The organism is Amycolatopsis sp. cmx-8-4, assembly GCF_046548675.1.
Lineage (GTDB): Bacteria > Actinomycetota > Actinomycetes > Mycobacteriales > Pseudonocardiaceae > Amycolatopsis.
In genome coordinates this window covers 1-55610 of the sequence record NZ_JAEBDZ010000034.1, presented here as the reverse complement: position 1 = coordinate 55610, position 55610 = coordinate 1, and the positions used below count along the sequence as shown (strand labels likewise).

Sequence of the window (55610 nt, the reverse complement as noted above, 5' to 3'; positions counted from 1 at the left end):
TTTCCTCCGGCAGCACCGGCGCCGACGACCTCCCGTTCTTCGTGTACCTGCTGGCCTTCATCGTGCTGCCGGCCGGGTCACTGCTGTTCGTGATGCTGCAGGGGCGCACGGCGTTCCGCCGCGGTCCGAAGTGGCCGTCCCGGTTCTTCTGGATCCCGTTCGTCGCGATGGCCTTGTTCAGTGTCGGTATGGAAGCGAACACCGCGCTGCACTTCTGGCTCGGGTTCCTGCCGTTCAGCGTGCTGGGCCTGATCCCGGTCGCGATGGTCGGCCCGCCGCCGTGGTCGGTGATCAACCGGCCGGACGTGCCGCCGCGCCGCGAGCAGGAGCCCTACCGGCCGCCGCAGCAGCCGCCGTCGCAGGTCCAGCCGCGGCCCACCCCGCCGCCTCCGCCGCCCCCGATCAACAAGCCGTACCCGAAGACGGCGCTGGCGTCCGCGCCCGAGCCGCCCCCGATGGCGGGCGCGCTGGCCGCGGCGCCGGGCCCGATCCCGGCGCCGCCCGGCTCGCGCAACGCCGGCGGCAGCCGCTACCGGCGCATCAAGCAGCTCGGCGCCGGCGGTTTCGGCACGGTCTGGCAGGCCGTCGACACCCAGCTCAACCGCACGGTCGCGCTGAAGATCGCGCACGCGCCGGACCGCGACACCGCCGAGCGCATGCAGCGCGAGGCCCGCGCGCTGGCCGTCGTCAGCCACCCGAACTGCGTCAAGGTGTACGACCTGGCCGAGGAACCGGACGGCCTCGCGCTGGTCATGGAGTACCTCGAGGGCCGGCCGCTGGCCGAGCTGGTCGACGGGCAGGGCCCGCTCGACGACATCGCCGCGGGCCGGCTGTGGGCGACGATGGCGGGCGCGCTCGCGGCCGCCCACGAGAAGGGCGTCCTGCACCGCGACATCAAGCCGTCGAACGTCGTGCTCGACCCCAGCGGCCTGGCCCACCTGATCGACTTCGGCATCGCCCGCAGCCAGGGCGACTCCAAGATGACGGCGACCGGCATGATGATCGGCACGCCGGACTTCGTCGCCCCGGAGCAGGCGATGGGCGCGACGGCCTCACCGGCGTCCGACGCCTGGCAGCTGGCGGCGACGATCAGCTACGCACTGACGGGCCAGCCCCCACGCGGCACCCGCGAGACGCCGATGGCCGCGCTGATGGCGGCGGCGCGTGCGGAACCGGTGTCCCGGCTGCCGCAGCGCAGCGCCCACGCGCGGCTCCTGGCGGCGTCTTTGGACCCGGAACCACGTCGCCGTCCGACGCTCAACTCGGTGCGGCGGGAGGTCGAGGGCTGGCTGTCGAGGGCGGGCAAGTCCCTGGACGGCCCGGTGACCCGGGTGGTCCCGCGCCAGCCGCACCGCTAAGCCGGCTTCGACGCGGAGAAGATCACCAGCTCCTTCGGCCGGACCTCGACGTTGACCTGCTCGAAGCCCGCCTTCTCGAGGCGGCCGGAGAACATCGACGCGTCGATGACGTTCATCGTGTCGCCGATGTGCAGCAGGCGGAACCTGAGGTTGAGCTGGCCGTCGCTGCCGCAGTACGTGCCGCCCGGGCGCAGGACCCGCGCGGCCTCGGCGAAGATCGCGTCCTGCAGCTGCCTCGTCGGCACGTGGTGCAGCATCGTGAAGCAGACGACCGCGGAGAACCGGCCGGACTCGAACGGCATCTCCGCGCCGCTGCCCTCGACGACGTCCGCGCGGGCGCCGTACTTCGCGCGCAGCAGCTGGGTCGACGCGGGGTCTATCTCCAGGACCGTCAGCTTCGGCACGACGCGCAGCAGCACCTTCGTCGTGGCGCCGAAGCCGGGGCCGATCTCGAGGACGTCGTCACCCAGTTCCCGCTCCGCGAGCCACGGCGTGAGGCGCTCCTCGACCGTGTTCGCCCACTTCTCCGAGCTGCAGATCTTGCGGTGGATCAGGTTCATCGGCATGCCGTCGACGTTAGGGAGCCGCCGCGGTGACCGGTAGCCGATAGACTGACAACCGATGTCGCGAACCGGCCAACCCCACGCGATGTTGCTCGGCGAGGTCGACCTGCCGGCCGGCACCTGGTTCCCGTGGCACGAACACCCCGTCCACCAGCTCGTCTGGGCGGCCAGCGGGGTCATCGCGGTCAAGGCGGGCGACGCCGGCTGGGTCCTGCCGCCGACACGCGCGCTGTGGATGCCCGCCGGCGTCCAGCATCGGACCGGCGCGCTCGGCAAGGCCGCGCTGCGCGGCATCTACGCGCACCCGGACCGCAGCCCGGTGTCGTGGCCGGAGCCGCGGCTGGTCGCCGTCCGGCCGCTGCTGCACGAGCTGCTGGAGTACCTGACCGGCGACGGCGTCGCCCCGGAGGCGCGGCTGCGGGCCGAAGCCGTCGCGTTCGACCTGCTGGAACCGCTCGACGTCGTGCCGATCGTGGTGCCGTCGCCCACCGACCCGCGGGCCCGGGACGTCGAGGCGGCGGTGCTGGCCAACCCAGCCGATCCGCGCGGCCTCGCCGAGTTCGGCCGGGACGTCGGCGCGGCCGAGCGCACGCTGGCGCGGATCTTCGTCCGCGAATGCCGGATGCCGTTCGGGACGTGGCGCACCCAGGTGCGCCTTCGTGCGGCGCTGCCGTTGCTGGCGCAGGGAATCCCGCTGACGACGGTCGCGCACCGCGTCGGCTACAGCTCGGCGAGCGCGTTCGTCGCCGCGTTCCGGCGCGCGGTCGGCGTCACGCCGAGGGCGTACTTCGCGGGCTGAGCTACCGCCAGGACGGCAGCCAGCGTTCGGCCTCCCACTGGCCGGTCGTGATCGCGATGCCGTTGAGGATCGGCCACAGCCAGGCGAAGTTCGCCACGACCAGCCCGACGTACAGGCTGACGACGAGCAGACCGGTCCCGCGTCTTTCGAACCCGCGTTTCGCGCTGCCCAGGATCTGGCCCAGGCACAACGTCAGCCCCAGCACGAGGAACGCGGCCAGCGGCGTCGCGTAGAAGAAGTACATCTGCCGGTCGATGTTGGTGTACCAGAAGACGTACCCGCCGAGGTAGCCGACCAGGACGGCGGCGTAGCGCCAGTCCGCGCGGAAGATCGAGCGCCAGGCCGACCAGGCGAGCATCGGGATGGCCAGCCACCACATGGCCGGCGTGCCGATCAGCATCGTCGCGCTGACGCAGCGGGACTCGCCGCAGCCGGTGACTTCGCCGTCGTAGCTGTAGAGCATCGGGCGCAGCCCCATCGGCCACGTCCAGGGCTTCGACTCCCACGGGTGCGGGTTGTCCTTGGGCGTGACCAGGGTTTCGTGGAAGTGCAGGACGTTCGCCGAGTAGTCGCCGAGCGAGCGCAGCGACGCCGGGATCCAGCCCCAGACGCCCGGCGCGATGTCCTTGATCTCGGTGTAGTGCCGGTCGGTCGCCGTCTCGCTGGCGAACCAGGCCCAGTACGCGCCGAGGTACATCACGAGCGGGATGAGCAGGATCGCCCACAGCGCGGGCGCGACGTCCCGGCGGATCGTGCCCAGCCAGGGCCGTTCGACGCCGGCCGCGCGCCGCGCCGCGACGTCGAACCCGACGCACAGCAGCCCGAACGCGACGATGTAGTAGAGCGCCGACCACTTGACGCCGAAGGTCAGGCCGATCATCAGCCCGGTCGCGAACCGCCACCAGCGGAAGCCGAGCTTCGGCCCCCAGACCGTCTCGTTGACCCAGCCCTCGCGGACGGCCGTCGCGAGCCTCGTGCGCACCTGGTCGCGGTCGACGAGCAGGCAGGCGAACGCGGCGAGCACGAACAGCGCGATGAAGATGTCGAGCATGCCCATCCGCGACTGCAGGTGCAGGACGCCGTCGCTGATCACCAGGATGCCGGCGATGGCGCCGAGCAGCGTGGACCGGGTGAGCCGGCGGGCGATGCGGATGGTCAGGAAGATGATGAGCGTGCCGGCCAGCGCGGGCATGATCCGCCAGCCCCAGCCGTTGTAGCCGAACAGCCACTCGCCGACCGCGATCAGCTGCTTGGCCAGTGGCGGGTGGACGACCAGCTCGTAGCCGTAGTTGTCCTCGTAACCGCCGTTGCGCAGCACCTGCCACGCCTGCGGGACGTAGTGCTTCTCGTCGAAGACCGGGCTGCCCTTGTCGGTCGGGCTGCCGAGGTTCTGCAGCCGGACGATGCCGCCGATCACGGTGAGCACGATGGTCACGAGCCAAGCGCGCAGCCGGTCGTCCGGCATGCCGCGGCCGAGCAGGGTCGTCTCGCGGTCGGTCGGCGGCCGGAGCGCCTCGACCGGGCCCGGCCGGACGCTTTCGTCGTCGGGACGGGTCAGCACGGCGGTCACGGGGCGATCCTACGGGCGGGACAGGGCGTACGTCGTCCGGATCCGCCGACCCGCCTAGGCTGGCCGGGTGAGCTCATCGGTGACAACCGGCCGCTTGGTCCTGGCCGCTACCCCACTCGGCGACGTCCGCGACGCTTCGCCCCGCCTGGCGGAAGCGCTGGCCGAAGCCGACGTCGTGGCCGCTGAGGACACCCGCCGCTTCCGGTCGCTGGCCTCGGCCCTGGACATCACCCCACGCGGCCGCGTGGTGAGTTTCTACGAGGACGTCGAGACGGCGCGCCTGCCCAGGTTGCTCGAATCGTTACAGGCGGGCGAGACGGTGGTGCTGGTGACGGACGCCGGTATGCCCAGTGTGTCCGATCCGGGCTTCCGCCTGGTGGCGGCGTGCGTCGAAGCGGACATTCCGGTGACGTGCCTGCCGGGCCCGTCCGCGGTGACGACGGCGCTCGCTTTGTCCGGTTTGCCGTGCGACCGGTTCTGTTTCGAGGGTTTCGCGCCGCGCAAGCCGGGTGAACGGACGAAGTGGCTCACGTCGCTGGTCTCCGAGCCGCGGACGGTGGTGTTCTTCGAGTCCCCGCACCGGCTGGCATCCCTGCTGGCGGACGCGGCGGCGGTGCTGGGCGCGGACCGGCGGGCGGCGGTGTGCCGTGAGCTGACGAAGACGTATGAAGAGGTGAAGCGGGGCTCGTTGGCGTCGCTGGCGGCGTGGGCCGCGGACGGGGTGCGCGGCGAGATCACGGTGGTGCTGTCGGGCGCCGAGCCGCGTTCGGTGTCGGTGGCGGACCTGGTGGCGGAAGTGGCGGACCGGGTGGCTTCGGGCGAGCGGTTGAAGTCCGCGGCGGCGGAGGTCGCGGAGGCGACCGGAGTGTCCAAAAAGGAACTGTACGACGCGGTCCTGGCGGCGCGGAAGTCCTGAGCCGGTGCCCTCGCCCATCTCACCTGAGCTGCGTGCCGCGTTGCGCGCGCTGGGAAAGGCGCGGGACGAGAAGCCTGACGGCGGAGACCTCGCCGCGTGGCGAGAGCGGGTCGCGGAGGCCCTGGAGACGCTGGCACCGTTGCTGATCTTCCCGGCAGACCGGCGCCGGGCGGCCGCGGAGGCGGTCGAAGCCCGCGCCGAGGCGGCACGGATCCGCACGTCGCGGCCGCCCGAATGACGCGCTCCGGGCCGGCGAGGGTCGTGCCGAACCGGCCGTTCACTCCAGGGTTATGTCCTGTATGTGCGACTTGTGGCGTGTGAGATCGAGATTGAGCCGTTCGGTCGCTACCGCCGCAGTCGATCATCGACGATCGTTCCCGGTGGGCGCGGCCAGGACTGTCCAGGTCGCGGAGGAGGGGTTTCCGCGTGTCTTCCGTTGTGCGTTCTTCCCGGTCGAGAGCCGGCCGTGGCGGGCTCTTCCTCGTGCTGGCCGTGGTGTCCGGGATCATCCCCGCCGCGGTCTTCGCGCGTCCGGCTGACGGCGCGACCGTCGCGCAGGCGCCCGGCGCGCCTGCGGTTTCCTCGCAGACGTACCCGGCCGGTACGTTCGGCGGCGGCCCGGGTGTGCCCGGTGACTTCACGTTCACGCCGGCCGGCACCGGGTCCCCGGTCGACCACTACGTCTGGCGACTGGACAACGCGGTCTCGCCGAGCTGCAACGGCGTCGAGGCCGGCACGGTGAAGCCGGCGGTGCCAGGCGGTCCCGCCACCACGACCATCGCACCCGCCGGCTCGGGCCCGCACGTGCTGAGCGCGTGGGCGTGCGACAGCGCGGAGACACCGTCGGCGCGGACCGACTACTCCTTCTCGGTCAAGGACGCCGCGGCGCCGGTGGCGGCGTGGCAGTTCGAGGGCGACACCCGCTCGCAGTTCGCCGGCCTGCGCTACGCGGGTGCCGGTTCGGCCCCCTTCGCGCCGGGCAAGCTCGGTCAGGCGGTGCCTGTGAGCGGCCGGCCCGGCGACTACCTGGCGACGAGCGCGCGGGTCCTGGACCTCGGCAAGTCGTTCTCGGTGTCGGCGTGGGTCGACGCGGCCGACCTGACCAAGCGACGGGTGGTGCTGTCCCAGGACGGCGCCCGGACGAGCGGGTTCGCCCTGCAGTACCTGGAAACCGGCAAGTGGGCGTTCAGCCTGAGCGGCTCGGACGTCGCGAACCCGGTCGTGCGGTCGGCGGTCTCGACGGCGGCTCCGGCGACGGGCGTGTGGACGCACCTCGCCGGCGTCTACAACGCGGCGGCGCACACGGCGACGCTGTACGTCGACGGCCAGGCCCAGCAGACGATCCCGGCCACGGCTTCGGGCGGGGCAGGCCCGCTGGTCCTCGGCGGCGGCCTGGCCGCGGGAGCGCGGGCGGACCTCTTCCACGGGGCGATCGACGAGGTGACGGCCTTCGGACGCGCCCTGTCCGCCGCCGACGTCACCACGCTCTACAACCAGAACGGCGTCCCGACCGGACTATCCGCCACCCGTGAGTACACATTGGACGGTGACACGGCCGACGCCACCGGCGCCGACGGCACGCTGATCGGGGCGAACGTCGCCTACGGTCCGGGCTACTCGGATTCGCCGGGCCGGTCCGCGACCGACGACTCGATCGGCCACGGCCGGGGCCAGGCGCTGGCGGGCACCGGCGCGGCGACGTCGTCCCCGGTGGTGGACACCGCGGGAGGCCTGGCGGTTTCGGCCTGGGTGAAGCTGGACAAGCCCGGCTGCTACACCTTCGCCGCGCAGGGAGGCGCCTCCGGCGACGCGTTCAGCCTCGGTGCCACGTCCGACAGCCTCGAGTTCGGGCTGAGCACCACCGGGGGCCTCTGGCGGTGGGCGAAGACTTCCATCACCCCGCACCTCGGGAAGTGGACCCACCTGACGGGTGTCCACGACGTGCTCGCGGGCAAGGAACGGCTGTACGTCGACGGCACGCTGGCCGCGGAAACGACGATCCCGGCGGGCACCGCGTGGCGGTCGACCGGCCCGTTCCGGATCGGCGCCTTCGCGGGATCGATCGACCAGGTCCAGGTGTGGGACCGCGCGCTGCCGGCCGCCGAGGTGGCCGAGCTCGCCAACACCGCCGTGCTGCGGGCGAACTACCAGCTCGACGGCACCACGACGGACTCCGTCAGCGGTGTCACGGGCACCCCGGGCGGGAGTTTCCAGCTGACGACCGACGACGACGGCGCGGACGTCGGCCGCTTCCCGTTCGACGGGGGCGCTCAGGTCGAAGGGCCGCGCCCGCAGAACTTCCGCAGCGACCGGAGCTTCACGGCCGAAGCCTGGGTCAAGCACACCTGGACCGAGGCGGACGCCGAGCGGGAGAAGCAGCGTGACCCGTCCGACCCCGCGGGCGTGGACAAGGCCGGCCGCACGGCGCTCGGCGCGAACAGCGCGTCCTCCTCGCCGTACCTCCTGGGCTACCGCGGCGCGCAGGACGCGAACGGCACCTGGCGCCCCAGGTGGAACTGGACACTGGGCACGACCCAGGTGACGCCGGACGGGGACGCCGAGTCCGGCGTCTGGACCCACCTCGCCGGGACGTACGACGCCGTGACGCACCAGGCGTGCCTGTACGCGACGACGGACGCGTACGAGTACAGCCCGAAGTGCGTCGGTGACGTCACCGGCTGGAACGGCGCGAGCGATCTCGAGGACCTCTTCCTCGGGCGTGGTCGTGTCAACGGCCAGGACAGCGATCACTGGTACGGCGACCTGCGAGGCATCCGGGTTTACAGCGGCGTGCTCGACCAGCAGCACATCAACGTCGACACCATCCTCGACCACCCCTAGGACGGCGGTGGTGACCGATGCGGGAGACGGGCCGTGGCGCGCGGAGATGGTCGAGCTGGTTCGACGAGGTGACGTCGCGGATGCGACCGACGCCTTGCTCAGCCTCACCTACCACGAGCCGGATCGGAGCTGGCTGCAGAGGTTCCTCCTGGAGTGCCTCGGATCCGGGGTGAACCGGCAGGTCCGGGCGCTCGCGGTCACCTGCGCCGGGCACGTCGCCCGGCTCGATCACGAGATCGGTCCGGCGCTCGTGGCCAGGCTGCGCGAGCTGGAGAAGGATCTTGTTCTCGGTGGGATCGCCGAAGACGCGCTCGCCGATGTCGTCTCCTTCGCAGGTGGCGCTTGACGGGTCAACCGTCCCGGACCACCCCTAGGACAGCAGTGCCGTCACCGCGGCGTGCGCCTTCCCGGCATCGGGCGCGCCTCCGGTGATCACGTCCGTGTAGACGAACGACTCGCCGATCCGCACCAGCAGGTAGGCCAGGTCCGGCACGGGTAACGGGGGTACGAGACGGCCCGCCTTGGCCTCCGTCGACAGCAGGGACTCCAGTTCGGCGATGGTCCGCTGCTGGCAGACGCTTGCCCGGGTCGTCAGCAGGCGCAGGGCCCGCTCCGGCTCCCGGCGCAGGAAGTCCCGGAACGGCGGGGACTCGTTCGCCGATCGGACGAAGCCGCTGACGAAGTCCGCGATACCGGCGGTTCCGCGTCCGACGCACGAGGGCAGCAGGTGGGCAATCGATGCGGACGAAAGGGACCACAGGATCTCGCCCAGCAACCGGTCCCGGGAGCCGATGCGGCGGTGCAGCGTCGCGCGGCTGATCGACAGCGCCGCCGCCAGTTCTCCCATGTCCAGCCGGCGGCCGGACAGGAACCAGGTGCGGGCCAGCTCGAACTCGTGAGACATATGTCAGAATGTCTCACACGACGATCGAGAGGACCAGCAGATGCGCGCAGTTCAGGTGACCGAGTTCGGCGGACCCGAGGTGCTCACGCCCGTCGAACTGCCCGATCCGGTGGCCGGGGCCGGTGAGGTGCTGATCGACGTCGAGCGGATCGGCGTCAACTACGCCGACACGCACCAGGCCGAGAACTCCTACCTCGCCCCGTCGAAGCTGCCGCTCGTGCCCGGTGGCGAGGTCGTCGGGCGGACGCCGGACGGCAAGCGCGTCGTCGCGCTGCTCAACAGCGGTGGCGGGTACGCCGAAAAGGCCGCCGCACCCGAGGTCACCACCTTCCCGGTGCCCGACGGCATCGACGACCTGACCGCGCTGTCCATGCTGGTCCAGGGCGCGACCGCCTGGGTGCTGCTCCGAAAGAACGCGCACCTCGAGAAGGGCGAGTCCGTCGTCGTGCACGCGGCCGCCGGCGGGGTCGGGACGATCGCCGTGCAGCTCGCCAAGGCGTGGGGCGCGGGCCGCGTCATCGCCACCGCGAGCAACGACGAGAAGCGCGCGCTCGCCCTCGAACTCGGCGCCGACGTCGCGGTCGACTCGCGCGCCGAGGACATGACGGCGACGCTGCTCGAGGCCAACGGCGGCCGCCGCGTCGACGTCGTGCTCGACATGGTCGGCGGCAAGACGACCGACCAGAGCATCGCCGCGCTGGCGGCGTTCGGCCGGCTGGCGTTCTACGGCATGGCCGGGCGCGAGTCGCCGAAGCCGGTGGATCTGCGCAACATCCTCGGCCACAGCACGACGATCAGCGGCATGTGGCTGCCGCACGTCTTCCGCCTGCCGGGCAACGTCTTCGGCACGGCGCTGACCGAGCTGTTCGACCTGGTCCTGGCCGGGAAACTCCGCGCGATCCCGGGCGGTGAGTACGCGCTGACGGACGCCCGCGGCGCGCACGAAGCCCTCCGCTCACGCGGCACGGTCGGCAAGCTCCTCCTCGACCCGACGAAGTAAAGCCGTGAAGGCCTCCTTGCCGGCCATAAGAGCCGGTAAGGAGGCCTTCACGGCTTTGAAGCCAGCAGGGCCTCCAGCGGCGCGGCCTTGTGGAGGCACTCCTGCCACTCCGCCTCCGGGTCCGAATCCGCCGTGATGCCGCCGCCGACGCCCAGGGCTATCGAGCCGCCCGCGATCTCGAACGTCCGGATCGCGACGTTCAGCTCCAGGCCCGCCGCCGGCGAAACCAGGCCGATGGCTCCCGTGTAGACGCCGCGGCCGGACGGTTCCAGCTCCGCGATCAGGTCCTGCGCGCGGATCTTCGGCGCGCCCGTCACCGAGCCCGGCGGGAACGTGGCCGCCAGCAGCTCGGCGTCGGACACCGACGGGCCCAGCACGCCCGAGACCGTCGACTCCAGGTGCCACACTCCCGGCGCCGGGCGCACCCGCAGCAGCGACGGCACCGTCACCGAGCCCACTTCGCACACCCGGCCCAGGTCGTTGCGCACCAGGTCCGTGATCATCACGTTCTCCGCGACGTCTTTCGTGGACTGACGCAGCAGCGAAGCATTCCCGGCGTCGAGAGGCCCACGCCGGGGGAGCGTCCCCTTGATCGGCGTCGACAGCACGGAACGCCCGTGGCGCGCCAGGAACAGCTCCGGCGAGAACGACACGACCGAACCCCACGAACCCGACAGGAACGCCGCCCGGCGCGGGTTCAGCCGGGAGACGCCGGTGGCGAACAGCGCGGCCGGCGAGCCCGAGAACGAGCCTGTGAAGCGGGTGCAGATGTTCGCCTGGAACAGCTCCCCGGCCTCGATCGCATGCACGCACGCCTTCACCGCGTCCCGGTGCTCCGAAGGCAGCGGACGTCGTAAGGGACCGGCCGTCCACGAAGGAGCCACCGGCGAAGAGGCCAAGAGGGACTCCATTGTGGACACCGACGGGCCGCCGCCGTCCAGGGATTCCAGGTAGCAGGTGCCCGACGCCGACCACCGCAGCACGTGGTCCGTCCAGCCCCACGCCGTCGCGGGCAGTGCGCCGCTCCGGCCCGACGGGTCCGCCGAGTCGTAGGACAGGTAGCCGAACCAGCCGCCGCCGACCACGCCGTGCGGGGCGTCCACCGGTGCGGGCCAGGAAATCGGGCCCGGGGACACCTGAAGCGACGGCGCGATCACCGCACGTGAGCCGAACCAGTCGCCCGACAGCATCGCGGGCGGCGGCAGGCCGCGAGCCCGGGCGTGCGCGGCCAGGACCAGGAGCGCGCGCGACGGCGTCACGTTCGTCCGGAGTGTCCTGCTCTGCACGCGCATGGCGACATTGTCACCGGTCCTACAGCAAAAGGTCGCCCAATGTGAACGGATACACGACGGCGTTCTGCTCCACCGGCCCGCTGATCCCCGGCACCCCCGGTGCGCACGCGTGCTGGTGGATGCCGAGCCGCGCGTGGAACCAGCCCGCCCGGCCCGGGATGCCGTTGTGCCGGATCAGCCACAGCACGACCTCGGAGTCGGCCCAGCGGTCCGGGTGCAGGCGCTGCTGCCAGCAGTCGTAGTCGGCGTAGATCAGCACCCGCTCGATCCGCGCCGCGTGCCGGACGTGCTTGATCCACAGCTTGATGAACCGGTCGTCGACGCTCGGTGCCGCCACCTCCAGCGCCGGCGCCAGCGACCCGGGCGAGAACGCGCCGAGCTTGCTCGCCGTCCGGACGAAGTGGTCGGCCTGGTCGTGCACCGCGCCGGGCCGCGCGTAGTGGCGGCCGCCGACGTGCAGTCCCGCTTCCTGCGCGCCGGCCAGGTTCCGCTCCGCGGCCGAGCTGCTCCAGTTGACGTTCTCGCTGATCGTCACCGAGACGAACTTGGCCTGCGCGCCGCGGACGGCCTGCCAGTCCGTGACGCGCTCGCGGTGGGACAGCGAGATGCCGAGTTCGGCTTCCGGCTCCGTCACAGTCCGCCCCCGGCGCGTAGATGAGAGCACACCATACGTCGCCGGGAGCGGACCCGCAGTCACACCACACCGGGTTGATCAGGCGTTTTCGGTCAGGCGCTCTCTCGCTGGAACGTCCGCGTGCCCCACCACACCGACAGCACCGCGAGCGCCAGCACGACGACGCTCCCGGTGAAGAGCGCGTCCATCGTGAAGTCGCCGCGGAAGCTGTTGCGCTCGACGTCCACCACGTGCCGGAACGGGTTGATCCGGGAGATCGTGTACAGCCAGCCCGGCGCCGAGCCCGCCGTGATCGGCAGCAGGATCCCCGACAGCAGCAGCACCGGGATGAGCACGGCGTTCAGCAGCGCCGGGAACGTCTCCTCGCTCTTGAGCGTCAACGCCAGCGCGTACGAGCACGACGCAAGCGAGATCGCCAGCAGGAACACGATCACCAGGCTCAGCAGAACGCCGCCGACCGGCGCGTCCAGGTCGAACGCGAGGTAGGCCAGCGCGATGATCAGCAGCGCCTGCACGACCGCCTGCAGCGCGTTGGCCAGCACCTTCCCCATTAGCAGCGCCGCGCGGCTGACCGGCGTCACCCGGAACCGCTCGACCACGCCGGACCGGTAGTCGGCCAGCAGGCCGAACCCGACGAACGAGCTGCCGAACAGCGCCAGCTGCGCGATCAGCGCCGGGGTGAGCAGCATCCAGCCGTCCACTTCGGACAGGCCCTGGGCCTGCACGGCCCGGACCATCAGCGGCCCGAACAGGAAGAGGTACAGCAGCGGCTGCATGATCCCGATCAGCACCCAGGTCGGGTTCCGCAGCGCGGCCAGCATGTCGCGCCGGAAGATCAGCCAGGTGTCACGCAACATCGGCGGTCTCCTTCGCGGTGTGCGTGCCTTGCTCGGCTTCACGCAGTGAACGCCCGGTCAGCGTCAGGAAGACGTCGTCCAGGGTCGGGCGGTGCACCTGCATCGACGTCATCGCGATGCCCCTGCCGTCCAGCGCGCGCAGCAGCTCCGGCAGCGCGACGTCGCCGCGCGGCACCCGGAACCGGAGCACGCCGCCGGTGACCGACAGCTCGTGCGCGCCGGGCAGGCGTCCGGCGGTCTCGGCCGCTTCGGCCACCGATGCCGGGTCGACGCCGACCTCGACGCCGTCACCGGACACCCGCGCCTTCAGCGCGTCCGGGGTGCCCTCCGCGACGATCCGGCCGTCGTCGATCACGATCAGCCGGTCCGACAGCGCGTCGGCCTCGTCGAGGTAGTGGGTGGTGAGGAAGACCGTGACGCCCTGCTCGGCGCGCAGCCGGCGGATGTGTTCCCACAGGTTGGCGCGGCTCTGCGGGTCGAGCCCGGTCGACGGCTCATCGAGGAACACCAGGCCCGGCGAGTGGATCAGCCCCATCGCGATGTCGAGCCGGCGCCGCTGCCCGCCCGACAGCGTCTTCGTGAGCCGCCGGCCGAGGCCGGTGAGGTCGAGCTGTTCGCACAGCTCGGTGCCGCGCGCGATCGCGTCGGCCTTGCTCATCCGGTAGAGCCGGCCCTGCAGTTCCAGCTCGTCGGCGACCTTGCTCTCCGGCGCGCTGCCGCCGCCCTGCGCGACGTACCCGATGTGTTCGCGCACGCCCCGCGGGTCGGCCAGCAGGTCGTGCCCGCCGACGGTCGCGGTGCCCGCCGTCGGCTTCAGCAGTGTGGTCAGCATGCGCAGCGTGGTCGTCTTCCCGGCGCCGTTCGGCCCGAGGAAGCCGACCAGCTCGCCCGCTTCGACGTCGAGGTCGACGCCTTTCACCGCGTGCACTTCGCCCCCGTTGCGGCCCTTGCGGCGGAAGCGCCGCTCGAGACCGCGTGCCCTGATCATGAGATCCCCTCTCGACGATCTAGTCAAATTTGACTAGCGGAAGCCGACACTGTAGTCCCGCGGGTCGGGGGTTGGTCAAACTTGATTACTCGGCCGGATCGGCCGGTGGCTCGCCGAAGGCGCCGCCCTGTTCGTCGGCCATCACGTATTCGCCGGCTTCCAGCCGGGCGATCAGGCCTTGGAGCCAGTCGAAGCTCGCCTCGGAGATCCCGCCCCACAGCCGGTACAGCTCGCCGACGTGCTCGGGCGTGCCCAGCTCCATGCTGGCCTTCAGCTCTTCGATCATCAGCGTGGCCTGTCGCCGCTCGGCTTCCAGGTGCACCAGCCGGTGCCGGAGCAGGTTGACCACCCGGGCGCGGGGCAGGGTGGTCATCAGCGAGATCGCGGCCGACAGGTGCGGGTGGTTCAGCTCCGGGTCGGACAGCGCCTTCGACAGCAGGAGCTGGTACTCCTGCTCGCCGACGTCGGTGAGCCGGTAGGCGACCCGGTCCGGGCCGCCGTCGCCCGGCTCGACGTCGATCTGCTCCAGCAGGTCTTCGGTGGTCATCTTCTTCAGCGCGTGGTAGATCGACCCCGGCTGGACGTTGGCCCACTTGTCCGCCGACCAGCTCAGCAGCTCGCGCCGCACCTGGTAGCCGTGCGCGCGGCCGTACATGCGCACCACCCCGAGCACGAGCAGACGCGTCGCGGACACCCTGGCCTCCTGTACCTGCCGGAATCGCCTTGGACGGCATCCGTAGGCTAATAAGGTATGAGCACCCCAGTGTTGACTGCGGTGGCCTGGCCCTACGCCAACGGCCCCCGCCACATCGGCCACGTGTCCGGATTCGGCGTCCCGTCCGACGTCTTCTCCCGCTACCAGCGAATGGCCGGCAACCGGGTGCTCATGGTGTCCGGCACCGACGAACACGGCACGCCGATCACCGTCCAGGCCGACAAGGAAGGCCTCACCTCCCAGCAGACCGCCGACAAGTACACCCGCCAGATCGGCAACGACCTGCAGGGCCTCGGCCTGTCCTACGACCTGTTCACCCGGACCACCACCGGCAACCACGCCGACGTGACGCAGCAGATCTTCCTGGCGCTGCACCGCAACGGCTACGTCGTGCCGAAGACCACGCGCGGCGCGATCAGCCCGTCCACCGGCCGCACGCTGCCCGACCGCTACGTCGAGGGCACCTGCCCGATCTGCGGGTACGACGGCGCGCGCGGTGACCAGTGCGACAACTGCGGCAACCAGCTCGACGCCGCGGAGCTGATCAACCCGAAGTCGCGGATCAACGGCGAGACGCCCAAGTTCGTCGAGACCGAGCACTACTTCCTCGACCTCCCGGCGTTCACCAAGACCCTCGGCGACTGGCTTTCGACCAAGACCGACTGGCGTCCGAACGTCCTCAACTTCACCAAGAACCTGATCGACGACATGCGGCCCCGGCCGATCACCCGCGACCTCGACTGGGGCGTCAAGATCCCGCTCGACGGCTGGAGCGACCAGCCGATGAAGCGGTTCTACGTCTGGTTCGACGCGGTGATCGGCTACTTCTCGGCCAGCGTCGAGTGGGCGCGGCGCTCCGGGAACCCGGACGCGTGGCAGGAGTGGTGGACCAACCCCGACGCGCGGTCCTACTACTTTATGGGCAAGGACAACATCACCTTCCACGCCCAGATCTGGCCGGCGCTGCTGTTCGGCCACAACGGCGAGGGCGACAGTGTCTTGCCTGGCGCCGGGCCCGGGAAGTACGGCAAGCTGCACCTGCCGGACGAGATCGTCTCCAGCGAGTTCCTCACCATGAGCGGCTCGAAGTTCTCGACCTCGCGCGGGCGCGTCATCTACGTCGAGGACTTCCTGCGCGACTTCGGCCCGGACACGCTGCGGTACTTCATCTCGGTCGCCGGCCCGGAGACCCAGGACACCGACTTCACCTGGGACGAGTTCGTCCGCCGGACCAACTTCGAGCTGGCCAACGAGTGGGGCAACCTGGTCAACCGGTCCATCTCGATGGCGCACAAGAACGTCGGCGCGATCCCGCGCCCGGAGGCGCCGGCCCCGGCCGACGAAGAGCTGAAGGCGTTGTCCCGCAAGGCGTTCGACACCGTCGGGGCGCACCTGGCCCGGTCGCGGTTCAAGCAGGCGGCCGGCGAGGCGATGCGCGTCGTCACGGCGGCGAACAAGTACTTGTCGGACCAGGAGCCGTGGAAGCTCAAGGACGACCCAGCGCGGCGCGACAGCGTGCTGCACACCGCGTTGCAGGTCGTCAGCGACGCCAACACGCTGCTGACGCCGTTCCTGCCGCACTCGGCCCAGAAGATCCACGAGGCCCTCGGCGGCACCGGCGTCTGGGCCGCGCAGCCGGAGCTCAAGGAGGTCGAGGACCTCGACATCGCCGGGCGGATCAACCCGATCCTCACCGGTGACTACGCGGCGGAGCAGGCGAAGTGGGAGTCGAAGCCGATCGAGGTCGGCGTCCCGCTCGCCAAGCCGTCGCCGCTGTTCACGAAGCTCGACCCGGAACTCGGGGAGACCGGCCCCGAGTGGGCCCCGATCACGAAGTAAGAGGTACGCGAGTTGGGTGACGAGAAGCGCGAACTGCCGCCGGTCCCGGACCGGCTCCCGGTGGCGGTGGTGGACGCGCACACCCACCTCGACGCGTGCGGCGCGGTCACCGCGGCCGATGTGACGGCCATGGTCGACCGCGCCGAGCGCGCGGGCGTCGCGCGCGTGGTGACGGTGGCGGACGACCTCGCGTCCGCCCGCTGGGCGGCCGAGGCGGCGACGTGGGACCGCCGGGTGTGGGCCGCGGTCGCGATCCACCCGACGCGGACCAAGGCCTTCGGCGACGCCGAGAAGGCCGAAGTGGAGCGCCTGGCGGGCCAGGACCGCGTGGTCGCCGTCGGCGAGACCGGCCTCGACTACTACTGGGACTACTCGCCCCACGACGCCCAGCAGGAAGCGTTCCGCTGGCACATCGACCTCGCGAAGCGGCTCGGCAAGCCGCTGATGATCCACGACCGCGAGGCCCACGAGGACGTATTGCGCATTCTGGTCGAAGAGGGTGCGCCGAATGCCGTAATCTTCCATTGTTTTTCCGGCGATGCGGAAATCGCGCGTCGCTGCATCGACGCCGGATACGTGCTTTCGTTCGCCGGCACGGTGACGTTCAAGAACGCCAAGGGGCTCCACGAGGCGGCGCGGCTCTGCCCGCCGGACAGTTACCTCGTCGAGACCGACGCACCGTTTCTGACCCCCCACCCCTTCCGTGGGCGGCCGAACGAGCCGTACGGCGCCGCTTACACCGTCCGTCACCTAGCGGCGCTCAGGGGCGAAGCTGTCCACGAGGTCGCCGAAGCGGTCCGGACCACGGCCGAGCGGGTCTACCGACTCCCCAGCGTCACAACGGGTTGAACGCATTGCGACAACCGGGTTCCATGATCGCCCACTCGATGGAGTGACCCAGATCACGACACTCCGGGGGGTGTTTGCGCAACCCGGCGGGACCCGTTACTGTCCCGTGATCGTGCCGGTCGGTACTGCACCATGCAGTTGCCGGCTGTTACGCCCTCAGTCACGTCAGTGCACGTCGGGGAAGCGGAACCGGGTGGTACGACCGGGACCGTGACGATGGCGCCGACTGCGGGCCCAGACGTAAAGATGCCGCCCCGAACGGCGTCTTGGGAAAGGGAACGACCCGGTGACAGGTACCAGACAGGCTGGAGCACGCTCCGCCGCCGTCCTCGACCGCAATTACTTCGAGGACACCGCGTACGGCCAGCTCGACTTTTCTGACGACCCGAACATCACGCAGCAGGACATCCTCGCCGCGCTCGGCCCCGACGCCGACGCGATGATGGCGTCGATCGACGTCGACGTCGACGAGCTGATCCGCCTCATCAACGCCGAGACCACGTACCTCCCGCCGATCGTCATCCCGGATGAGATCGAAGCGGACCGGACCGCGTCCCCGCAGGCCAAGAAGGCCTTGATGGACGAGAGCATCCGGCAGACGTCCAAGGTCTGGAAGCGCCGCTTCCTCAAGGGCGCCGTCCTCGGCGTCATGATCAGCATCGCCGGCGGCGGCGCGGCCGCGCTGGCGATGAACAAGAGCGTCACCGTCGACGTCGACGGCCAGCAGACCACCGTGCACTCGTTCGGCGACACCGTCGGCGAGGTGCTGGAGGACGCGGGCCTGTCCGTCGGCGCGCACGACTCGCTCTCCCCGTCCCCGCAGGCCGAGGTCGGCGACGGCGGCGTCATCAAGCTCGAGCGCGGCCGCCAGCTGAAGCTGGTCGTGGACGGCGCCGAGCGCACCTCCTGGGTCCGCGCGACCCACCTAGGTGACGCCCTGTCCCAGCTCGGCATGGAGCAGGCCGAGCAGTCCGGCACGTGGATGTCGATGCCGAAGGACGGCGAACTGCCGCTCGAGGGCGCGACCGTCCAGATCAAGACCCTCAAGCACATCACGCTCTACGACGGCGCGAACCAGCCGAAGCAGATCACCACGACCGCGGTCACCACGAAGGAGTTCCTGGGCGAGTACAAGCTCACCCTGGGCCCGGAGGACGCGGCCGAGGGCGGCCTGGACGTCAAGCTGACCGACGGTGCCGAGGTCCACATCAGCCGCACCGGCGTCTCGATGGTCAACCAGAAGGAGACCATCGACCCGCCCGAGCAGAAGGTCGACGACCCGGACCTCGACAAGGGCAAGACCCAGGTCGAGGACCCGGGCACGCCCGGCGAGAAGATGGTGACCTACAAGGTCACGCAGAAGAACGGCAAAGAGGTCTCGCGGCAGTCGATGTCGGAGCAGGTGATCACTCCGGCCAAGCCGAAGATCATCCACGTCGGCACCAAGAAGGCCGCGACCCCCGACATCGGCGACGGCTCCGCGTGGGACCGCATCGCGCAGTGCGAGTCGGGCGGCAACTGGGCCATCAACACCGGCAACGGTTATTACGGCGGCCTCCAGTTCGACAAGCAGACCTGGAACGCCTACGGCGGCTCCCAGTACGCGGCGCTCCCGAACCAGGCTTCGCGTGAAGAGCAGATCGCGGTGGCGGAGAAGGTCCGCGCCGGACGCGGCGGCAGCTACAGCGCCTGGCCGGTCTGCGGCAAGAAGGCCTGACCCAGTTCCCGAAACGGCCCCCGCTCCCAGCGGGGGCCGTTTCGCGTCCCGGAACCCGAGTCCCGCCGCCAATCACGTGAGTCCCAGCTCTGATCACGCGAGTGTCGGGTCTGATCACGTCGGTTCCGCCTGCGATCACGTGTGTCGACCGCTCAATCACGCGTGTCGGCCTGCTGATCACGCGAGCCGACCCTCCGATCACGCGAGTCGACCCTCCAGGTACGCGAGCCGACCGTGCGGGTACGCGGGCCGACCCACCGGTGCGGGAACCGACCCGCTGGGTACGTGAGCCGACTGTCTGGGTACGTGAGCCGACTCTCCGGGTACGTGGGCCGGGCCCTCCGGGCGGGCGTGCAGAGGGGGCCGGGTTGTCCTGGGTAGGCTCGTCCGGTGGTTGAACTGTTGGGACCTGCCGAGATCCGCGGGCTGGCGGCCGAGCTGGACGTGCGGCCGACCAAGAAGCTCGGGCAGAACTTCGTGCACGATCCCAACACCGTGCGGCGGATCGTCGACCTCGCGCACCTCGGGCCGGACGACGTCGTCCTCGAGGTCGGGCCCGGGCTCGGGTCCCTGACGCTGGGACTGCTCGCCGCCGGGGCGCGGGTCGTGGCCGTCGAGATCGATCGCAAGCTCGCCGAACGGCTGCCGAAGACCGTCGCCGAACGCGGGCCGGACGTCGCGGACCGGCTGGACGTCCTCGAGGCCGACGCCATGCGCGTCGCGAACGCCGACCTGCCCGCCGCGCCCACCGCGCTCGTGGCCAACCTGCCCTACAACGTCGCCGTGCCGGTCGTGCTGCACCTGCTCGCCGAGGTGCCCTCCCTCAAGTCCGGCCTCGTGATGGTCCAGACCGAGGTCGCCGACCGGATGGCCGCGGGCCCGGGCAGCCGGATCTACGGCGTCCCGAGCGTCAAGCTCGCCTGGTACGGCCCGGCACGCAAGGTCGCCGCCGTGCCACGCTCGGTGTTCTGGCCGGTACCCAACGTCGATTCCGCGCTCGTCGCGTTCGAACGCGGGGACACGCCGGCGTCCGAGGACCGGGACCGGCTGTTCGGTCTCGTGGACGCCGCGTTCTCACAACGCAGGAAGACCCTCCGCGCCGCGCTCGCCGGCTGGGCGGGGTCGGCCGAGCGGGCCGGCGAGCTGCTGGTGGCCGCCGGGATCGACCCGAAGACCCGCGGTGAGCAGCTGGACGTGCACGACTTCGCCCGGCTCGCCGCCGTCAGGTGACGCGTCCTCAGTGGAACTGACGGTGCCCGCCGACGCCGGAGCGTGCGCGTCGCGGCGAAATACGTCTTCCTGAGCGCTGTTCCCGCGATTCGGACACCTCCAGTCGTGTGATCTGGCCCAACAGGCTTGCTTTCGCTCCTCGGGATCGGTTTTACTCAGTACGTCCATCCCGAGCGACTGAGAGACCTGGCTCGCCGAAGTCGCAGCAACCACCCTCCGCAGGGCAGGTGCTACCGCCAGGACCGATGGAGGCCGTACCGATGAAGAGGGTTGCTCGCCCGCTGCTGCTGACCAAACGCCGCGTTGTCGACGAGGGTCGCCGCTCCGTGACCGCATGTCGACGCTCCAACTGAGCTTGCTCGACCCGTCACACCTCTTCTTCATGCACCGTCCATAGAGGACGGACACTCGCTTGCGGCCGGACGCGCATCTCTGCGCGCCCCGTTTTCTGGAGCCTTCGTGATCACCGTCGAAAACCTGTCCAAGTCCTTTGCCCTCAACGGAAATCCGGTCGTCGCACTGCGCGACGTGAGCGTCGACGTCCAGGCCGGCTCGCTGTTCGGCGTGGTCGGCCCGGCCGGCTCCGGCAAGTCCGTCCTCGCCCGGTGCATCGCGCTGCAGGAGCGGCCGGACCGCGGTGTCGTCCGGCTCGACGGCCTCAACACCGGCACCCTCGACGGCCGCCGGCTCCGCGAGATCCGCCGCCAGCTCGGCGTCGTCGGCACCAAGCCGGAGCTGATCGCCGAACGCACCATCGCCGGCAACATCGCGTCGCCGCTGGAGCAGCTGGGCGTCGACGGCCCGCAGCGCCGCAGCAAGGTCGGCTCGCTGCTCGACCTCGTCGGCCTGACCCCGCGCGCCGCGCAGCGTCCCGGCGAGCTCACCGAGGGGCAGCTCCGCCGCGTTGCCGTGGCGAAGGCCCTGGCCGCGGCCCCCGCCGTGCTGCTCGCCGACGACCCGACCGCCGGGATCGACCCGGAGGAGGCCGGCGCGGTGCTCACCGTCCTCGACCGGGCCCGCGCCGAGCTGGGCGTCACCATCGTGATCACGACGCCGGACGCGAGCGTCGTCCGCCGGGTGTGCGACGACGTCGCGGTGCTCGAAGACGGCACGGTCGTCGAGCGTGGCTCCGTGCTCGACCTGATCTCGAACCCGGCCAGCCGCACCGCGCAGGCGCTGCTGCCCGCCATCGAGACCACCCGCTCGCAGTCCTCGCGCTACGACCGCTCGGTCGACGTCGTGCTGGTCGGCTTCGCTTCGGTCGGCGCGCTGCTGCCCGAGGCCGCGGGCCGCTTCGACGTCGAGTTCGCCACCATCGGCGGCGGTCTGACCCGGATCGGCGACACCCCGGTCGGCCGGTTCCGCCTCGGCGTCCGCGGCGAGCGGGCCGACGCCGCGCTGGCGTGGGTCGCCGAGCGCGGCGGCCACGTCACGCACACCGCGCGCGGCCCCCAGGGCGTCGCCGCAGCCTGACCCGAACGTCCGTGAAGGCCTCCTTACCGGCTCTTATGGCCGGGAAGGAGGCCTTCACGGCTTTCAACGGGTGCCGCGCGGGAGCAGCAGGAGCGCGGTGAGGGCGGCCGTGGCGACGAGGCCGGCCGCCCAGGCCGCGGCTGTCGTGTAGCCGTGGACGATCGCCGTCGACGTCGTGAGCCCGGCCGCCGCCGCGGTGGCGATCGTGTTCAGCGTCGCCGTCCTCAGTGACGCGCCGACCTGCTGTGACGTCGTCACGAACGCCGATGCCGCGCCCGCGTCCCGCGCGCCGACGTCGCGGGTCGCGACGTTCAGCACCACCGGCATGCACAGCCCGGCGCCCAGGCCCAGCAGCAGCTCCATCGGCAGGATCACCGCGGCGTACGACGAATCCGGCGTCAACCGGGTGGCCAGCAGCAACCCGCACGCCAGCACGAAGAGCCCGCCGGCGAGCAGCGGACGCGGGCCGAAGCGGGCCGGCAACCGCCCCGACAGCTGCGTCGAGGCGAAGAGGTTCGCGCCCAGCGTCGGCAGGAACGCCAGCGCCGCGGCGAGCGCGCCGTAACCCATCACCACCTGCAGCTGGTACGTCAGGAACAGGAACATCCCGAATGCGCCGAACGCCGCGGTCCCGACGGTCAAGTACGCGACGGCGCGAGCGCGGTCACGCACCACCGCGAGCGGCAGCAGCGGGTGCGGATGGCGGGCCTGCCGGACGACGAACGCGCCGAGCAGCACCGCCGCGAGCGCGAGGAAACCCAGTACCCACAACGAGTTCCAGCCGAGAGTCGCGGCTTCGGACAGCGCGTGCACCAGTACGACGACGCCGCCGCAGCTGAGCAGCGCACTGGTCCAGTCCAGCTTGGTGTCGCGGTGCCCGGCCGTGGCCGGCACGGCGAACCAGGCGCCCAGGCCGGCCACCACGGCGAGCGGTACGTTGATGTAGAGCGACCAGCGCCAGTCGAGGAACTGCGTGAGCGCGCCGCCGAGCGTGAGGCCGAGCGCGGAGCCGGAGATCATGATGGCGCTGAAGATCCCGAACGCCTTCCCGCGCTCGCGCGGGTCGGTGAAGGTGAGTGTCAGCAGGGACATCGTCGACGGCGCGAGCAGCGCGGCGAACACGCCTTGAGCGGCGCGCGCGGCGATCAGCCAGCCGGCGCTCGGGGCCGCGCCGCCTAGCGCGGAGGCGACGGCGAACCCGGCGACGCCGCCGAGCAGCGTCGTGCGGCGGCCGAGCCGGTCGGCCAGCCGGCCGCCGAGCAGCAGCAGGCCGCCGAACGCCAGCGTGTACGCGGAGATCGTCCACTGGCGGCCGGTGTCGGACATGCCGAGCGCGCGCTGCGCCGAGGGCAGCGCGATGTTCACGACGGTCGTGTCGAGCACGACCATGAGCTGGGCCAGACCCAGCGCGGCGAGCGCGAGCCAGCGGCTCACGGCGCGCGGTGGCGCGAGTGCGGTCATGGTGGACCCCCGAGGTAGGCTGTGGATGCATTGCTTGACGGCCGACTAGCAATGCCGAAAGCAGGTTATTGCTAGTCGGCCGTCAAGTAAGTTGAGGAGTGAGGCATGGCCGGGCGGCGCACCGACACGCGCGAACGCATCCAGCGCGTCGCGCTCGAACTGTTCGCCGAGCAGGGCTACGAAGGCAGCTCGCTGCGGGAGATCGCCGAGCGGCTGGACGTCACGAAAGCCGCGCTGTACTACCACTTCCGCACGAAGGAGGACATCGTCTCGAGCCTCCTCGAGGACTGGGGGACCGCGCTCGACGACCTCCTGGCGCGCGAAACGGGCCCGGCCGAGCTGCTCACCGCGTACGCCGGGCTGGTCGAGACCCGGTTCGGCCCGGTGATGGGCCTGGTCCAGCGCAACACGTCGGCGTTGAAGGCGATCGCGGCCGGCGCGGGCCTGGCGGATCGGATGGTGCGGCTGCACGAACGGCTCCGCGGCGGTTCGGCCGACCCCGAGTCCGATCTGCGGGCCCGGCTCGCGCTCGTGGCCGTCCAGCTCAACAGCGCCGAGGGCGGCCCGGGCACGCCGCCGGACGTCGCGCTCGCCGTCGCGCTCGACGTCCTTTCTCCTGACGGGAAGCCGGCCGGTGCGGGCACGTAGGCTGGTCGCGTGCTCGCTGTAGTCCCGCCCCCAGTCACCGTCCGGGTCCCGGCCAAGGTCAACCTGCACCTGGCGGTCGACGACCTGCGCGAGGACGGTTACCACGAGCTGGTGACCGTGTTCCAGGCCTTGTCGCTGACCGACGAGGTGACCGTCGCGGTCACCGACGACCCGGGCCTGGAGATCTACGGCGAGGGTGAGGGTTCGGTGCCCACCGACGCCACGAACCTGGCCTGGCGCGCCGTCGAAGCGCTGGCCGCGCACGTCGGCCGCACCGAAGAGCCGAAGATCCGCGTGGTGCTGCGCAAGGGCATCCCGGTCGCCGGCGGCATGGCGGGCGGCAGCGCCGATGCGGCGGCGACGCTCGTCGGGCTCGCCTCCCTCTGGAACCTCGAGATCACGCGCGACGAACTGGCCGGGATCGCCGCCGGCCTGGGCAGCGACGTCCCGTTCGCGCTCTACGGCGGCACGGCGCTGGGCACCGGCCGCGGCGAGCAGCTGGTCCCGGTGCTGTCGCGGCACACGTTCCACTGGGTGCTGGCCTTCGACCAGCGCGGCCTGTCGACGCCGAAGGTGTTCGGCGAGCTGGACCGGCTGCGCGCGGAGGGCAACCCGCCGCGGATCGGCTCGCACACGCCGGTCGCCGAGGCGCTGGCCTCGGGCGACCCGCGTCAGCTGGCTCTGCTGCTGGGCAACGACCTCCAGGCGGCGGCGGTCTCGCTGCGCCCGGGCCTGCGCCGCACGCTGCGTGCCGGCGTCAACGCGGGCGCGCTCGCGGGCACGGTCTCCGGCTCCGGCCCGACGTGCGCGTTCCTCTGCGAAGACGCGCAGGCGGCGGTCGAGGTCGCGGCCGAGCTGTCGGGCGCGGGGGTGTGCCGCACGGTCCGCGTGGCCCACGGCCCGGTGCCCGGAGCGCGCGTGGTCGGCGGGGACGACGCATCGCGTCCGTCGCCGCCGCGGGTGCACGCGTGAAGCGCGCCGAGTTCGCGTTCCCGGGGCCGTTGCGGGACAAGCTCGTCGGGGCGATCCTCGACGGCACGAAGACGACGACCTCCGCGTTGCTCGCCGGCTACGAAGCCGACGGCGAGGCGCCGCCCGTGGCCGGCGAGCGCGAGCTGGTCGTCGACTCCGCCGGCCAGGGCGTCGCGATCGTCGAGATCCGCGAAGTGCGGGTCGTCCCACTGTCCGAAGTGGACCTCGCGCACGCGGTCGGTGAGGGTGAGGGTTTCACCACCGTCGCCGAGTGGCGCGCGGACCACACCTCCTTCTGGCACACGGCCGAAGTACGCGCCGAGCTGGGAGATCCTGAATTCACCGTGGACGACACGACGCTGGTCGTGGCGACCCGGTTCACGATCGTGGAAAGGATCGGCTGAGCGCATGGCCAACCTGGTCAACCTGGAGGCGGTGAGCAAGTCCTACGGGGTGAAGCCACTGCTGGACGGCGTCTCGCTGGGCGTCGCGGCCGGGCAGCGCATCGGCGTCGTCGGTCTCAACGGCGGCGGCAAGACCACGCTCCTCGAAGTCCTTTCCGGACTCGCCGCGCCGGATTCCGGGCGGGTGAGCCACGTCGGCGGCCTGCGGATGGCCGTCGTCACCCAGCGGACCGAGCTGCCGGACGGCAGCAGCGTCGGCGAAGTCGTGCTCGAACGCTACGGCGCCGAGCACGAATGGGCTGCCGACGCGCGCGTCCGGTCCATTGTGGACGGATTGGGCATCACCGCGATCGGGCTCGAAACGCCCACCGCGAACCTCTCCGGCGGTGAGCGGCGCCGGGTTTCGCTGGCCGCCGCGCTGACCGGCGAGCTCGACCTCGTCGTGCTCGACGAGCCGACCAACCACCTGGACGTCGAAGGTGTCCAGTGGCTCGCCGACCACCTGCTGACCCGGCGCATCGCGGTCGTGGTCGTCACGCACGACCGGTGGTTCCTGGACACCGTCGCGAGCGTGACCTGGGAGGTGGCCAACGGCCGCGTCGAGAGTTACGAAGGCGGTTACGCGGACTGGATCTTCGCGCGCGCCGAGCGGGCGCGGCTGGCCGCGACGGCCGAGGAGAAGCGGCAGAACCTGGCGCGCAAGGAACTGGCGTGGCTGCGCCGCGGCCCGCAGGCGCGCTCGTCCAAGCCGCGCTACCGCATCGACGCCGCCGAGGCGCTGATCGCGGACGTGCCGCCGCCGCGCGACTCCGTAGAGCTGATGGCGTTCGCGAAGCGGCGGCTCGGCAAGACCGTGCTGGAGCTGGAAGACACGACGTACACGGTGGGCGAGCGGACGCTGCTCGACCACGTCACCTGGCGGGTCGGCCCCGGCGACCGGATCGGCCTGGTCGGCATCAACGGCTCCGGCAAGACGTCGCTGCTCAAGCTGCTCGGCGGCGACGTCGAGGGCTCGACCGGGCGCCGGATCGAGGGCAAGACCGTCGCGCTCGCGCACCTGCGCCAGGAGCTCGACGACTTGCCCGCGGACCTGCGGGTGCTGCAGGCGATCGAGCAGGTCGCCGGACGCGTGGTGTTCGGCAAGCAGGAGATGACGGCGTCGCAGCTCGGGGAGAAGCTCGGCTTCCCGCAGGCCCGCCAGTGGACGCCGGTCGGCGATCTCTCCGGCGGCGAGCGGCGCCGACTGCAGCTGTGCCGGCTGCTGATGGCCGAGCCGAACGTCCTGCTCCTCGACGAGCCGACGAACGACCTGGACATCGACACCCTGCAGCAGCTGGAGGACCTGCTCGACGGCTGGCCGGGCACGATGATCGTCGTCTCGCACGACCGCTACCTGGTCGAACGCGTCTGCGACACGATCGTCGCCCTCTTCGGCGACGGCCGCATCACCCACCTGCCGGGCGGCATCGAGGAGTACCTGAACCGCCGCGCCCTCGCCAAGGAGCCGGCGGGCGCGACGGCCCCGACCGCGGCGAAGGCCGAGGCCAAGAAGTCGGCGGCGGACCTCCGCGCGGCGCAGAAGGACCTGGGGCGCCTGGAGCGCAAGCTGGACCAGCTGCACTCGAAGGAGGAGAAGCTCCACACGGCCCTGCTCGAGGCGGCGACGGACCCGGCGAAGCTGATGGAGCTGAACGCCCAGCTGAAGGGCGTCAAGGGCGAGATCGAGGACGTCGAGGCGCGCTGGCTGGAGACGTCCGAGCTGCTGGAATGACCGCCGTACGGCTTTCGTGCGCAGGTGCTCAGGCCGGTTTCCGCGTTGGTCGGCGGATGTTGACACCCAGCCAGTAATCTGACGCGCATGAGCAGGTTCGTGGACACGCTCGTCGCCACCGCGGCGGGGCGAGGTCAGCAGCGTGGCATGGTTACCGGGGAGCCGAAGGAGCCGGTCCGGCGGACCTGGGGTGAGGTGCACGAACGGGCCCGGCGGATCGCCGGTGGCCTGGTCGCCGGGGGGTTCGAGCGGGGCGGGGCCGTTGCGGTGCTGGCCGCGGCGCCGGTGCTGATCGCGCCCACCGTGCAGGCCGTGTGGCTGGCCGGGGGCAGCGTCACCATGCTGCACCAGCCGACCCCGCGGACCGACCTCGCCGAATGGGCCGAGGACACCGTGCGCATCCTGGGGATGATCGGGTCGGACCTGGTGCTGCTGGGCGAGCCGTTCGACCAGCTGGCCCCGGTGCTGGAGCAGAAGGGCATCGGCTTCAAGCTCATCAACGAGCTGGCCGACGCCGAGCCGCTCGCCGAGGTCGTCGTCACCGATGAGGGCGAGACCGCGCTGCTGCAGCTGACCAGCGGGTCGACCGCCGACCCTAAGGCCGTGCGGATCACCTACGGCAACCTGTACTCCAACGTCAAGGCCATGGTCGACCGCGCGGAGTTCGACTTCGACACCGACGTGATGGTGTCCTGGCTGCCGACCTTCCACGACATGGGGATGGTCGGGTTCCTGACCGTGCCGATGACGTTCGGCGTCGAGCTGGTCAAGATCACCCCGGTCGAGTTCCTGTCCGGGCCGCTGATCTGGCCCGAGCTGATCACGAAGTACCACGGCACGACGACGGCGGCGCCGAACTTCGCCTACGCGATCGTCGGGCGCCGGATGGCCCGCGTCGACGACGACGACGCCTACGACCTGTCGAAGCTGCGGATCGCCCTGAACGGCGCGGAACCCGTCGACGAGAGCGCCGTCCGGACCTTTGTGGACGCCGGCGCCCGCTTCAAGATGCCCGCGGAGTGCGTCTTCCCGGCTTACGGCATGGCCGAGGCGACGCTCGCGGTGTCGTTCGCGCCGCTGTTCACCGGGCTCACCCTGGACGTCGTCGAAGCCGACGCGCTCGAGGCCGACAACCGCGCGGTGCCGGTGCCCGAGGGCGACGAGCGGCGTGGCACCGACAGCGTCCGCTCGTTCGCGGTCCTCGGCCGGCCGCTCGACGGGCTCGAGGCGGAGATCGTCGACGACAAGGGCGAACGGCTCGGCGAGCGCGAGGTCGGCGAGATCCGGCTGCGCGGCGAGGCCGTGACGCCCGGCTACCTGACGATGAACGGCCCGCTCGACACCCAGGACGCCGACGGCTGGCTCGACACCGGCGACCTCGGCTACCTGATCGACGGCCAGATCGTCATCTGCGGCCGCCGCAAGGACGTCATCATCATGGGCGGCCGCAACCTGTACCCGACGGACATCGAGCGCGCGGCCACGGCGGTCGAGGGCGTGCGCGCGGGCAACGCGGTCGCCGTGCGCATCGACGCCGGCAGCCGTCGTGAACGCTTCGCGGTGGTCCTGGAGTCCAAGCTGGCGGGTGACGCCGACGCCGAGAAGAACCTGGTGAAGCAGGTGTCGGCCCGGGTCCGCGACGCCGTCGACATGCGGCCGTACGCGGTGGTCGTGCTGCCGGCGGGCAGCCTGCCGAAGACGCCGTCCGGCAAGGTCAAGCGCGCGGCGACGGCCACCCAGTTCGCGGACAAGATCAAGAAGAACGCCGACGCGTGACGCCCATGCGCCCCAATGTGGCGTTCGGTGCGTCAGACGCACCGAACGCCACATTGGGTGCGTCAGATGCACCCAACGCCACATTGGGGCGTTCGGTCAGTAGTTCTGTAGGTGCTGGGTCGGGGCGGGTGGGGTGGCGCGATCCGCGGTGGCTTCCGCCGAGGTGCGCGCGCCCGGGAGGTCCGGGGCGCGGCCCGAGCGGGCGGCGAGCTGGTCCTCGGCCGAGTCGAGGAACTCGTCGACCTCGCGCTCGTCGTAGCCGCGCTTGCCGATCAGGGGCTTCGAGAACATCACGTGGTGCACTTCCGCGGCGGTCAGGTCGTCCTCCTCGGCGAACGTCTTGGCGATGCGCCGGACGAGCTCGTCGACCTCGTGCTTGGCGTAGCCACGGCGACCGATCGGGGCGTTACCGAATGTGACCTCGGCGAGGTCTTCGGCGGTGAACGACATGGAACTCTCTCCGATTCCGGGGTTGGCGGTGCGAACTCCCGTATACCGTCCTAACCCGTGAACAGGCTCCTCGGAAGGGGCAACCCCGAAGCTCACCCCGACGGGCGCCCCGGCGCCCGCCATCGAGTGAGCGGAACTACCCAGCGCCATGTGGCGAGTTTCACACTTCGACCAGCGAGTTCAGCCGCGGCCGAACCACTTCCGGGTGCCCGGCGGCGGGGCTTCCCCGGCCACCGGGGGCGGCGGGGTCCGCAATGCGATCAGCGCCGTCTCGGCTTCGTCGAGGAACATGTCGACCTGCGCCTGGTCGTAGCTGCGCGCGCCGATCGGCATGACCGTGAAGTCGACGTAGTGGATGTCGTCGGCGGTCAGGATGTTGCGCCCGGCGAGCGCCTCGGCGATGAGGTCGAGGAACGCGTCGACTTGGTCTTCGTCGTAACCGCGACGGCCGAACCGGGGTTTGCCGAACGCGATCGCCCGGACTTCGTCAGGGGTCATGGAGTCACCTTGTCACCCGTCTGCCACCCGTGTCAGCCCGCGTGAAAGGTGTTCTGCGCCGCAGCGAGGCCGGTCCCGACCAGGGCCTCGGTGGCGTCCGCGCAGCGGTCCACCTCGAACGGGAGCTCCTTGCGCTCGACCGTCGAAAAGTCCTTCAGCACGAAGTCCGCCGGGTCCTGACGGCCGGGCGGGCGGCCGATCCCGAACCGCACCCGGTAGTACTCGCGGGTGCCGAGCGACTTCGTGATCGAGCGGAGCCCGTTGTGGCCGTTGTCGCCGCCGCCGAACTTGAGCTTCAGAGCGCCGAAGTCGACGTCCAGCTCGTCGTGCACCACGACGACGCCGGTCGGCGGCACCTTGAAGAACTTCGCCGCGCCGGCCACCGGCCCGCCGGAGAGGTTCATGAAGGAACGCGGCTTCACGAGCACGACCCGGCGGCCGCCGAGACGGCCTTCGACCACGTCCGCGCCGCTCTTGTGCGACTTGAACTTGCCGCCGATCCGGCCGGCGAGCTCGTCCAGCACCAGGAAACCGACGTTGTGCCGGTTTCCGGCGTACTGGGGTCCGGGATTGCCAAGGCCGGCGAGCAGGATCAGCTCGCCGGCCCCGGGCAGGTCTTCGGTCACGCTTGAGCTACTCGCCGGCTTCGGCCGACTCGTCGCCCGCTTCGCCCGTGGCGTCTTCGCCCTCTTCCTCTTCACGCTGCGGCTCGTTGACGGCCACGACGAGCGAGTCCGGGTCGGTGATCAGGACGGCGCCCTGGGGCAGCTCGACCTGGGAGGCGGTGATCTGGGTGCCGATCGGGGCACCCTCGATCGAGACCTCGAACTGGTCCGGGATGTGCAGGGCCTCGACCTCGACCTGCAGGGTGCCGACGTCCTGGTTGACCAGGCCGCCGGGGCCCGGGTTGCCGGTGACGACGACGGGGACGTCGACGACGATCTTCTCGCCGCGCTTCACGACCAGCAGGTCGACGTGCTCGATGTAGTTCTTGAGCGGGTGCACGACGATGGTCTTCGTCAGCGCCAGCTCGTCGGAGCCCTCGAGGGCCAGGGTGATGACGGCGTTGGAGCCGTTCTCCCGGACGACGCGGGCGAACTCGATGGCCGGCAGCGCGAAGTGCCGCGGGTCCGAGCCGTGGCCGTACAGCACGGCGGGGATCTTGCCGGCGCGACGCGTGCGACGCGCGGCACCCTTGCCGAACTCGGTGCGCGGTTCGACGGACAGACGTACCTCGGACACGGTGTGGCACTCCTTCAAATCACGAACATGGTGCGGTGAACAGCATGCTGCGGCGGGGATGCGGTGGTCTTGATCGTTCGGGTGGTCGCGTTCGGCGGCGAGTTTCCGGGCGTGCACAACAGCCGGGAGCTACTCCGAGCCGCCGCGTCGATCACGCCGGGCACCCTGGAAGGGCCCCGCCTCGCCGAGACAACCTCAAGAGTGTAAACCAACCTCATCACGGTGGGTTGCGGCGGGTGCCAGGACCAGGCTAGAACCCTCTTGAGCCCGGGACGTGACGACACAAATCCGGTGGCGGAACTCCGCCTGCCGGGGTGTGCTCGGCGGAGCGGGAGAGCAGGGGGCGAAAGATGCGGGCTCGAGGCACGGTGGCGGCCGTGTTGCTGGTGAGCGGACTGCTGGCCGGCTGTCAGGTGGCGGTCCCCGGCACGGCCGGCGTCTCCGCGGCCGACCAGGAGAAGGCGTATCGGCGCGCCGAGCAGCGCACCGCCGTCGACGCCGCCCTCGCCGCGCTGGAACAGGCGCCCGCGCTCGCGCTGAAGTCGACGCTCAAGGGCGCCGAGCAGCAGTTCCGGGTCACCCGCGGCGGCAGCGCGGCCGGCGCCCTGCCGCTCGACGGCCGCGCCGTCCAGGTGGCGGCCGCCGACGGCCAGTTCTACCTGCAGGCCGACGCCGACTACTGGAAGGCGCACGCGATCGACGAGGGCACGCAGTTCGGCACGAGCTGGGTGCGCTCGCTCGGTTCCGAGCTGCCGCTGGACCCGGCGGCCAAGTTCGCCCCCGCCGCGCTCGCCGGCGCCCTGCGCAAGGCCGTCACCGGGATGGACCAGACGCGGGAGCCGGTCAAAGCCAAGCTGCCGGACGGCACCGAGGTCTACCAGCTGGGCGCCGCGCCCAGCGTCCTGCGCGTCAGCACCGCCAAGCCGAACCGCGTCGTCAGCTTCGCCCCGGTGCTGCTCGACCCGCAGGCCGGGCCGAAGTTCGGCGCCGAGTTCCGGGTCACCCCGCTCACCGGGGACGCGCTGAAGACGTTCCACACCGACCTCGACAACACCGTCGGCGGGCTGGGGCAGCCGTTCGAGGGACTGGTGCAGGCGAGCGCCGTCGTCACGAACGACAACCTCGACTGCAAGGACTTCGTCGGCTCGTGCACGACGACCGTGGACGTCTCGACCAGCGTCGTCGGCACGCCGGCGTCCGGCGGGAAGAGCACCGTGCACATCACCCTCTCCGTCGAGGTGAGCGCCGACTCGCTCGGGGCGCAGACCTGCACGGCGGCCGCCGACGCGGAGCCGTACGCGACGGTCAAGATGTCCTGCGCGGTCAAGTTCAAGCTCCCCAACCGCACGGCCAGCTACCAGGTGCTGTCCAAGCCGAACGCGACCGCGGAGGTCCGAGCGGCGCTCGACGTCAACGCGGTGAAGCAGAAGCTGGCCACGGAGTTCGCGGCGCTGGGCGGCTGACCTGGACACCTACCCCGGGGTGCGTTGCGCCCGTTGAAGTAGGTGATCTTCCGTTCCTAACATCGGCTGTGACAGCCGAATTCGAACGGAGAACGTGATGGCCAAGCTGGTGGTTTTCGGGGGGACCGGGTACGCCGGGAGCAGGATCGGCGCGGAGGCGCTGCGCCGCGGGCACGAGGTCGTCGGCGTCGCGCGCAACCCCGGCGCGGTGCCTGACGGCGTCGAAGCGGTGCAGGGTTCGTTGCACGACGAGGACTTCGTCGCGCGGGTGGTGAAGGACGCGGACGTCATCGTGGTCGCCACCCCGGCCCGCGCGCTCGACGGCGAGAAGCTGATCGACGCCGTGCCCGCGCTGTCCCGGATCGCGCGCGAGCAGGGTGTCCGCCTGTCGTTCGTGGGCGGTGCGTCGAGCCTGCTCGTCGCCGAGGGCGGCCCGCGGCTGTTCGACACCCCGAAGTTCCCGGACGAGTACAAGGAAGAGGCGGGCAACCACGCCGAGGTGCTGTCCCTGCTGCGCGAGCAGCCCGCGGACCTCGACTGGTTCTACGTCAGCCCCGCCGCCGAGTTCGGCGCCTGGATTCCCGGCGAGCGCCGGGGCGAGTACCGCGTCGGCGGCGACGTCCTGGTGACCGACGAGAACGGCAAGTCGCACATCGGCGGCGACGACTACGCGATCGCGTACGTCGACGAGATCGAGGACCCGAAGCACCGCCGGGCCCGCTTCACCGTTGCCTACTGACGGTTTTCAGCACCGGCGCGAACGTCTCGAGCATCGGCTCGAAGACGGTGATGTAGGTGAAGCCGTAACGCTTCCGCCGTTCTTCCAGTTGCCCGGCGATCTCCTCGACCGTGCCCAGCAGCAGCTGGGGCGCGTCGAGGAGCTCGCGGGCGTCCGGCACGGCGCTGCGCTCGGTCTTCTCGTGCCACGCCTCGGCCGCTTGTTCGCGGTCGCCGGTGACTTCGACGTGCTGGACCAGCATGTTGTACTCGACGTCCCGGTTCGTTCTGGACCGGAAGTAGCCGACGCGCTCGTCCATCGCCTCGGCGTTGTCGAGCTTGAAGGTGCCGGGTGGCTTGCCGGGCTGCTGCCGGAGCCCGGCGAACCCGACGACGTCCGCGTGCGCCGCGGCCAGTCCGAGGACGCCGTCGCTGTTGCCCGCGATGAGCAGCCGCGGCATCGCGAGGCCTTCGTCGTCGAAGTGGTTCCGCAGGTAGCCGAGGCTCTCTTCGAGGTAATCGATCCGGGCTGACGCCTTCTGCCACGGCAGGCCGGCGTTGTCGAACTCGGCCTTCATGTGGCCGGAGCCGAGGCCGAGGTCGAGCCGCCCGTCGAGCAGCGCGGCCGTAGACGACGCTTCGCGTGCGAAGAGCGCGAGGTTGTAGAAGGGCACGTTGGACACCAGCGTCCCGAGCCGCGGCCGCTCGGTGACGGCGGCGGCCATGGCGAGCACCGGGAACGGCGCGAACCGCCCGGTGCCGAGGTGATCGGGCACGGTGATGACGTCGTAACCGAGCTCTTCGGCCCGCCGGCACTTCGCGATCCACGCGTCCCGGCTGCCGATCTCGCGGAAGCTGACGCCGAACTTGAACTTCCCCATGCCGGCGACGCTAGCGCCGAAAACCGCCGCCGGGCGCGGAGTTCGCGCCCGGCGGACGGGTTCGTCAGGCTTGGCCGTCGAAGAGCGACGTGACCGAGCCGTCTTCGAAGACCTGCTGGATGGCTTCCGCCAGCATCGGGGCGATCGACAGGACCGTCAGGCCGTCGAACCGCTTCTCCTCGGGGATCGGGAGCGAGTTCGTGACGATGACCTCGCGCGCCTTGCACTGCGAGAGGCGCTCGGTCGCCGGGTCCGAGAGGATGCCGTGGGTCGTCGCGATGACGACGTCCGCCGCGCCCTCGTCGATCAGCGCTTCGGTGGCCTTCACGATCGTGCCGCCGGTGTCGATCATGTCGTCGATCAGGACGCAGAGCTTGCCCTCGACCTTGCCGACCACGCGGTTCGCGACGGCCTGGTTCGGCTTGTCCGGGTCGCGCGTCTTGTGGATGAACGCGATCGGGCGGTCGCCCAGCGTCTGCGCCCACTTCTCGGCCAGCCGCACGCGGCCCGAGTCCGGCGAGACGACGGTGATGTCGGCGTCGCCGTAGGTCTTCTTGATGTGGTCGGCCAGCACGCTCTGGGCCATCAGGTGGTCGACGGGGCCGTCGAAGAAGCCCTGGATCTGCGCGGTGTGCAGGTCGACCGTCATGATCCGGTCGGCGCCCGCGGTCTTGAACAGGTCCGCGATCAGCCGGGCCGAGATCGGCTCGCGGCCCTTGTGCTTCTTGTCCTGGCGCGCGTACGGGTAGAACGGCATCACCACGGTGATCCGCTTCGCGCTCGCCCGCTTGAGCGCGTCCACCATGATCAGCTGTTCCATCACGTACTCGTTGATGGGGGTGGTGTGCGCCTGGATGACGAAGGCGTCGGTCCCGCGGACGGACTCCTCGAACCGGACGAACAGCTCGCCGTTGGCGAAGGTGTGCGCCGTCTGCGGGGTGATCGTCACGTTGAGGTGCTCGGCGACCTCTTCCGCGAGCTCCCGGTGCGCCCGTCCGGAGAAGAGCATCAAGTTCTTCTTCGGCGTACCTGACTTCGGACTCATGCTGGCGACTCCCCGTCGGTTCCTGCTGCTGAATCGGCGTCGAGGGCGGCCTGGGCCGCCTCCGCCGCGGGCGTACCCGGCCGGCGCCGGATCGCCCAGCCTTCGATGTTGCGCTGCGGCGGCGCCGACACCGCGAGTGTGCCCGGCGGGACATCCTCGCGGATCACGGCACCTGCACCACTGTAAGCGCCGTCACCGATCCGCACCGGGGCGACGAACGTGTTGTCCGCGCCCAACCGGACATGTGACCCGATAACGGTCTTGTGCTTGTTGACGCCGTCGTAGTTCACGAACACGCTGGAGCAGCCGATGTTGCTGTTCTCGCCGATCGTGGCGTCGCCGACGTAGGTCAGGTGCGGCACCTTCGTGCCGGCGCCGATGTCGGCGGCCTTCGTCTCGACGAACGCGCCGAGCTTGGCCTTGACGCCCAGTTTCGTGCCCGGCCGCAGGTACGTGAACGGGCCGACGTTGACGCGGTCGCCCAGCTCGGAGTCGGAGCCGTGCACCCGCACCACCGACGCGCCCGCCCCGACGCGCACGTTCGTCAGCGTGCTGTCCGGGCCGACCGTGCTGCCTTCGCCGACCGACGTGGTGCCCTTGAGCTGCACGCCGGGTTCGATCACGACGTCCCGCGAGAGGGTGACGCCCGCGTCGATCCAGGTCGAGGCCGGGTCGACGACCGTGACGCCCTCGCGCTGCCAGCGGCGGACGATCCGGCGGTTCAGCTCGGCGCCGAGCACCGACAGCTGGACGCGGTCGTTGACGCCTTCGGTCAGCCACGGGTCGTCGACGACCAGCGCGCCGACGCCCTTGCCGTCGCCGCGGGCGATGCCCAGCACGTCGGTGAGGTAGAGCTCACCCTGCGAGTTGTCGGTCGAGAGCCGGCCGAGACCGTCCGCGAGGACCGCAGCGTCGAAGGCGTAGACGCCCGAGTTGATCTCGGTGATCTCGGCCTGCTCGGGGCTCGCGTCCTTGTGCTCGACGATCGCGGTGACCGCGCCCGCGGTGTCGCGGACGATCCGGCCGTAGCCGGTCGGGTCGGGTACCACGGCGGTGAGCACGGTGACGGCGTTGCCCGAGCCGGTGTGCTCGGCCAGCAGGGCCGCCAGCGTCTCGGTGTCCAGGAGCGGGACGTCGCCGTAGCTGACGAGCACGGTGCCGGTGAGGCCCGCCGGGAGCGTGGCGAGCGCGCAGGACACGGCGTGGCCGGTGCCCTTCTGCTCGGCCTGCACGGCGGTGCCGACCTCGCGCCCGAGGTCCTTCGCGACGTCGGTGATGCGGTCACCGACGGCTTCGCGACCGTGGCCGATCACGACGACGAGGTGGGCCGGGTCCAGGCCGGCGGCGGCGCGGACGGCGTGCTCGACGAGGGGCCGCCCGGCGATCGGGTGCAGCACCTTCGGCGTCGAGGAACGCATGCGGGTGCCTTCACCCGCGGCGAGGATCAACGTGCTCAGCGGGCCGGTCAACGACGCTCCCAACGGTTACCACTAAATGGCTTCTGTCGGGCACCGATCCTACTGTGCCGATTGTTAGCAATCCGACCGGCAGCCACGGCGGAAAAGGTGCCGGTGAGCAGGCTTGCTCGCCGAACGTATCCGCCTACTTTCGGCCGGATTGCTAACTGTGCTCCTCGGGGTCCCACGCGGGGTCGGTCGGTAGGCCCTCGCTCGCCCACGCCGCGGCCGGGTCGGCGGCCATCGAGTTCGCCGACGCGACCTGGTTGCCGCCGCCGCGTTTCGCCTGGTACATCGCCGCGTCCGCACGCGCGAGGACCTGCTCGCCGCGCTCCTGCGGGCGCAGCGAGACGAGCCCGATCGACAGCGTGACGCCGTGCGAGAGGTGGTGCGGCAGGCCGGCGACGGACTTCACGGCGCGGCCGAGCGCCATCTTCGCCGCCGACACCGGCGTGCCCGGCAGCAGCACGATGAACTCGTCGCCGCCGTAGCGCGCCACCAGGTCGTCGCCGCGCAGGGCGTCACGGAGCGTGCTCGCCACGACGCGCAGCACGTTGTCGCCTTCGGCGTGCGACTGCTTGTCGTTGACGTTCTTGAAGCCGTCGAGGTCGACGAGCGCGACGGCCAGCGGCTGCGCGTCGGCCGAGGACGCGAGCTGGCGCAGCTTCTCGTCCAGCGCGCGCCGGTTCGGCAGGCCGGTGAGCGGGTCCTGCAGTGCCTGCTGGGTGATCGCGCCGTGCTCGGCGGACAGCCGTTCGTGCTCGCGGCGGGCGTTCAGCGTGGCGATCTGCGACTCGCGCAGGCTCCACATCTCCGACTCCAGCCGGGTCGCGTAGTCGATCAGCGACTGGCTGGCGCCGGACGCGTAGTCCGGGCTCGTGTCGAGGCGGGCCAGCTCGCGGGCGATGTTCAGCCGCATGGACGGCTGCGAGGAGTTGTCACCCAGTGATTCGCGGGCCTCGCGGAGCACGTCCAGCGCGTCTTCGCGGCGGCCGGCCTTGTCGAAGCAGCGGGCGAGCGCGATCGTCACGATCTCGCGTTCGCCCGGGTAGCCGATGCCGTCGTGGAGGCGCTGCAGCCGGTCGATCTGGTCCTCGTCGGGCTGGTGCAGGGCGAGCGCGGCGGCGAGCACGCCGACCTCGTCGACCGCGGCGACGCCGGCCTGGCGCGGGAACAGCGACTCGCTGTAGGGCCCCTCGATGGCCATCGCCATCGACGCGGCGGTGCGGAACTTCTCGGCGCTCTCGTCGTACTCTTCGATCCGCTCCAGCCGCAGGCCCCAGCCGAGCAGCATCTTCACCCGGTTCAGCAGCTGCAGGGTGATCTCGTGCGGGGTGGCGCTCTCGCGGATCGCGACGGCGGCGCGGCTGCTGACCTCTTCGGCGGCCTCGTACACGCCGAGCTGGTTGAGCACGATCCAGCAGTCGTTCAGCGTCGACCACAGCAGCCGGTTCCAGGCGCGGACGCCGACCTGACGGTCCGGGGTCGTCGAGTCGTCGAGGATGGCGAGCGCGCGGGCGATCTCGGTGAGCGCGGCGTCCTCCTGCGCGGCCAGCACGAGGCGGCGCCCGCGCAGCGCGTGCGCGTCGGCCCGCAGCAACGCGAGGCCGTGGCGCCGGGTGTGCGCGAGCATCTCGTCGAGCCGCGGCTCCGCCTCGGCGGCCAGGCCCTTGGTGACCAGCCGCGCGGTCGCGGACGCGCGCAGCAGCCGCGCGACCAGCAGTGGTTCGCCGCGGCGCTGGGTCTCGTCGAGGAGCTCGTCCATCTGCGCGACGATCTCGAGCTGGCTGGCGTAGTCGGACCGTTGGACCACGGCGGTGAGCTCGCGCGCGCGCCCGACGAGCCAGGCGTCGGACATCTCGACCAGCGCTGGTCGCCTGGCCGCTACCGGGTCGGTCGCCTCTTCGGTCAGCGCCAACCTCCCGGTGTCGTGGTTCGGGTACTCGGCAAAGGGTGTTTCCGCTGCTCCGCCGCCAGGATTCGAACCTGAACTGTCAGAACCAAAATCTGAAGTGCTGCCGATTACACTACGGCGGATTGCTCCTGGTCAGGATAGCGACGATCGGGTGTCGTCCGCGCGGGGGATGCGTTACGCGCCCGTCTGCCGGGTACCCGGGTCCGAAGAACCGGTGAGAGGTCAGCCACTCCCCACCCGGCGGAACCTCCTGTACCGTAACTTACGGCATCGTAGGTTAGGTTACCCTATGTAAGGGAACCGCGCAGGAAGAAAGTGAAGCGTATGACGGCCACGCTCGACCGTTCGCAGCCCACCGGGGAGCCGTCGGCTCCGAAGGGGCCCAAACCTGTCACCGAAGGCACCCGCGGAATCGGCGTGCAGCTTTCGGTCTACTTCGGTGTGATCGCGCCGTTGGTGGCACTGCTGGTCGCGGTGCCGTTCGCCTGGGGCTGGGGACTGAGCTGGGTCGACGTCGGCGTCTTCGTGGCGTTCTACGCGATCAGCGGGCTCGGCATCACCGTGTCGTACCACCGCTACTTCACGCACGGGTCGTTCAAGGCCAAGCAGTGGCTGCGCGTCGTGATGGCGATCGCCGGCAGCATCGCGTTGCAGGGCCCGGTCATCACCTGGGTCGCCGACCACCGTCGCCACCACGCGTTCTCCGACCGCGACGGCGACCCGCACTCCCCGTGGGCGTTCGGCACCTCGCCGTGGGCCATCGCCAAGGGCTTCTGGCACGCGCACATGGGCTGGCTGTTCGAGCGCGACCAGACCAACGCCGAGCGCTTCGCGCCGGACCTGGTGAAGGACCCGGCGATCAAGAAGGTCGACGACCTGTTCTGGCTGTGGGCCCTGGTCAGCCTGGCGCTGCCGGCGCTGGCGGGCGGGCTGATCTCGTGGTCGCTGTGGGGCGCCGTGACGGCGTTCTTCTGGGCCGGGCTGGTCCGCATCTGCGTGCTGCACCACGTGACGTGGTCGGTCAACTCGATCTGCCACATGATCGGCGAGCGCCCGTTCGCGGCGCGCGACAAGTCGGCGAACTTCTGGCCGCTGGCGATCTTCTCGTTCGGCGAGTCCTGGCACAACCTGCACCACGCGGACCCGACGTCCGCCCGGCACGGCGTGAAGCGCGGCCAGATCGACATTTCCGCGCGCCTGATCTGGATCTTCGAGAAGTTCGGCTGGGTGCACGACGTGCGCTGGCCGACGCCGCAGCGATTGGCCCGAATCGCCACGGAGAAGAGCTAGCCTCACTGTAGGGTTCGGCGAGTGGCGGGGAGACGACGTTCAAAACGTGAGCAGGTCACCGGGGCACGTCCGGCCGCCCCGGTGACCCGCGTCCGGATGACCGGCACCGAGCGCCGTCAGCAGCTGCTGAACGTGGCGCGGGCTTTGTTCGCCGAAAAGGGTTTCGACGGCACGTCGATCGAAGAGATCGCGCACCGCGCCAACGTGTCGAAACCCGTGGTGTACGAACACTTCGGCGGCAAAGAGGGCATCTACGCGGTGGTCGTCGACCGCGAAACCCAGCTGCTGCTGGAGCGCATGGTCTCGACGCTCCACGGCGGCCACCCGCGCGTCATGCTGGAACAGGCGGCGATCGCGTTGCTGTCGTACGTGGAGGATTCCCACGACGGCTTCCGCATTCTGGTCCGCGACTCCCCGGTGGCGAGTTCCACGGGCACGTTTTCCACGGTCCTGAACGACATCGCGAGCCAGGTGGAGCACATCCTGGCCCAGCAGTTCGCGGCGCGCGGCTACGACGAAAAACTGGCGGCGCTGTACGCCCAGGCATTGGTGGGCATGGTGGCGCTGACCGGGCAGTGGTGGCTCGACGCGCGGAAGCCGAAGCGCGACGAGGTTGCCGCGCACCTCGTGAACCTGGCTTGGAACGGGCTGTCGCACTTGGAGGACAAGCCCAAGCTCCGGCTGAGGTGAGTCACTTCAAGGCTTGAAGCGCGATCTTGCCGAGCATCGCGGTGAGCGCGGCTTCGAACTCCAGTGAGTTGTCGGATTCGCCGGAGACCGCGTGGGTGAGCTCGTGCAGCAGGGTCGCGCAGTACGCGGCGGCTCCGGCCAGCTGGCTGCGGTGGATCACGATCCGGTTCTCGCCCGGCTCCCACAGGCCCAGGGTGGACTCCCCGGTCACGTCGAGGCGCATGGTCTCCGAGATCACGACGCTCTGCACGCCGGCTCGGCGCAGGTCGATCCCCGCGAGGCGGGCGACGGCGTCGGTCAGGGCGTAGACGGAGTTCTCCCGCGGTGTCAGCTCGGCCGTGCTCACCAGTGTGAAGACGAAGCTGTCGTTCCAGGCCTCGCGGTAGCCGCTCAGGTCGAGCAACGGTTTGCCGTCGAAGTCGGTCTGCTGGTTCAGCTTCGCCGACACCTCCCCGGAGACGGTCACCAAGCGGTAGCCCTCCTGCTCGGCGTAGCGGAGCTGCGGGGTGCCTTCCTGCAGCTCCGACGGCGTCACGAAGACGACTTTCTCGTGGGTGGCCAGGACCGTGCACGCGTGCAGAGTGATCTCGCGCCAGCTCAGCTCGTCGTGCATCCGGCCGGTGGCGAACTCGGCGAGGTCGTCGGCCAGGGGCGAGGCGACCTGGGCCGAGCGGCACTGCTTGAGGATCGCCTTGACCCGGTCGGTGTAGGCGGACCGGCCGACGTTGCTGCGCTCGCGGTTGAGGGCGCGCCGCAACGGCGCGTTGATGTCGGTGATGTTGTAGGAGAACAGGAAGTTCGGCTCTTCCGCGACGAGGAGCCCCTTGACGTAGATCCGGCCGGGAGCCGCGGGATCGGTCCGCTTCAGGACCTGGCCGACCGAGGTGCCCTCCAGCAGTTCGTCCCCGCTGTAGTGCAGGAAGAACCTCCGGGCCGCCGCGACGTCGTCGTCGGTGACGCCGCGCAGCACGACGTCCGTCCCGGAAAGGCCCGGGTTGGCCGGCGGGCGGATCACGGCGTGCAGGGTGCGCACGTCGGCGAACGACTCCTTCGCCCGTTGCCGGGTGGTGATGTCGCCGTGCCCGCTGCGGATCACCACGTCGACGTCGTGGCGGTCGAACACGGCCAGCGCGTCCTTGAGGCCCATGCCGAACTGGCCGATCACGACGTCGGAGCCGCGCTTCTCGTCGTTCTCCTTCTGCGTGAGGTGCTCGTAACGCAGTCCGCGGCCGAAGTCGGCCACGTGCCACGCGCCCGCGGGATCCTTGGTGATCACCGGTTCGACGGTCCGGGTGAGGGCGTGCTCGTCGAGGGCGTTGGCGATGATCTCGCGGATCGCGAAGGCCACCGGCCAGTGCTCCAGCACCCGTTCGATGTTCAGGTCGAAGAACTGTTCGGCACCGTCGTTCATCGCAGCAGTCCTGTTTGGTGCAGGTGGTCGAAAATGATCTTGTCCACTGCCGACACCCGGTCACGATCTTCGTAGCCGAGCCAGGTGATCTCCTCGATCTCGCTGCTCGCCACCAACGTTCCCGTGTACTCCGCCGTGAAGCACGTCATCCGGACCACCACACCGGACGCTTTGCCGTCCGCCTGGGCCTCGAAGACGCCGGCCGGCGCGATCGTCGGCTCGGTGATCGCCACGGAAACCTCTTCGCGGACTTCTCGCACCAGCGTCTGCACGTCCGTCTCGCCCGGCTCGCGCTTGCCGCCGGGGAGGTAGTAGACGTCCTTGCCGCGCGAGCGGGTGCTCAGGATGCGGCCGTCCACCAGGTGCAGCCACGCGATCTTGTCGATCATGCCGGCCTCGCCGAGGCTTTCGTCATGACCCGATCCTAGGCACTAGGGTCGGGGACATGGGGAACAGCAGGGAAGTAGTGGTGACCGGCGGCGGCACGGGCATCGGGTACGCCGTCGCGGCGGCTTTCGCGGCGGCCGGCGACCGCGTCACGATCACCGGCCGCCGCGAGCAGGTGCTCACCGAGGCCGCCGCGCTGCTCGGCGCGCGGCCCGTCGTGTTCGACGCCGCCGATCCCGCGGCCGTCGAGACCGCACTGGGTGAGTTGCCGGACCGGGTCGACGTGCTCGTCAACAACGCCGGCGGCAACACGGACTTCGCCGGCGACACCGAAGAGGGTCTCGCCGGGTTCGCGGCCGCGTTCGAGCGGAACCTCCGGTCCAATGTGGTCAGTGCCGCGCTGGTGACGCACGCGCTGCGCGACCGCCTCGCCGACGGCGCGCGGATCGTGACGATCGGCTCGATCGCCGCCCACACCGGCGCCGGCTCCTACGGTGCCGCGAAGGCCGCGGTCGAGGCGTGGAACGTCAGTGTGGCGCAGGAGTTCGGCGCGCGCGGCATCACCGCGAACGTCGTCGCGCCGGGGTTGATCGGGGAGACGGAGTTCTTCCACGGCAAGCTCGGCGACCGCCGCCGCGAGCGGCTCGTCGCGAACACGATGAACAAGCGACCCGGCACGCCGGAGGACGTCACGGCCGTGGTGACGTTCCTGGCCAGCCCGGCCGCCGGGCACGTGACCGGCCAGGTCGTGCACGTCAACGGCGGGGCTTACCTGGGCGGTTAGGACGGTTGGAAGCCGGTCCCCGGGCGCCAGGTCGGCGATGGCGCTCGGGGACCGGCGCGGGTGCTGCCGCGGGAAAGCTTTCTTCGGACCGCGTCCAACACTCGTCGGTGGCGGGCGAAACTCTTGGTGCACACCATGTTCCGCGATCGCCGCGTGGTCCGACAGTGTTCCCGGCACCGGCTCGGTGTGTCTTTCGCATGAATCAGGCGGGCGTGACCTTCAGCAGCTTGTCGTTCGTCCCGTCCGAGGTGGTCACGTACAGGGCACCGTCCGGGCCGCTGCGGACCGCGCGCAGGCGGCCGAACTTGTCGTCGAACTCCGGGGGCAGCGTGACGTCGAGGACCTTGCCCACGGGGTCCAAGTGGTACAGCAGCAGCTTCTGGCCCTTGAGCGCGACGACGACGAGCGCGCCGTCGTTGCGGCCCCACTGGGCGCCGGTCAGGAAGGCGTCGCCGCTGATCGCCTCGGTGATCTTGCCGGACGTCCACAGTGGACTCACCGCGTCCGGGAAGCGCTTGAGGTCGGTCATCGGCACGCTCTCGTCGTAGCTGGAGTCCGTGCCGCCCTTCGACGGGTCCCAGCCGTAGTTCGCGCCGGGCTTCAGCAGGTTGACCTCGTCGTCGAACGTCGGGCCGTGCTCGGCGGTGATCACCTGGCCGCTGCCCGGCCGGATCGCCACGCCCTGCAGGTTGCGGTGTCCGTAGGTGTAGATGAGCCGCTCGTGCGGGTCCGACGACGTGATGAACGGGTTGTCCGGTAACGGTTTCCCGGTCTTCGCGTCCAATCGCAGCACCTTGCCGCCGAGGGCGTGGCGGTCCTGCGAGACGGTCGACTTCGCCGTGTCGCCGGTGCCGACCAGCAGCGCGCCGTCCGGCGCGAACGTCGGGCGGCAGCCGGAGTGCCGGCCGCTCGGGTTGATCGGCAGCCCGGTGAGCAGGTCCTTGACCTTCGTCGCGCTCCCGCCGTCGCCCGCCAGCGTCCAGGTGACCAGCCGGATGTCGACGGGCTTGCCGCCCTCCTGATGGTCCTGGCAGGTGATGAACTCGCGGCTGGTCGTGAAGTCCGGGCTGATCACCATGCCGAGCAGGCCACCCTCGCCCTGGGCGAAGACATCGGAGAAGTCGGCCTTTACGTCGGTGGCCCGGCCGTCGCGGACCAGCGCGAGCTTGCCGGGCCGCTGCGGCACGAGGATGCCGCCGTCGGGCAGGAAGCCGATGTCCCAGCCGTGTTCGAGGCCCGCGGTGACCGTCTCGACCTTGAACTTCCCGGTCGCCGCCGCCGGAGTGGACGGCGGTGGCGAGACGCTCTGCACGGGCGCGCTCGACGCCCCCGAGCAGCCCGTGACCAGCAGGGACACCACACCGATGAGACCCAGCACACGCCGCATACGGCTCATCCTGCCATCAAGCGGTGAAATCGCCGTTCACCGCCGCGCGCGTGAGGAACTCCAGGTCCGCGTCTCCGGGGAGGTAGTGCCCGGTGCCGGGCACCAGGTCGACGACGGCGTCCGGCGCGAAGGTCTCCAGCCGTCGTTTGGTCGTCGCGGAGTCGACCATGACGTCGTCGGTGCCGGCGACGGCGTACACCGGCACGGCCAGCCCGGCCAGCGCGGCGTCGTCGAAGGGCGGGAACGGACCGGTGCGGTAGCGGTAGTTCGCCGAGACGAGCAGCTGGTGTTCGAGGACGTCGGGCGACCTCGCGTCGCCGAGGACACCGGCCACCGACCTGCGCCGGCCCCGCTCGCCCAGCAGCGCCCACAGCACGGCCTTGACCAGGAACGCCTTCTTCATCGGGCCGAGGCCGATCGGGGAGCGCAGCGCGAGCGCGGTGACGCGGTCCGGGCGCCGGGTCGCGTAGTCGAGCGTGAGCCAGCCGCCGAGCGACGACGCCAGGAACGCCGCCGACGGCACGCCGAAGTGGCCGAGCACGGCGTCCAGCCAGGCCGCGTAGCGGTCGGTGCCGAGCGGCGGCCGCGTCTCGGCGCTCAGCCCCGGCTCGCCGACGATGTCGACGGTGTACACCCGGAAGCGCTCGGCGAGCGCCGGCAGCCGGGGCGCCCACTCGCCGGAGTTGCTGCCGGAGCCGTGCAGCAGCACCAGCGCCGGAGCCTCGGCCGGGCCGGAGACGAGCACGAACGTCTCGCCCGCGGGCGTCGGCACCCGGACCTGCTCGTGGGGGACGGGCCACGCCTTCAGGACGTCGAGGTAGCGCTCACGCAGCAGCCGGGCGCCCGCCTCGGACTTGTATATCGTCATGCAAAATACTCTAACCTTCCCCATCAAGTGGATAAATAGGGAGTGTTACGCCCCAGGTTGGACCAAGCCGGACTCGTAGGCGAACACCACCGCGTGCACCCGGTCGCGCAGCCGCCGGCGGTGGTCGTCTACCTGGTCTGCGGCCTGCTGATCGCGGCGGAAACCGCGCTGCTGCCGGGAATCGCGCTCCCGACGTTGTCGGCGTTGCTGCTGATGGGCTTCCTCGCCGAACGCGGCACGCTCCACCTGGGACTCGCGTTCGCCGTGGCGGCGACGGCGGTCGTGCTCGGCGACCAGCTCGCGTATCTGGAGGGACGGCGGCTGGCGCGTCGGGCCGGGTCGGGACTGTCGGGACCGCGCGGAGGCGGCCGTCGCGCGCTCCGGCGTCCCGGCGGTGCTGTGGGCGGGCGCGGAACTGCTGGTGGGTCAGCTGACGGCGTTGGCCGTCTGAAGCAGGGCTTCCGCGGTTTCGGCGTCCGCCGGCAGGAAGGTCTCCAGCTTCAGCTCCGACACCGTGACGTCGGCCGCGGTCGCGAACGTCGTGATCGCGGTGATCAGCCGCAGCTCACCGACCGAAGTGGACAGCCGGACCGGGACCGCGAACCCCAGGTGGTCCGGGGCCGGCGGGGACGCCGGGGGCAGGTACGACTCGAGTTCGGCGAGCTGCGCGGCCAGCCGGTCGTCGGGGTTGCGCGCGAGGTCGTTGCGGATGCGCTCGAGGATGTGGCGCGCCCAGTCGTCGAGGTTGCGCACGCGCGGCGCCATGCCCTCGGGGTGCAGCGCGAGCCGCAGCGTGTCCACCGGTTCCTCCAGCAGTTCCGCCGCGACGCCCTCGGTGAGCAGGCCGAACGCGTCGTTCTTCGCGACCAGCACGCCGTAGCGGTCGACGACGATCGCCGGGTAGGGGCGATGGCCGTCGAGCAGCCGCCGCAGGCCGTCGAGGACCGGCTTGATCGCCGGGGAATCGAGCCGTGTTTCGGGGTACGACGGCGCGAAGCCGGCGGCGTAGAGCAGGCCGTTGCGTTCGCGCAGCGGCAGTTCCAGCGACTCGGCGACGCGCAGCACCATCCCGCGGCCGGGGAGCGAGCGCCCGCTCTCCATGAAGCTCACGTGCCGTTGCGTCGTCCCGGCGCGCAACGCCAGGTCGAGCTGGCTGAGGTGCCGCCGTATCCGCCAGTCCTTGAGCGCCGTTCCGAAGTTCACCCCTCCATCATCGCGGTCCGTGCCATTCCCCGCGAGGAATTGAGCCCATACCCCGGTACGGACACGCTCGCGGCATGACGAAATACGGCCTGGTCGTCCCGACCTACCAGCCCATCCTCGACGCCGGGCGGACCGCGCCCGAGCTGGTCGAGACCGCCGTCGAGGCCGAACGCCTCGGCCTCGACTCGGTGTGGGTGGGCGACACGCTCGCCCGCGCCCCGATCGACGCGCTGACCATCCTCGGCGCGTTCGCGGCCCGCACGTCCCGCGTCACGCTCGGGACGGCGTCGCTGCTCCCGGCGTTGCGCGACCCGCTCCTGACGGCGAACCAGCTGCTGAGCCTCGACCTGCTCAGCGGCGGCCGGCTGACGGTGGCCGTCGGCGCCGGGTTCGCCGGGCGGAGTGAGCCGGAGTTCGCGTTCACCGGCGTCCCGTGGGCCCGCCGGCGCGCGCGGCTGGACGACATCGTGGCGCTGTGGCGGGCCGCGTGGCGCGGCGAGACGTCGTTTCACGGGCCGGTGCTGGACTACGGCTCCCTGCCGGTGTTCCCGGCGCCCGCGCGCCCGGGCGGCCCGCCGGTGTGGCTGGCGGCGCACACGCCGGGAGCGCTGGAGCGGGCCGGCCGGCTCTACGACGGCTGGCTCCCGTACCCGCCCGACCCCGCGGACTACGTCGCCGGGCTGGCCGGGATCCGCTCGACGGCGTCGCGGCCGGTGACCCCGGCGCTGTTCGCGACGGTCCTGGTCGAGGACGACGCCGATCGCGGGACGGCGCTGCTGGAGGAGTACTGCCGGCGCAACTACGGCATGCCCGCGGACTTCGTCCAGCGCATCCAGATGCAGGTCACGGGCTCGGCCGCGGAGGTGGCGTCGCACCTGCGCGAGTACGCCGGCGCCGAGCACGTGCTGCTGCGGGTCGCGAGCACCGAGCCGAAGGTCTTCGACGAGCAGCTGCCGCGGCTGGCGGAGGTGGCGGCGAAACTGCGGGCCGCGTAACGCGGGCGGGGCGGCACCGACTCATCGGCATGGCGAAGGTGAACTGGTCGGCGCGGCAGCCGCCGCCGGCGGTCCCGGCCTGCCGCCTGACCGCCGTGCTGCGCGAGGCGCGCCGGGCGACCGGCCGCGACCGCGAAACCGGCCGGATCGAGCCGGGCAAAGCGGCGCTGAGCGGGAACTGGCTGGGTGCCGTCGGCTACCTGCTGCTGGTCGACCAGGTGGGGAGCGCCTGCCGGGCGCCCGGCCCGCCGGTCGTCCGGGCGCTGCGGCAGTTCGCGCCCCGGGTGGGTGAACCGGAACGGGAAGCGCTCTACGCCCTGCGCTGCTCGCTCGTCCACGACTTCGGGCTGGTCACCGTCGGCGGACCGGGCCGGACCCACCACTTCATGCCGGCCGACGCGGCGGGGTCCGGTCCGGTCGTGCGGCTCCCGCCGGAGCCGTGGGACGGCCGCGTCGAGCACTGCCGGCGGCTCAACGCCACCTGGGTCGACCTGCGGGCGCTGGGCGACCTGGCCGAGGAGGTGGTCCGGCGGTTCGCGGGCCGCCACGACCGGGCGCCGGTGCCCCGCGGCCGTCGATCCCGGCCCGCGCGCCGACCGGCTCCGGGCACCCGCGCGGCCAGCGGTGATCGGAAACCTGTCGGGGGTGGCACGTAGGCTGGGGACCGTGACAAACGCTTCACTGTCCGGACTCCTCACCGCCGTACTTCCCGACCCGGCCCTGCGTGGAGTGGTCGAGCGCGCCGGTGCGCCGCTGCTCGAACTCCAAGGGCCGATCGCCGCGCGCCAGCTCGTCGCCGGCGCCCTCGCCTCGGACGACGGCGCCGGCAAACCCGTGCTCGTCGTGACCGCCACCGGCCGGGAGGCCGACGAGCTGACCGCGGCGCTGGGCGCGCTGCTGGGCACGAGCCGGGTCGCCGACTTCCCGTCCTGGGAGACCCTGCCCCACGAGCGGCTCTCGCCCCGCGCCGACACCGTCGGGCGGCGGCTGGAGGTGCTGCACCGGCTGAAGACCGGGGCCGACGACCTGCGCGTGGTCGTCGCCACCGTCCGCAGCCTGATCCAGCCGATGGCCCCCGGGCTCGGCTCACTCGCCCCGGTCGACCTGATCGTCGGCGAGGAGCAGAGCTTCGACGCCCTGCTGGAACGGCTGGTCGAGCTGGCCTACACCCGCGTCGACATGGTCGAGAAGCGCGGCGAGTTCGCCGTCCGCGGCGGCATCCTCGACCTGTTCGGCCCGACCGCCCAGCACCCGGTCCGGGTCGAGTTCTGGGGTGACGAGGTCAGCGAGATCCGCGCGTTCGCCGTCTCCGACCAGCGGTCGCTGCCCGGCGAGATCCCGCGCGTCACCGCGCCGCCGTGCCGCGAGCTGCTGCTCACCCAGCCGGTCAAGGACAAGGCCGCGGAGCTGGCGAAGACCTACGAAGCCGACGCGCACCTGTCGGAGATGCTCACCAAGCTGGCCGACGGCATCCCCGTCGAGGGCATGGAAGCGCTCATCCCGGTGCTCTGCGAAGGCGAGCTGGAGCTGCTCACCGACGCGATGCCGGTCGGCACCCACGTGCTGCTGACCGACCCGGAGAAGATCCGCGCCCGCGCCGCCGACCTCGTGCGCACCGGCCAGGAGTTCCTCGAAGCGTCCTGGACGACGGCCGCGGCGGGCGGCCTGGCCCCGATCGACCTCGGTTCATCCGCCTACCGCGGGCTCGAGGGGATCGCTTCCCACGCTCAGGACACCAAGCGCACGTGGTGGACACTCAGCCAGCTGACCAGCGAAGACCCGGACGTCTACCGCGTCTCGGTCGAGGCCGCGCCGGCCTACCGCGGCGAGATCGACCGCGCGACGGCGGACCTGCGCGCGCACACCGCGGCGGGCGGCACGGCGGTGCTCGTCGTCGCCGGCCAGGGCACCGCGGCCCGCGCCGTCGAACAGCTGTCGAGCGCCGACGTCCCGGCGTCGCTGGCGGGTGAGGGCGTCACGGGCTCGCTCCGGCCCGGCACGGTCACCGTCACCTGCGGTGCCCTCACCGAAGGGTTCGTCTCGCCGGAGCGCGCCCTCGTCGTGCTGTCGGAAGCGGACCTCACCGGCCGCGGCGCCGGCGCCGGAACGTCCACAAAGGACCTCACCACCAAGATGCCGTCGCGGCGGCGCAACGCCGTCGACCCGCTGGCGCTCAAGAACGGCGACTACGTCGTCCACGAGCAGCACGGCATCGGCCGGTTCGTCGAGATGGTGCAGCGCACCGTCGCCGGCGCGACCCGCGAGTACCTGCTGCTGGAGTACGGCTCGTCCAAGCGCGGCCACCCCGGCGACCGGCTGTTCGTCCCGACCGACCAGCTCGACGAGGTGTCCAAGTACGTCGGCGGCGAGCTGCCCACGCTCAACAAGCTCGGCGGCTCCGACTGGAAGAACACCAAGGCGCGGGCCAAGAAGGCGGTCAAGGAGATCGCCGCCGAGCTGGTCCAGCTCTACGCCGCGCGCCAGGCCGCGCCCGGGCACGCGTTCGGCCCGGACACGCCGTGGCAGGGCGAGCTGGAAGACGCCTTCCCGTTCACCGAGACCAACGACCAGCTCGCCGCGATCGACGAGGTCAAGTCGGACATGCAGCGCGGCGTCCCGATGGACCGCGTGATCTGCGGCGACGTCGGCTACGGCAAGACGGAGATCGCCGTGCGCGCCGCGTTCAAGGCGGTGCAGGACGGCAAGCAGGTCGCCGTCCTCGTCCCGACGACGCTGCTCGCCCAGCAGCACCTCAACACCTTCCACGAGCGGATGCGCTCGTTCCCGGTGACGATCAAGGGCCTGTCCCGGTTCACGAACAAGACCGAGTCGGACATCATCCTGGAGCAGCTCGCCGGCGGCGAGGTCGACATCGTCATCGGCACGCACCGCCTGCTGCAGACCGGTATCCGCTACAAGGACCTCGGTCTGGTGATCGTCGACGAGGAGCAGCGCTTCGGCGTCGAGCACAAGGAGCACATCAAGGCGCTGCGCACGCATGTCGACGTCCTGACGATGTCGGCGACGCCGATCCCGCGCACGCTCGAGATGTCGCTGGCCGGCATCCGCGAGATGTCGACGATCCTGACGCCACCGGAAGACCGGCACCCGATCCTGACCTACGTCGGCTCGTACGACGACAAGCAGGTCGGCGCCGCGATCCGCCGCGAGCTGCTGCGCGACGGCCAGGTCTTCTACGTCCACAACCGCGTCTCGTCGATCGAGAAGGCCGCGCGGCACATCCGGGAGCTGGTGCCGGAGGCGCGCGTGGTCACCGCGCACGGCCAGATGAACGAGGACAAGCTCGAGAAGATCATCCAGGGCTTCTGGGAAAACGAGTACGACGTCCTGGTGTGCACCACGATCGTCGAGACCGGGCTGGACATCTCGAACGCGAACACGCTGCTGGTCGAGCGCGGCGACCTGCTCGGGCTGGCGCAGCTGCACCAGCTGCGCGGCCGCGTCGGGCGTGGTCGCGAGCGCGGGTACGCGTACTTCCTGTACCCGCCGGAGGCGCCGCTGACGGAGACGGCGCACGACCGGCTCGCGACGATCGCCCAGAACACCGAGCTGGGCGCGGGCATGGCGGTCGCGATGAAGGACCTGGAGATCCGCGGCGCGGGCAACATCCTGGGCGCGGAGCAGTCCGGGCACATCGCCGGTGTCGGGTTCGACCTGTACGTGCGGTTGGTCGGCGAAGCGGTCGATGCCTTCCGCCGGCACGCGGGCGCGGAGCCGGCCGAAGACGAGGAGCTGGCCGACGTCCGCGTCGACCTCCCGATCGACGCCCACCTCCCGCACGACTACATCCCGGGCGAGCGGCTGCGGCTGGAGGCGTACCGCAAGATCGCGGCGGCGCCGGACACCGAGGGCCTGGACGCGGTGCGCGAAGAGCTGGTCGACCGCTACGGCCAGCCACCGGCGCCGGTCAACCGCCTGCTCTCGGTGGCGAGGTTCCGGCACACCTGCCGCGAGGCGGGCGTGACGGAGGTGGCCGTCCAGGGCAACACGATCCGCTTCGCGCCGCTGCCGTTGCAGGACTCGCAGATGGTGCGGTTGAAGCGGCTGTACCCGAAGGCGACGTTCAAGGCCGTGACGAACACCGTGTCGGTGCCGAAGCCCACGGAAGGCGCGGCGGGCGGCCGCATCGGCGCCCCGACGCTGCGCGACGAGGAGCTGCTCGACTGGTGCGCCAAGCTGCTGACGCAGCTGACGAAGAAACCCGCGTCCGTATAAGGGAAACGGACGTCCGGTTGCGTACCGGACGTCCGTCGCTCAGCCGACTTCGCTGAACATCGGCGGCATCGGGTTCGCCAGCCCCATCCGCACCTGCTCGACCGGTACCGGAACGGCCCCGGCGTCCGACATCGGCTTCGGCCGTGGCCGGCGTGGGTTCCGCGTCCCCGCGCCACCACCGCGGCCCGGGTACACCAGCAACCCGCGTGCCGGATCGGGCACGGCGTCGAGCGCCGCCGTCACGACCGGCAACGCCCGGAACGCGTCGCGGCTTTCCTCGGAACGGAATTCGATCTCCAGCACGACGCCCCAGCGGTGTTCGTGCCACACCCACTGCTCGGCGCCGTTCGTCAGTGCTGCTTCGGTCAGTGCGTCACCCCGGGCGAGCCGCCACAACGAAGCCGTGGACTCGCCATCGAAGACCTCGATGGTCAGCCAGTGGTCCATGCCGACGACGGTACGCCCGGCGAAACCGAACGGGTGTTGCGTTTCGGCCGCGAAGGTGTGAGAGGGTATGCGCTGTGATGCGGATCATGGGGCGCCCTCGCGCGCTGGTGGCGGTCGTTGCCGGCGCTCTCCTGCTCGCCGGGTGCGGTGCGGGCCCCGGTCAGGTCGGCAGTGCGGTGATCGTCGGCGACCGCTCGGTCTCCCTCGACCAGGTGCAGTCGATGATCGACCAAGCCGTCCGGGACCAGCCGTACGCGCAGAAACTCGCGCGTGAGCGCAAGGTCGACCTGCTCGGCCGGGAGATCATCCGGCAGTCCGTGCTCCACGAGCTGACCCTGCGCGCCGCGAAGCAGGAGGGCATCGTCGCCGACCAGGCGAAGATCGCCGGCCTCGCCGCGAAGGAGTCCGCCGCCCCGGTCACCGACACCGGGCAGGGCGACCAGGTCGCCGTCACCGAGATCGTCTCCAAGCTGCGCGACCGGAACGAAACGGCCGGCGACGTCGTCCTGGAGCAGCAGCTCGCCGAGAAGTACCTGCCGAAGCTGTCGGTCGGCGCGGACTACGTCGGGATCAGCGCGGCCGCCGCGAACGACAAGGACGCCCGCGCCCGCGCGTTCGACCTCGCGAAGCAGTTCACCGACGACCCGGGCAAGATCCAGGGCGCCATCCAGCAGGCGAGCCAGGCGGCGCAGGCCGCGCAGCAGGCCCAGCAGGCCGGCGGCCCCGGCCCGGCCCCCGGCGACGTCTCCGACGCCGGTCTCACCGAGCTATTCGGCGCTTCGCAGTACCTCGCGCTGGCGCAGACGACGCTGTTCGGCTCCGCGGCGAACAGCGTCGTCGTGTTCCAGGCGCGGATGCCGACCAAGCCCGACTGGTACGTCTTCGTCGTCCGCACCCGCGGCACCGACAAGGCCGTGCCGGCGGACCAGGAGGCGCAGAAGCCGACCGATGAGCAGCTGACCGCCATCGGCACCCGGCTCCTGCAGCCCTACGTGGGCCCGAGCGGGCTGCGCGTCAACCCCCGGTACGGCGTGTGGGATGTTGTGAGCATGAACCTCGCGCCGAACCAGGACGCCACCCAGGGCACCGTGCTGCCCTTGCGCGGTGCCGCTCCCGCGCAGCAGTGAGCCGGGGCGTCGTCGTAGTCGTCCGCGGGGCGACACTGCCCGCCGCGGCGCTGAAGATCCTTCGTGAGTCCACCGCCGTCTTCGCGGCCTCGGACGTCGACCCCGCGGTGTTCGGGGTCCCGGCGATCACGGAGGCGCTGTCCCTGAAGGGCATCGTGCTGCTCACGACGTCCCGCGAGGAGCCCGCCGCGGCCGTGCTCATCGCGACCGGCGCGCAGGTCATCGACACGCCCGTCCCGCCGCTGGTCGAAGCCGCGGACGTGATGGACCGGCTCCGCTCGCCGGGCGGCTGCCCGTGGGACGCCGTGCAGACGCACGAGTCGCTGCGGCAGTACCTGGTCGAGGAGACCTACGAGCTGCTCGACGCGATCGAAGACGGCGACCGCGAGGCGCTGCGCGAGGAGCTCGGCGACGTCCTGCTGCAGGTGCTCTTCCACGCCCGCGTCGCCGCCGAGGACCCCGCGGACCCGTTCGGCATCGACGACGTCGCGGCCGCACTGGTCGAGAAGCTGGTCGGCCGGCACCCGCACGTCTTCGCCGGCGCCGACGAGGTGCGCACGGTCGAGCACCAGAACGTCAAGTGGGAAGAGCTGAAGCAGCGCGAGAAGCAGCGTCTGTCCATTGTGGACGGCGTCGCGCTCGGCCAGCCCGCGGTCGCGCTGGCGGGCAAGCTCGGCCAGCGCAGCGGCCGCGCCGGCATCCCGCTGGACCTCTTTCCCGAGGGCTCGAACGCGGCGGCCCAGTTGTTCCGGATCGCGGCCACGGCGCGCCGCGCGGGCGTCGACCCGGAGGGCGAGCTGCGAGCGCTGGCGAAGGAGTTCGCGCTGGAGGTCCGCGCCGCCGAGCAGGCCGCCCGCGACGCGGGCCTGGAGCCGACCACCCTCGAAGCGGACGGCTGGCGCAAGTTCTGGCCCACCCGAGACTGACCCAAGGCGTCACTTTCATAGGGAAAGATGCGTCCGGGGCACCCGGAGACGCATCTTTCCCTATGAAAGTAAGTGTGACGCAGCACACATTCGGGTGAGAACCGGTGGCGATCTTCCGGCGTCTTCCCTGGTGTGAGGATGAAGCCACTGGAGGACGCCGACGAGGAGCACCTCGTCCGGCGCACGGCCAAGGGCGACCGCGCGGCGTTCGAGGAGCTCTACCGCCGCACGTCGCCCTGGCTGGCCGTGCGCCTGCGCCGCCGGTGCGCGGACGAGCAGGTCGTCGCCGAGGTCATGCAGGAGACGTACCTGGCCGTCTGGCGTGCGGCGGGCTCGTTCGCGGGGTCCACGGCCGGCGGTTCCGCGGTCGGCTGGGTGTGGATCATCGCCGCCCGGCGGCTGGTCGACGCGTTCCGCCGGCGGGCGCACCACGCGCAGCCGCCGCCGGTGATGGCGCTCGACGTCGCGCCGGTGCCCGGGGCCGAGGAAGAAGCGCTGGCGGCGGCGGTCGGGGACGAGGTCGGCGACGCGCTGCGCGACCTCGCGCCCGAGCTGCGGGCCGTGCTGCAGGCGATGGTGCTCGACGGGCTGACCGTCCGCGAGACCGCCGTCCTGCTCGGGCTGCCGGAAGGCACCGTCAAGACCCGGGCCCGGCGGGCGCGGATCGCGATGCGGGAGGCACTGTCATGAAGCATCCGTCGGACGAGCTCATCGCCGGCTACACGGCGGGCGACGACCTCCCCGGTGACCAGCTCTGGGGCGTCGAGGCGCACCTCGAGACCTGCGCGGTGTGCCGGGCGCGGCTGGCCGTGCTGAGGCCCGCGCAGCCGGTCGTGGACCTCGTCTGGTCGCGGCTCGCCGTGGACATCGAGCTGGCGGGCACGCCCGCGCACCCGCAGTCACAAGCGCACCCGCGGCGGCGGTGGCTGTTCACCTGGACCACCCCGGTGATGGTGCCGTGGCTGGCGATGATCGTGCTGCTCACGCTGCTCGTGGTCGCGTTCGACCGGATCTGGCCCACGACGTTCGACACGACGGCGGTGCAGCTGCTCGCGCCGCTGCTGCCGGTGCTCGGCGTCGCCGCGTCGTGGGCGCGGGGCCTCGATCCGGCGTACGAGGTCGTCGTCGCGACCCCGCGGGCGGGGCTGTACCTGATCGCGCGGCGGACGGTGGCGGTGCTCGTCGTCGTCCTGCCGGTGCTCGGCTTCGCGGGCTGGCTGACCGGCACCGGGCCGGCGCTCTGGCTGGTGCCGAGCCTGGCCTTCACCACCGGCACGCTCGCGCTGGGTGGGCTGATCGGCGTCACCCGCGCGGCCGGCGTGCTCGGCGCGGTGTGGGTCACGGCGGTGGTGCTGCCGAGCGTGGTGGCGCACCGGCAAACGGTTGTGCTCAGTGCCGGCGCGGTGCCGGTGTGGGCGGGGATCTTCGCGCTGACGACGGTGGTCGTCGCCCTGCACAGGGGCGCGTTCACCCGGCTCGGCGTCGGCGACTAGTGTGTCGCGTCGTAAATTCGTGAGTTAAGTGGGTAGTATGGGGATATGTCGAGAACCGGGCGTCCGAAGGCTGAGCTGGTGTTGGCTGATGTCGAGCGTGAGCAGTTGATTCGCTGGTCGC

General features: G+C 71.1%; 53 protein-coding genes, 1 tRNA gene and 1 riboswitch (1 of these 55 running past the window's edge). Of the genes, 29 read left to right on the top strand and 25 right to left on the bottom strand.

Features of this window, described 5'->3' with window-relative positions; translation table 11 throughout:
* Window positions 1–1358, top strand: the 3' portion of a protein-coding gene (locus ACLJQZ_RS41475; RefSeq protein WP_410626407.1) for a protein kinase domain-containing protein. It extends 397 nt beyond the left edge of the window; the window shows 1358 of its 1755 coding nt (coding positions 398–1755); the start codon falls outside the window, past its left edge; the stop codon is at window positions 1356–1358.
* On the opposite strand, the gene ACLJQZ_RS41470 is transcribed toward ACLJQZ_RS41475, so the two are convergent.
* Window positions 1355–1924, bottom strand: coding sequence for a class I SAM-dependent methyltransferase (locus ACLJQZ_RS41470; protein ID WP_410626405.1), 570 nt, complete (start codon window positions 1922–1924; stop codon window positions 1355–1357). The two genes, ACLJQZ_RS41475 and ACLJQZ_RS41470, sit on opposite strands and share 4 nt — an antisense overlap.
* Before the next feature lie 82 nt (window positions 1925–2006).
* Here ACLJQZ_RS41470 and ACLJQZ_RS41465 point away from each other — a divergent pair, with 82 nt between their 5' ends.
* On the top strand, window positions 2007–2720 hold the full coding sequence (locus ACLJQZ_RS41465; protein ID WP_410626460.1) for an AraC family transcriptional regulator: 714 nt from the start codon (window positions 2007–2009) through the stop codon (window positions 2718–2720).
* 1 nt (window position 2721) lies between these two features.
* On the opposite strand, the gene ACLJQZ_RS41460 is transcribed toward ACLJQZ_RS41465, so the two are convergent.
* The gene (locus ACLJQZ_RS41460) at window positions 2722–4290 is read right to left on the bottom strand and encodes a dolichyl-phosphate-mannose--protein mannosyltransferase (protein WP_326944488.1); all 1569 of its coding nucleotides are present in this window, start codon (window positions 4288–4290) and stop codon (window positions 2722–2724) included.
* Window positions 4291–4369: 79 nt separating this feature from the next.
* On the opposite strand from ACLJQZ_RS41460, the gene rsmI reads away from it, so the two are divergent.
* From rsmI to ACLJQZ_RS41440, 4 genes are all read left to right on the top strand, one after another.
* Window positions 4370–5206, top strand: a complete 837-nt coding sequence (gene rsmI, locus ACLJQZ_RS41455) for a 16S rRNA (cytidine(1402)-2'-O)-methyltransferase (RefSeq protein WP_410626458.1) — start codon at window positions 4370–4372, stop codon at window positions 5204–5206.
* 4 nt (window positions 5207–5210) lie between these two features.
* Window positions 5211–5444 (top strand): hypothetical protein, encoded by a 234-nt coding sequence (locus tag ACLJQZ_RS41450; protein WP_410626403.1) that lies wholly within the window; start codon window positions 5211–5213, stop codon window positions 5442–5444.
* A gap of 188 nt (window positions 5445–5632) precedes the next feature.
* Window positions 5633–8047 carry a LamG-like jellyroll fold domain-containing protein gene (locus tag ACLJQZ_RS41445; protein WP_410626401.1) on the top strand — a complete coding sequence of 805 codons (2415 nt, stop codon included), beginning with the start codon at window positions 5633–5635 and terminating at the stop codon, window positions 8045–8047.
* A gap of 10 nt (window positions 8048–8057) precedes the next feature.
* Complete coding sequence (locus ACLJQZ_RS41440; protein ID WP_410626399.1) at window positions 8058–8393, top strand: hypothetical protein; 336 nt, start codon at window positions 8058–8060, stop codon at window positions 8391–8393.
* A gap of 24 nt (window positions 8394–8417) precedes the next feature.
* Here ACLJQZ_RS41440 and ACLJQZ_RS41435 read toward each other — a convergent pair whose 3' ends face one another.
* Entirely contained in the window at window positions 8418–8951 is a 534-nt protein-coding gene (locus ACLJQZ_RS41435; RefSeq protein ID WP_410626398.1) for a QsdR family transcriptional regulator, read from the bottom strand.
* 40 nt (window positions 8952–8991) lie between these two features.
* Here ACLJQZ_RS41435 and ACLJQZ_RS41430 point away from each other — a divergent pair, with 40 nt between their 5' ends.
* On the top strand, window positions 8992–9951 hold the full coding sequence (locus tag ACLJQZ_RS41430; protein WP_410626397.1) for a quinone oxidoreductase family protein: 960 nt from the start codon (window positions 8992–8994) through the stop codon (window positions 9949–9951).
* 47 nt (window positions 9952–9998) lie between these two features.
* Here ACLJQZ_RS41430 and ACLJQZ_RS41425 read toward each other — a convergent pair whose 3' ends face one another.
* The 5 genes from ACLJQZ_RS41425 to ACLJQZ_RS41405 form a co-directional block, all read right to left on the bottom strand.
* On the bottom strand, window positions 9999–11243 hold the full coding sequence (locus ACLJQZ_RS41425; protein WP_410626395.1) for an aminodeoxychorismate synthase component I: 1245 nt from the start codon (window positions 11241–11243) through the stop codon (window positions 9999–10001).
* A 19-nt stretch (window positions 11244–11262) separates the two neighbouring features.
* Window positions 11263–11877: a glycoside hydrolase family 25 protein gene (locus tag ACLJQZ_RS41420; protein WP_410626393.1), complete on the bottom strand. Its 615-nt coding sequence runs from the start codon at window positions 11875–11877 to the stop codon at window positions 11263–11265.
* Between the two features lie 92 nt (window positions 11878–11969).
* The gene (locus tag ACLJQZ_RS41415; RefSeq protein ID WP_410626391.1) at window positions 11970–12734 is read right to left on the bottom strand and encodes an ABC transporter permease; all 765 of its coding nucleotides are present in this window, start codon (window positions 12732–12734) and stop codon (window positions 11970–11972) included.
* The gene (locus tag ACLJQZ_RS41410) at window positions 12724–13722 is read right to left on the bottom strand and encodes an ATP-binding cassette domain-containing protein (protein ID WP_410626389.1); all 999 of its coding nucleotides are present in this window, start codon (window positions 13720–13722) and stop codon (window positions 12724–12726) included. Before ACLJQZ_RS41410 ends, ACLJQZ_RS41415 begins: the two co-directional genes overlap by 11 nt.
* Before the next feature lie 85 nt (window positions 13723–13807).
* Window positions 13808–14416 carry a PadR family transcriptional regulator gene (locus ACLJQZ_RS41405; protein WP_410626387.1) on the bottom strand — a complete coding sequence of 203 codons (609 nt, stop codon included), beginning with the start codon at window positions 14414–14416 and terminating at the stop codon, window positions 13808–13810.
* A 57-nt stretch (window positions 14417–14473) separates the two neighbouring features.
* Here ACLJQZ_RS41405 and metG point away from each other — a divergent pair, with 57 nt between their 5' ends.
* The 5 genes from metG to ACLJQZ_RS41380 all read left to right on the top strand — a co-directional run bounded on the left by metG (window position 14474) and on the right by ACLJQZ_RS41380 (window position 21545).
* Window positions 14474–16276: a methionine--tRNA ligase gene (gene metG, locus ACLJQZ_RS41400; RefSeq protein ID WP_410626386.1), complete on the top strand. Its 1803-nt coding sequence runs from the start codon at window positions 14474–14476 to the stop codon at window positions 16274–16276.
* Window positions 16277–16288: 12 nt separating this feature from the next.
* Window positions 16289–17125 (top strand): TatD family hydrolase, encoded by an 837-nt coding sequence (locus ACLJQZ_RS41395; protein WP_410626385.1) that lies wholly within the window; start codon window positions 16289–16291, stop codon window positions 17123–17125.
* A gap of 286 nt (window positions 17126–17411) precedes the next feature.
* A complete protein-coding gene (locus tag ACLJQZ_RS41390; protein ID WP_410626384.1) occupies window positions 17412–18842 on the top strand; it encodes a transglycosylase family protein in 1431 nt (476 codons plus the stop codon).
* 390 nt (window positions 18843–19232) lie between these two features.
* Window positions 19233–20072 carry a 16S rRNA (adenine(1518)-N(6)/adenine(1519)-N(6))-dimethyltransferase RsmA gene (gene rsmA, locus ACLJQZ_RS41385; protein WP_410626382.1) on the top strand — a complete coding sequence of 280 codons (840 nt, stop codon included), beginning with the start codon at window positions 19233–19235 and terminating at the stop codon, window positions 20070–20072.
* Between the two features lie 161 nt (window positions 20073–20233).
* Window positions 20234–20324, top strand: a riboswitch (SAM riboswitch).
* 207 nt (window positions 20325–20531) lie between these two features.
* Entirely contained in the window at window positions 20532–21545 is a 1014-nt protein-coding gene (locus ACLJQZ_RS41380) for a methionine ABC transporter ATP-binding protein (protein WP_326944481.1), read from the top strand.
* Between the two features lie 63 nt (window positions 21546–21608).
* On the opposite strand, the gene ACLJQZ_RS41375 is transcribed toward ACLJQZ_RS41380, so the two are convergent.
* Window positions 21609–23006: a DHA2 family efflux MFS transporter permease subunit gene (locus ACLJQZ_RS41375; RefSeq protein WP_410626380.1), complete on the bottom strand. Its 1398-nt coding sequence runs from the start codon at window positions 23004–23006 to the stop codon at window positions 21609–21611.
* 105 nt (window positions 23007–23111) lie between these two features.
* Here ACLJQZ_RS41375 and ACLJQZ_RS41370 point away from each other — a divergent pair, with 105 nt between their 5' ends.
* From ACLJQZ_RS41370 to ACLJQZ_RS41350, 5 genes are all read left to right on the top strand, one after another.
* Window positions 23112–23654, top strand: coding sequence for a TetR/AcrR family transcriptional regulator (locus ACLJQZ_RS41370; RefSeq protein WP_410626378.1), 543 nt, complete (start codon window positions 23112–23114; stop codon window positions 23652–23654).
* 9 nt (window positions 23655–23663) lie between these two features.
* Window positions 23664–24626, top strand: a complete 963-nt coding sequence (locus ACLJQZ_RS41365; RefSeq protein WP_410626376.1) for a 4-(cytidine 5'-diphospho)-2-C-methyl-D-erythritol kinase — start codon at window positions 23664–23666, stop codon at window positions 24624–24626.
* Window positions 24623–25030: an ASCH domain-containing protein gene (locus ACLJQZ_RS41360; RefSeq protein ID WP_410626375.1), complete on the top strand. Its 408-nt coding sequence runs from the start codon at window positions 24623–24625 to the stop codon at window positions 25028–25030. Before ACLJQZ_RS41365 ends, ACLJQZ_RS41360 begins: the two co-directional genes overlap by 4 nt.
* A 4-nt stretch (window positions 25031–25034) precedes the next feature.
* Complete coding sequence (locus ACLJQZ_RS41355; protein ID WP_410626374.1) at window positions 25035–26801, top strand: ABC-F family ATP-binding cassette domain-containing protein; 1767 nt, start codon at window positions 25035–25037, stop codon at window positions 26799–26801.
* 87 nt (window positions 26802–26888) lie between these two features.
* On the top strand, window positions 26889–28577 hold the full coding sequence (locus tag ACLJQZ_RS41350) for a fatty acyl-AMP ligase (RefSeq protein WP_410626373.1): 1689 nt from the start codon (window positions 26889–26891) through the stop codon (window positions 28575–28577).
* A 96-nt stretch (window positions 28578–28673) separates the two neighbouring features.
* Here the strand turns inward: ACLJQZ_RS41350 and ACLJQZ_RS41345 are convergent, their stop codons facing one another.
* From ACLJQZ_RS41345 to ACLJQZ_RS41330, 4 genes are all read right to left on the bottom strand, one after another.
* Window positions 28674–29027 (bottom strand): DivIVA domain-containing protein, encoded by a 354-nt coding sequence (locus ACLJQZ_RS41345; RefSeq protein ID WP_410626371.1) that lies wholly within the window; start codon window positions 29025–29027, stop codon window positions 28674–28676.
* A gap of 180 nt (window positions 29028–29207) precedes the next feature.
* Entirely contained in the window at window positions 29208–29525 is a 318-nt protein-coding gene (locus ACLJQZ_RS41340) for a DivIVA domain-containing protein (RefSeq protein WP_410626369.1), read from the bottom strand.
* Window positions 29526–29557: 32 nt separating this feature from the next.
* On the bottom strand, window positions 29558–30151 hold the full coding sequence (gene pth / locus ACLJQZ_RS41335) for an aminoacyl-tRNA hydrolase (RefSeq protein WP_410626368.1): 594 nt from the start codon (window positions 30149–30151) through the stop codon (window positions 29558–29560).
* Window positions 30152–30158: 7 nt separating this feature from the next.
* Window positions 30159–30767: a 50S ribosomal protein L25/general stress protein Ctc gene (locus ACLJQZ_RS41330; protein WP_410626366.1), complete on the bottom strand. Its 609-nt coding sequence runs from the start codon at window positions 30765–30767 to the stop codon at window positions 30159–30161.
* Window positions 30768–31135: 368 nt separating this feature from the next.
* On the opposite strand from ACLJQZ_RS41330, the gene ACLJQZ_RS41325 reads away from it, so the two are divergent.
* Together ACLJQZ_RS41325 and ACLJQZ_RS41320 are read left to right on the top strand one after the other, a co-directional pair.
* Window positions 31136–32230 (top strand): hypothetical protein, encoded by a 1095-nt coding sequence (locus tag ACLJQZ_RS41325; RefSeq protein WP_410626456.1) that lies wholly within the window; start codon window positions 31136–31138, stop codon window positions 32228–32230.
* Between the two features lie 97 nt (window positions 32231–32327).
* Entirely contained in the window at window positions 32328–32969 is a 642-nt protein-coding gene (locus tag ACLJQZ_RS41320) for an NAD(P)-dependent oxidoreductase (RefSeq protein ID WP_410626364.1), read from the top strand.
* Here ACLJQZ_RS41320 and ACLJQZ_RS41315 read toward each other — a convergent pair.
* The 5 genes from ACLJQZ_RS41315 to ACLJQZ_RS41295 all read right to left on the bottom strand — a co-directional run bounded on the left by ACLJQZ_RS41315 (window position 32953) and on the right by ACLJQZ_RS41295 (window position 38367).
* Window positions 32953–33828: a TIGR03621 family F420-dependent LLM class oxidoreductase gene (locus tag ACLJQZ_RS41315; RefSeq protein WP_410626362.1), complete on the bottom strand. Its 876-nt coding sequence runs from the start codon at window positions 33826–33828 to the stop codon at window positions 32953–32955. The genes ACLJQZ_RS41320 and ACLJQZ_RS41315 overlap by 17 nt on opposite strands.
* Window positions 33829–33892: 64 nt before the next feature.
* Window positions 33893–34873, bottom strand: coding sequence for a ribose-phosphate diphosphokinase (locus ACLJQZ_RS41310; RefSeq protein ID WP_410626360.1), 981 nt, complete (start codon window positions 34871–34873; stop codon window positions 33893–33895).
* Window positions 34870–36342 (bottom strand): bifunctional UDP-N-acetylglucosamine diphosphorylase/glucosamine-1-phosphate N-acetyltransferase GlmU, encoded by a 1473-nt coding sequence (gene glmU, locus ACLJQZ_RS41305; protein WP_410626358.1) that lies wholly within the window; start codon window positions 36340–36342, stop codon window positions 34870–34872. Before glmU ends, ACLJQZ_RS41310 begins: the two co-directional genes overlap by 4 nt.
* A gap of 151 nt (window positions 36343–36493) precedes the next feature.
* Window positions 36494–38248: a diguanylate cyclase domain-containing protein gene (locus tag ACLJQZ_RS41300; RefSeq protein WP_410626356.1), complete on the bottom strand. Its 1755-nt coding sequence runs from the start codon at window positions 38246–38248 to the stop codon at window positions 36494–36496.
* A 47-nt stretch (window positions 38249–38295) separates the two neighbouring features.
* Window positions 38296–38367: transfer RNA gene (locus ACLJQZ_RS41295), tRNA-Gln, on the bottom strand.
* A 202-nt stretch (window positions 38368–38569) separates the two neighbouring features.
* Between ACLJQZ_RS41295 and ACLJQZ_RS41290 the strand changes: the two genes are divergently transcribed.
* Complete coding sequence (locus ACLJQZ_RS41290; protein WP_410626354.1) at window positions 38570–39535, top strand: acyl-CoA desaturase; 966 nt, start codon at window positions 38570–38572, stop codon at window positions 39533–39535.
* A 96-nt stretch (window positions 39536–39631) separates the two neighbouring features.
* Complete coding sequence (locus tag ACLJQZ_RS41285; protein ID WP_247057927.1) at window positions 39632–40225, top strand: TetR/AcrR family transcriptional regulator; 594 nt, start codon at window positions 39632–39634, stop codon at window positions 40223–40225.
* A gap of 1 nt (window position 40226) precedes the next feature.
* Here ACLJQZ_RS41285 and ACLJQZ_RS41280 read toward each other — a convergent pair whose 3' ends face one another.
* On the bottom strand, window positions 40227–41636 hold the full coding sequence (locus tag ACLJQZ_RS41280) for a hypothetical protein (protein ID WP_410626352.1): 1410 nt from the start codon (window positions 41634–41636) through the stop codon (window positions 40227–40229).
* A complete protein-coding gene (locus tag ACLJQZ_RS41275) occupies window positions 41633–42025 on the bottom strand; it encodes an NUDIX hydrolase (protein WP_410626350.1) in 393 nt (130 codons plus the stop codon). The genes ACLJQZ_RS41280 and ACLJQZ_RS41275 overlap by 4 nt, the downstream gene beginning before the upstream one ends.
* Window positions 42026–42081: 56 nt before the next feature.
* On the opposite strand from ACLJQZ_RS41275, the gene ACLJQZ_RS41270 reads away from it, so the two are divergent.
* The gene (locus tag ACLJQZ_RS41270) at window positions 42082–42807 is read left to right on the top strand and encodes an SDR family NAD(P)-dependent oxidoreductase (RefSeq protein ID WP_410626348.1); all 726 of its coding nucleotides are present in this window, start codon (window positions 42082–42084) and stop codon (window positions 42805–42807) included.
* 202 nt (window positions 42808–43009) lie between these two features.
* On the opposite strand, the gene ACLJQZ_RS41265 is transcribed toward ACLJQZ_RS41270, so the two are convergent.
* The 4 genes from ACLJQZ_RS41265 to ACLJQZ_RS41250 all read right to left on the bottom strand — a co-directional run bounded on the left by ACLJQZ_RS41265 (window position 43010) and on the right by ACLJQZ_RS41250 (window position 46265).
* Window positions 43010–44194 carry a PQQ-dependent sugar dehydrogenase gene (locus tag ACLJQZ_RS41265; protein ID WP_410626346.1) on the bottom strand — a complete coding sequence of 395 codons (1185 nt, stop codon included), beginning with the start codon at window positions 44192–44194 and terminating at the stop codon, window positions 43010–43012.
* Window positions 44195–44210: 16 nt separating this feature from the next.
* A complete protein-coding gene (locus tag ACLJQZ_RS41260) occupies window positions 44211–45062 on the bottom strand; it encodes an alpha/beta fold hydrolase (protein ID WP_410626344.1) in 852 nt (283 codons plus the stop codon).
* 45 nt (window positions 45063–45107) lie between these two features.
* Entirely contained in the window at window positions 45108–45308 is a 201-nt protein-coding gene (locus tag ACLJQZ_RS41255; RefSeq protein ID WP_410626342.1) for a hypothetical protein, read from the bottom strand.
* A 180-nt stretch (window positions 45309–45488) separates the two neighbouring features.
* The gene (locus tag ACLJQZ_RS41250; protein WP_410626340.1) at window positions 45489–46265 is read right to left on the bottom strand and encodes a helix-turn-helix domain-containing protein; all 777 of its coding nucleotides are present in this window, start codon (window positions 46263–46265) and stop codon (window positions 45489–45491) included.
* A 74-nt stretch (window positions 46266–46339) separates the two neighbouring features.
* Here ACLJQZ_RS41250 and ACLJQZ_RS41245 point away from each other — a divergent pair, with 74 nt between their 5' ends.
* The 3 genes from ACLJQZ_RS41245 to mfd are packed head-to-tail and all read left to right on the top strand — an operon-like array spanning window position 46340 to window position 51496.
* On the top strand, window positions 46340–47260 hold the full coding sequence (locus ACLJQZ_RS41245; RefSeq protein ID WP_410626338.1) for an LLM class flavin-dependent oxidoreductase: 921 nt from the start codon (window positions 46340–46342) through the stop codon (window positions 47258–47260).
* 29 nt (window positions 47261–47289) lie between these two features.
* Window positions 47290–47916: a hypothetical protein gene (locus ACLJQZ_RS41240; protein WP_410626336.1), complete on the top strand. Its 627-nt coding sequence runs from the start codon at window positions 47290–47292 to the stop codon at window positions 47914–47916.
* 25 nt (window positions 47917–47941) lie between these two features.
* Window positions 47942–51496 carry a transcription-repair coupling factor gene (mfd, locus tag ACLJQZ_RS41235; RefSeq protein ID WP_410626454.1) on the top strand — a complete coding sequence of 1185 codons (3555 nt, stop codon included), beginning with the start codon at window positions 47942–47944 and terminating at the stop codon, window positions 51494–51496.
* Between the two features lie 39 nt (window positions 51497–51535).
* On the opposite strand, the gene ACLJQZ_RS41230 is transcribed toward mfd, so the two are convergent.
* Entirely contained in the window at window positions 51536–51943 is a 408-nt protein-coding gene (locus tag ACLJQZ_RS41230; RefSeq protein WP_247057900.1) for a hypothetical protein, read from the bottom strand.
* A gap of 86 nt (window positions 51944–52029) precedes the next feature.
* Here ACLJQZ_RS41230 and ACLJQZ_RS41225 point away from each other — a divergent pair, with 86 nt between their 5' ends.
* From ACLJQZ_RS41225 to ACLJQZ_RS41210, 4 genes are all read left to right on the top strand, one after another.
* The gene (locus ACLJQZ_RS41225; protein WP_410626334.1) at window positions 52030–53070 is read left to right on the top strand and encodes a hypothetical protein; all 1041 of its coding nucleotides are present in this window, start codon (window positions 52030–52032) and stop codon (window positions 53068–53070) included.
* Window positions 53067–53996 (top strand): MazG family protein, encoded by a 930-nt coding sequence (locus ACLJQZ_RS41220; RefSeq protein WP_410626333.1) that lies wholly within the window; start codon window positions 53067–53069, stop codon window positions 53994–53996. The genes ACLJQZ_RS41225 and ACLJQZ_RS41220 overlap by 4 nt, the downstream gene beginning before the upstream one ends.
* Before the next feature lie 138 nt (window positions 53997–54134).
* Window positions 54135–54686, top strand: coding sequence for an RNA polymerase sigma factor (locus ACLJQZ_RS41215; RefSeq protein WP_410626331.1), 552 nt, complete (start codon window positions 54135–54137; stop codon window positions 54684–54686).
* Window positions 54683–55489, top strand: coding sequence for a zf-HC2 domain-containing protein (locus ACLJQZ_RS41210; RefSeq protein WP_410626329.1), 807 nt, complete (start codon window positions 54683–54685; stop codon window positions 55487–55489). Before ACLJQZ_RS41215 ends, ACLJQZ_RS41210 begins: the two co-directional genes overlap by 4 nt.
* The last annotated feature ends 121 nt before the right edge of the window (window positions 55490–55610 follow it).

What these genes read in the sequence shown, in the direction of transcription:
- ACLJQZ_RS41350 (WP_410626373.1), top strand. Translation starts at nt 26,889, where the DNA reads ATGAGCAGGTTCGTGGACACGCTCGTCGCCACCGCGGCGGGGCGAGGT.
- ACLJQZ_RS41240 (WP_410626336.1), top strand. Translation starts at nt 47,290, where the DNA reads ATGGCGAAGGTGAACTGGTCGGCGCGGCAGCCGCCGCCGGCGGTCCCG.
- ACLJQZ_RS41290 (WP_410626354.1), top strand. Translation starts at nt 38,570, where the DNA reads ATGACGGCCACGCTCGACCGTTCGCAGCCCACCGGGGAGCCGTCGGCT.
- ACLJQZ_RS41425 (WP_410626395.1), bottom strand. Translation starts at nt 11,243, where the DNA reads ATGCGCGTGCAGAGCAGGACACTCCGGACGAACGTGACGCCGTCGCGC.
- ACLJQZ_RS41470 (WP_410626405.1), bottom strand. Translation starts at nt 1,924, where the DNA reads ATGCCGATGAACCTGATCCACCGCAAGATCTGCAGCTCGGAGAAGTGG.
- ACLJQZ_RS41410 (WP_410626389.1), bottom strand. Translation starts at nt 13,722, where the DNA reads ATGATCAGGGCACGCGGTCTCGAGCGGCGCTTCCGCCGCAAGGGCCGC.
- ACLJQZ_RS41320 (WP_410626364.1), top strand. Translation starts at nt 32,328, where the DNA reads ATGGCCAAGCTGGTGGTTTTCGGGGGGACCGGGTACGCCGGGAGCAGG.
- ACLJQZ_RS41215 (WP_410626331.1), top strand. Translation starts at nt 54,135, where the DNA reads ATGAAGCCACTGGAGGACGCCGACGAGGAGCACCTCGTCCGGCGCACG.
- ACLJQZ_RS41375 (WP_410626380.1), bottom strand. Translation starts at nt 23,006, where the DNA reads ATGACCGCACTCGCGCCACCGCGCGCCGTGAGCCGCTGGCTCGCGCTC.
- ACLJQZ_RS41275 (WP_410626350.1), bottom strand. Translation starts at nt 42,025, where the DNA reads ATGATCGACAAGATCGCGTGGCTGCACCTGGTGGACGGCCGCATCCTG.
- ACLJQZ_RS41355 (WP_410626374.1), top strand. Translation starts at nt 25,035, where the DNA reads ATGGCCAACCTGGTCAACCTGGAGGCGGTGAGCAAGTCCTACGGGGTG.
- ACLJQZ_RS41280 (WP_410626352.1), bottom strand. Translation starts at nt 41,636, where the DNA reads ATGAACGACGGTGCCGAACAGTTCTTCGACCTGAACATCGAACGGGTG.
- ACLJQZ_RS41435 (WP_410626398.1), bottom strand. Translation starts at nt 8,951, where the DNA reads ATGTCTCACGAGTTCGAGCTGGCCCGCACCTGGTTCCTGTCCGGCCGC.
- ACLJQZ_RS41225 (WP_410626334.1), top strand. Translation starts at nt 52,030, where the DNA reads ATGGGGCGCCCTCGCGCGCTGGTGGCGGTCGTTGCCGGCGCTCTCCTG.
- ACLJQZ_RS41260 (WP_410626344.1), bottom strand. Translation starts at nt 45,062, where the DNA reads ATGACGATATACAAGTCCGAGGCGGGCGCCCGGCTGCTGCGTGAGCGC.
- ACLJQZ_RS41265 (WP_410626346.1), bottom strand. Translation starts at nt 44,194, where the DNA reads ATGCGGCGTGTGCTGGGTCTCATCGGTGTGGTGTCCCTGCTGGTCACG.
- ACLJQZ_RS41210 (WP_410626329.1), top strand. Translation starts at nt 54,683, where the DNA reads ATGAAGCATCCGTCGGACGAGCTCATCGCCGGCTACACGGCGGGCGAC.
- metG (WP_410626386.1), top strand. Translation starts at nt 14,474, where the DNA reads ATGAGCACCCCAGTGTTGACTGCGGTGGCCTGGCCCTACGCCAACGGC.
- ACLJQZ_RS41465 (WP_410626460.1), top strand. Translation starts at nt 2,007, where the DNA reads ATGTTGCTCGGCGAGGTCGACCTGCCGGCCGGCACCTGGTTCCCGTGG.
- ACLJQZ_RS41430 (WP_410626397.1), top strand. Translation starts at nt 8,992, where the DNA reads ATGCGCGCAGTTCAGGTGACCGAGTTCGGCGGACCCGAGGTGCTCACG.
- ACLJQZ_RS41285 (WP_247057927.1), top strand. Translation starts at nt 39,632, where the DNA reads ATGACCGGCACCGAGCGCCGTCAGCAGCTGCTGAACGTGGCGCGGGCT.
- ACLJQZ_RS41230 (WP_247057900.1), bottom strand. Translation starts at nt 51,943, where the DNA reads ATGGACCACTGGCTGACCATCGAGGTCTTCGATGGCGAGTCCACGGCT.
- ACLJQZ_RS41370 (WP_410626378.1), top strand. Translation starts at nt 23,112, where the DNA reads ATGGCCGGGCGGCGCACCGACACGCGCGAACGCATCCAGCGCGTCGCG.
- ACLJQZ_RS41245 (WP_410626338.1), top strand. Translation starts at nt 46,340, where the DNA reads ATGACGAAATACGGCCTGGTCGTCCCGACCTACCAGCCCATCCTCGAC.
- ACLJQZ_RS41415 (WP_410626391.1), bottom strand. Translation starts at nt 12,734, where the DNA reads ATGTTGCGTGACACCTGGCTGATCTTCCGGCGCGACATGCTGGCCGCG.
- ACLJQZ_RS41310 (WP_410626360.1), bottom strand. Translation starts at nt 34,873, where the DNA reads ATGAGTCCGAAGTCAGGTACGCCGAAGAAGAACTTGATGCTCTTCTCC.
- ACLJQZ_RS41315 (WP_410626362.1), bottom strand. Translation starts at nt 33,828, where the DNA reads ATGGGGAAGTTCAAGTTCGGCGTCAGCTTCCGCGAGATCGGCAGCCGG.
- ACLJQZ_RS41270 (WP_410626348.1), top strand. Translation starts at nt 42,082, where the DNA reads ATGGGGAACAGCAGGGAAGTAGTGGTGACCGGCGGCGGCACGGGCATC.
- ACLJQZ_RS41340 (WP_410626369.1), bottom strand. Translation starts at nt 29,525, where the DNA reads ATGACCCCTGACGAAGTCCGGGCGATCGCGTTCGGCAAACCCCGGTTC.
- ACLJQZ_RS41345 (WP_410626371.1), bottom strand. Translation starts at nt 29,027, where the DNA reads ATGTCGTTCACCGCCGAAGACCTCGCCGAGGTCACATTCGGTAACGCC.